The organism is Haloplanus natans DSM 17983, from assembly GCF_000427685.1.
GTDB lineage: Archaea > Halobacteriota > Halobacteria > Halobacteriales > Haloferacaceae > Haloplanus > Haloplanus natans.
Map to the genome: position 1 here is coordinate 2267318 of NZ_KE386573.1, position 53119 is coordinate 2320436.

61 protein-coding genes, 1 tRNA gene and 2 pseudogenes (1 of these 64 only partly in view) are annotated in these 53119 nt (G+C 68.7%); 38 read left to right on the plus strand and 26 right to left on the minus strand.

Annotation, left to right across the window (positions count from 1 at the left end; translation table 11 throughout):
* Positions 1 to 117 precede the first annotated feature (117 nt).
* Positions 118 to 2040: a beta-CASP ribonuclease aCPSF1 gene (locus tag HALNA_RS13720; protein ID WP_049936906.1), complete on the minus strand. Its 1923-nt coding sequence runs from the start codon at positions 2038 to 2040 to the stop codon at positions 118 to 120.
* A 250-nt stretch (positions 2041 to 2290) separates the two neighbouring features.
* Between HALNA_RS13720 and HALNA_RS13725 the strand changes: the two genes are divergently transcribed.
* Together HALNA_RS13725 and HALNA_RS13730 are read left to right on the plus strand one after the other, a co-directional pair.
* Positions 2291 to 2773 carry a hypothetical protein gene (locus HALNA_RS13725; RefSeq protein ID WP_049936907.1) on the plus strand — a complete coding sequence of 161 codons (483 nt, stop codon included), beginning with the start codon at positions 2291 to 2293 and terminating at the stop codon, positions 2771 to 2773.
* Between the two features lie 25 nt (positions 2774 to 2798).
* Positions 2799 to 3623, plus strand: a complete 825-nt coding sequence (locus HALNA_RS13730; protein ID WP_049936908.1) for an SDR family oxidoreductase — start codon at positions 2799 to 2801, stop codon at positions 3621 to 3623.
* Positions 3624 to 3826: 203 nt separating this feature from the next.
* Here HALNA_RS13730 and HALNA_RS13735 read toward each other — a convergent pair whose 3' ends face one another.
* Entirely contained in the window at positions 3827 to 4972 is a 1146-nt protein-coding gene (locus HALNA_RS13735) for an ArsA family ATPase (RefSeq protein WP_049936909.1), read from the minus strand.
* Between the two features lie 79 nt (positions 4973 to 5051).
* Between HALNA_RS13735 and HALNA_RS13740 the strand changes: the two genes are divergently transcribed.
* Positions 5052 to 5408, plus strand: a complete 357-nt coding sequence (locus tag HALNA_RS13740) for a hypothetical protein (protein WP_049936910.1) — start codon at positions 5052 to 5054, stop codon at positions 5406 to 5408.
* Here the strand turns inward: HALNA_RS13740 and HALNA_RS13745 are convergent.
* The gene (locus HALNA_RS13745; protein ID WP_049938079.1) at positions 5405 to 6502 is read right to left on the minus strand and encodes a pyridoxal phosphate-dependent aminotransferase; all 1098 of its coding nucleotides are present in this window, start codon (positions 6500 to 6502) and stop codon (positions 5405 to 5407) included. The two genes, HALNA_RS13740 and HALNA_RS13745, sit on opposite strands and share 4 nt — an antisense overlap.
* Positions 6503 to 6587: 85 nt before the next feature.
* On the opposite strand from HALNA_RS13745, the gene HALNA_RS13750 reads away from it, so the two are divergent.
* The 3 genes from HALNA_RS13750 to HALNA_RS13755 all read left to right on the plus strand — a co-directional run bounded on the left by HALNA_RS13750 (position 6588) and on the right by HALNA_RS13755 (position 7911).
* Positions 6588 to 7097: a metal-dependent hydrolase gene (locus HALNA_RS13750; RefSeq protein ID WP_049936911.1), complete on the plus strand. Its 510-nt coding sequence runs from the start codon at positions 6588 to 6590 to the stop codon at positions 7095 to 7097.
* Position 7098: 1 nt separating this feature from the next.
* Positions 7099 to 7245, plus strand: coding sequence for a hypothetical protein (locus tag HALNA_RS20120; RefSeq protein WP_157573549.1), 147 nt, complete (start codon positions 7099 to 7101; stop codon positions 7243 to 7245).
* Between the two features lie 195 nt (positions 7246 to 7440).
* Entirely contained in the window at positions 7441 to 7911 is a 471-nt protein-coding gene (locus tag HALNA_RS13755; RefSeq protein ID WP_049936912.1) for a hypothetical protein, read from the plus strand.
* On the opposite strand, the gene HALNA_RS13760 is transcribed toward HALNA_RS13755, so the two are convergent.
* From HALNA_RS13760 to HALNA_RS19445, 5 genes and pseudogenes are all read right to left on the minus strand, one after another.
* Complete coding sequence (locus tag HALNA_RS13760) at positions 7908 to 8642, minus strand: PHP-associated domain-containing protein (protein ID WP_049936913.1); 735 nt, start codon at positions 8640 to 8642, stop codon at positions 7908 to 7910. The two genes, HALNA_RS13755 and HALNA_RS13760, sit on opposite strands and share 4 nt — an antisense overlap.
* Before the next feature lie 113 nt (positions 8643 to 8755).
* Complete coding sequence (locus tag HALNA_RS13765; RefSeq protein WP_049936914.1) at positions 8756 to 9193, minus strand: transcription elongation factor Spt5; 438 nt, start codon at positions 9191 to 9193, stop codon at positions 8756 to 8758.
* Positions 9194 to 9367 carry a protein translocase SEC61 complex subunit gamma gene (locus tag HALNA_RS13770; protein ID WP_049936915.1) on the minus strand — a complete coding sequence of 58 codons (174 nt, stop codon included), beginning with the start codon at positions 9365 to 9367 and terminating at the stop codon, positions 9194 to 9196.
* A 78-nt stretch (positions 9368 to 9445) separates the two neighbouring features.
* Positions 9446 to 10969 carry an aldehyde dehydrogenase family protein gene (locus tag HALNA_RS13775; protein ID WP_049936916.1) on the minus strand — a complete coding sequence of 508 codons (1524 nt, stop codon included), beginning with the start codon at positions 10967 to 10969 and terminating at the stop codon, positions 9446 to 9448.
* Between the two features lie 104 nt (positions 10970 to 11073).
* Positions 11074 to 11591: pseudogene (locus HALNA_RS19445) on the minus strand (proline dehydrogenase family protein).
* A gap of 81 nt (positions 11592 to 11672) precedes the next feature.
* Here HALNA_RS19445 and HALNA_RS13790 point away from each other — a divergent pair.
* A complete protein-coding gene (locus HALNA_RS13790) occupies positions 11673 to 11933 on the plus strand; it encodes an HAH_0734 family protein (RefSeq protein ID WP_049936919.1) in 261 nt (86 codons plus the stop codon).
* 29 nt (positions 11934 to 11962) lie between these two features.
* Here the strand turns inward: HALNA_RS13790 and HALNA_RS13795 are convergent, their stop codons facing one another.
* Positions 11963 to 14281 (minus strand): DUF2298 domain-containing protein, encoded by a 2319-nt coding sequence (locus tag HALNA_RS13795; protein ID WP_049936920.1) that lies wholly within the window; start codon positions 14279 to 14281, stop codon positions 11963 to 11965.
* 84 nt (positions 14282 to 14365) lie between these two features.
* Here HALNA_RS13795 and HALNA_RS13800 point away from each other — a divergent pair, with 84 nt between their 5' ends.
* The 4 genes from HALNA_RS13800 (at position 14366) to HALNA_RS20125 (ending at position 16314) form a co-directional block, all read left to right on the plus strand.
* Positions 14366 to 15229: a glycosyltransferase gene (locus HALNA_RS13800; protein WP_049936921.1), complete on the plus strand. Its 864-nt coding sequence runs from the start codon at positions 14366 to 14368 to the stop codon at positions 15227 to 15229.
* On the plus strand, positions 15226 to 15684 hold the full coding sequence (locus tag HALNA_RS13805; RefSeq protein WP_049936922.1) for a GtrA family protein: 459 nt from the start codon (positions 15226 to 15228) through the stop codon (positions 15682 to 15684). The genes HALNA_RS13800 and HALNA_RS13805 overlap by 4 nt, the downstream gene beginning before the upstream one ends.
* Before the next feature lie 89 nt (positions 15685 to 15773).
* Positions 15774 to 15848: transfer RNA gene (locus HALNA_RS13810), tRNA-Met, on the plus strand.
* A 289-nt stretch (positions 15849 to 16137) separates the two neighbouring features.
* Positions 16138 to 16314, plus strand: coding sequence for a hypothetical protein (locus HALNA_RS20125; protein WP_157573550.1), 177 nt, complete (start codon positions 16138 to 16140; stop codon positions 16312 to 16314).
* Positions 16315 to 16435: 121 nt separating this feature from the next.
* On the opposite strand, the gene HALNA_RS13815 is transcribed toward HALNA_RS20125, so the two are convergent.
* The 4 genes from HALNA_RS13815 to HALNA_RS13830 form a co-directional block, all read right to left on the minus strand.
* Positions 16436 to 16864, minus strand: coding sequence for a Rieske (2Fe-2S) protein (locus HALNA_RS13815; protein ID WP_049936923.1), 429 nt, complete (start codon positions 16862 to 16864; stop codon positions 16436 to 16438).
* 44 nt (positions 16865 to 16908) lie between these two features.
* Positions 16909 to 17784, minus strand: a complete 876-nt coding sequence (locus HALNA_RS13820) for an aminotransferase class IV (protein ID WP_049936924.1) — start codon at positions 17782 to 17784, stop codon at positions 16909 to 16911.
* The gene (locus HALNA_RS13825) at positions 17785 to 18318 is read right to left on the minus strand and encodes a helix-hairpin-helix domain-containing protein (protein WP_049936925.1); all 534 of its coding nucleotides are present in this window, start codon (positions 18316 to 18318) and stop codon (positions 17785 to 17787) included.
* A 129-nt stretch (positions 18319 to 18447) separates the two neighbouring features.
* On the minus strand, positions 18448 to 19263 hold the full coding sequence (locus tag HALNA_RS13830) for a shikimate dehydrogenase (RefSeq protein ID WP_049936926.1): 816 nt from the start codon (positions 19261 to 19263) through the stop codon (positions 18448 to 18450).
* Between the two features lie 314 nt (positions 19264 to 19577).
* Here HALNA_RS13830 and HALNA_RS13835 point away from each other — a divergent pair, with 314 nt between their 5' ends.
* The 4 genes from HALNA_RS13835 to ftsZ all read left to right on the plus strand — a co-directional run bounded on the left by HALNA_RS13835 (position 19578) and on the right by ftsZ (position 24432).
* Positions 19578 to 20906 carry a sodium:calcium antiporter gene (locus HALNA_RS13835; protein WP_049936927.1) on the plus strand — a complete coding sequence of 443 codons (1329 nt, stop codon included), beginning with the start codon at positions 19578 to 19580 and terminating at the stop codon, positions 20904 to 20906.
* Position 20907: 1 nt separating this feature from the next.
* Positions 20908 to 21741 (plus strand): universal stress protein, encoded by an 834-nt coding sequence (locus HALNA_RS13840; protein WP_049936928.1) that lies wholly within the window; start codon positions 20908 to 20910, stop codon positions 21739 to 21741.
* Positions 21742 to 21798: 57 nt separating this feature from the next.
* On the plus strand, positions 21799 to 23151 hold the full coding sequence (locus HALNA_RS13845) for a D-aminoacyl-tRNA deacylase (RefSeq protein WP_049936929.1): 1353 nt from the start codon (positions 21799 to 21801) through the stop codon (positions 23149 to 23151).
* Between the two features lie 126 nt (positions 23152 to 23277).
* A complete protein-coding gene (gene ftsZ / locus HALNA_RS13850; protein ID WP_049936930.1) occupies positions 23278 to 24432 on the plus strand; it encodes a cell division protein FtsZ in 1155 nt (384 codons plus the stop codon).
* Positions 24433 to 24480: 48 nt separating this feature from the next.
* Here the strand turns inward: ftsZ and HALNA_RS13855 are convergent, their stop codons facing one another.
* Complete coding sequence (locus HALNA_RS13855; protein ID WP_049936931.1) at positions 24481 to 25152, minus strand: cysteine dioxygenase family protein; 672 nt, start codon at positions 25150 to 25152, stop codon at positions 24481 to 24483.
* A gap of 174 nt (positions 25153 to 25326) precedes the next feature.
* Here HALNA_RS13855 and HALNA_RS13860 point away from each other — a divergent pair, with 174 nt between their 5' ends.
* The 8 genes from HALNA_RS13860 (at position 25327) to pdhA (ending at position 30058) form a co-directional block, all read left to right on the plus strand.
* On the plus strand, positions 25327 to 25608 hold the full coding sequence (locus HALNA_RS13860; protein WP_049936932.1) for a 50S ribosomal protein L44e: 282 nt from the start codon (positions 25327 to 25329) through the stop codon (positions 25606 to 25608).
* Positions 25605 to 25778: a 30S ribosomal protein S27e gene (locus HALNA_RS13865; protein WP_049936933.1), complete on the plus strand. Its 174-nt coding sequence runs from the start codon at positions 25605 to 25607 to the stop codon at positions 25776 to 25778. The genes HALNA_RS13860 and HALNA_RS13865 overlap by 4 nt, the downstream gene beginning before the upstream one ends.
* Before the next feature lie 3 nt (positions 25779 to 25781).
* Entirely contained in the window at positions 25782 to 26582 is an 801-nt protein-coding gene (locus HALNA_RS13870) for a translation initiation factor IF-2 subunit alpha (protein WP_049936934.1), read from the plus strand.
* On the plus strand, positions 26582 to 26764 hold the full coding sequence (locus HALNA_RS13875) for an RNA-protein complex protein Nop10 (protein WP_049936935.1): 183 nt from the start codon (positions 26582 to 26584) through the stop codon (positions 26762 to 26764). Before HALNA_RS13870 ends, HALNA_RS13875 begins: the two co-directional genes overlap by 1 nt.
* 5 nt (positions 26765 to 26769) lie before the next feature.
* Positions 26770 to 27528 carry a proteasome assembly chaperone family protein gene (locus HALNA_RS13880; protein ID WP_049936936.1) on the plus strand — a complete coding sequence of 253 codons (759 nt, stop codon included), beginning with the start codon at positions 26770 to 26772 and terminating at the stop codon, positions 27526 to 27528.
* 39 nt (positions 27529 to 27567) lie between these two features.
* A complete protein-coding gene (locus HALNA_RS13885; RefSeq protein ID WP_049936937.1) occupies positions 27568 to 28161 on the plus strand; it encodes a J domain-containing protein in 594 nt (197 codons plus the stop codon).
* 1 nt (position 28162) lies between these two features.
* Positions 28163 to 28873: a metallophosphoesterase gene (locus HALNA_RS13890; protein WP_049936938.1), complete on the plus strand. Its 711-nt coding sequence runs from the start codon at positions 28163 to 28165 to the stop codon at positions 28871 to 28873.
* Positions 28874 to 28963: 90 nt separating this feature from the next.
* A complete protein-coding gene (pdhA, locus tag HALNA_RS13895; protein ID WP_049936939.1) occupies positions 28964 to 30058 on the plus strand; it encodes a pyruvate dehydrogenase (acetyl-transferring) E1 component subunit alpha in 1095 nt (364 codons plus the stop codon).
* A gap of 84 nt (positions 30059 to 30142) precedes the next feature.
* Here the strand turns inward: pdhA and HALNA_RS13900 are convergent, their stop codons facing one another.
* Together HALNA_RS13900 and HALNA_RS13905 are read right to left on the minus strand one after the other, a co-directional pair.
* Complete coding sequence (locus tag HALNA_RS13900; RefSeq protein ID WP_049936940.1) at positions 30143 to 30787, minus strand: PH domain-containing protein; 645 nt, start codon at positions 30785 to 30787, stop codon at positions 30143 to 30145.
* On the minus strand, positions 30784 to 31416 hold the full coding sequence (locus tag HALNA_RS13905) for a PH domain-containing protein (RefSeq protein ID WP_049936941.1): 633 nt from the start codon (positions 31414 to 31416) through the stop codon (positions 30784 to 30786). Before HALNA_RS13905 ends, HALNA_RS13900 begins: the two co-directional genes overlap by 4 nt.
* 96 nt (positions 31417 to 31512) lie before the next feature.
* Here HALNA_RS13905 and HALNA_RS13910 point away from each other — a divergent pair, with 96 nt between their 5' ends.
* Positions 31513 to 32217 (plus strand): 3'-5' exonuclease, encoded by a 705-nt coding sequence (locus HALNA_RS13910; protein WP_049936942.1) that lies wholly within the window; start codon positions 31513 to 31515, stop codon positions 32215 to 32217.
* Here the strand turns inward: HALNA_RS13910 and HALNA_RS13915 are convergent.
* Positions 32214 to 33491, minus strand: coding sequence for an NAD(P)/FAD-dependent oxidoreductase (locus tag HALNA_RS13915; protein ID WP_049936943.1), 1278 nt, complete (start codon positions 33489 to 33491; stop codon positions 32214 to 32216). The genes HALNA_RS13910 and HALNA_RS13915 overlap by 4 nt on opposite strands.
* 88 nt (positions 33492 to 33579) lie before the next feature.
* On the opposite strand from HALNA_RS13915, the gene HALNA_RS13920 reads away from it, so the two are divergent.
* From HALNA_RS13920 to HALNA_RS13945, 6 genes are all read left to right on the plus strand, one after another.
* Positions 33580 to 34749 carry a pyridoxal-phosphate dependent enzyme gene (locus HALNA_RS13920; RefSeq protein WP_049936944.1) on the plus strand — a complete coding sequence of 390 codons (1170 nt, stop codon included), beginning with the start codon at positions 33580 to 33582 and terminating at the stop codon, positions 34747 to 34749.
* Positions 34750 to 34887: 138 nt separating this feature from the next.
* Complete coding sequence (locus tag HALNA_RS13925) at positions 34888 to 35565, plus strand: metal-dependent transcriptional regulator (RefSeq protein WP_049936945.1); 678 nt, start codon at positions 34888 to 34890, stop codon at positions 35563 to 35565.
* Positions 35562 to 36272, plus strand: a complete 711-nt coding sequence (locus tag HALNA_RS13930; RefSeq protein ID WP_049936946.1) for a TMEM165/GDT1 family protein — start codon at positions 35562 to 35564, stop codon at positions 36270 to 36272. Before HALNA_RS13925 ends, HALNA_RS13930 begins: the two co-directional genes overlap by 4 nt.
* A 111-nt stretch (positions 36273 to 36383) precedes the next feature.
* Complete coding sequence (locus HALNA_RS13935) at positions 36384 to 37001, plus strand: LysE family translocator (RefSeq protein ID WP_245576060.1); 618 nt, start codon at positions 36384 to 36386, stop codon at positions 36999 to 37001.
* 165 nt (positions 37002 to 37166) lie between these two features.
* Positions 37167 to 38333: a M24 family metallopeptidase gene (locus HALNA_RS13940; RefSeq protein ID WP_049936948.1), complete on the plus strand. Its 1167-nt coding sequence runs from the start codon at positions 37167 to 37169 to the stop codon at positions 38331 to 38333.
* 43 nt (positions 38334 to 38376) lie between these two features.
* Positions 38377 to 39546: an MFS transporter gene (locus HALNA_RS13945; RefSeq protein ID WP_049936949.1), complete on the plus strand. Its 1170-nt coding sequence runs from the start codon at positions 38377 to 38379 to the stop codon at positions 39544 to 39546.
* Here HALNA_RS13945 and HALNA_RS13950 read toward each other — a convergent pair.
* From HALNA_RS13950 to HALNA_RS13960, 3 genes are read right to left on the minus strand one after another with little or no spacing between them, the layout of a single operon-like run.
* On the minus strand, positions 39543 to 40331 hold the full coding sequence (locus HALNA_RS13950; RefSeq protein WP_049936950.1) for an ABC transporter ATP-binding protein: 789 nt from the start codon (positions 40329 to 40331) through the stop codon (positions 39543 to 39545). The genes HALNA_RS13945 and HALNA_RS13950 overlap by 4 nt on opposite strands.
* Complete coding sequence (locus HALNA_RS13955; RefSeq protein ID WP_049936951.1) at positions 40331 to 41458, minus strand: FecCD family ABC transporter permease; 1128 nt, start codon at positions 41456 to 41458, stop codon at positions 40331 to 40333. Before HALNA_RS13955 ends, HALNA_RS13950 begins: the two co-directional genes overlap by 1 nt.
* A gap of 2 nt (positions 41459 to 41460) precedes the next feature.
* Positions 41461 to 42648: an ABC transporter substrate-binding protein gene (locus HALNA_RS13960; RefSeq protein ID WP_049936952.1), complete on the minus strand. Its 1188-nt coding sequence runs from the start codon at positions 42646 to 42648 to the stop codon at positions 41461 to 41463.
* Between the two features lie 92 nt (positions 42649 to 42740).
* On the opposite strand from HALNA_RS13960, the gene HALNA_RS13965 reads away from it, so the two are divergent.
* From HALNA_RS13965 to HALNA_RS13980, 4 genes are all read left to right on the plus strand, one after another.
* Positions 42741 to 43475 carry a prephenate dehydrogenase/arogenate dehydrogenase family protein gene (locus tag HALNA_RS13965; protein WP_049936953.1) on the plus strand — a complete coding sequence of 245 codons (735 nt, stop codon included), beginning with the start codon at positions 42741 to 42743 and terminating at the stop codon, positions 43473 to 43475.
* A complete protein-coding gene (locus tag HALNA_RS13970; protein ID WP_049936954.1) occupies positions 43472 to 44869 on the plus strand; it encodes a small ribosomal subunit Rsm22 family protein in 1398 nt (465 codons plus the stop codon). Before HALNA_RS13965 ends, HALNA_RS13970 begins: the two co-directional genes overlap by 4 nt.
* Positions 44870 to 44916: 47 nt before the next feature.
* Positions 44917 to 45705, plus strand: coding sequence for a 5'/3'-nucleotidase SurE (surE, locus tag HALNA_RS13975; protein WP_049936955.1), 789 nt, complete (start codon positions 44917 to 44919; stop codon positions 45703 to 45705).
* A 132-nt stretch (positions 45706 to 45837) separates the two neighbouring features.
* The gene (locus HALNA_RS13980; protein ID WP_049936956.1) at positions 45838 to 46521 is read left to right on the plus strand and encodes a carbonic anhydrase; all 684 of its coding nucleotides are present in this window, start codon (positions 45838 to 45840) and stop codon (positions 46519 to 46521) included.
* 78 nt (positions 46522 to 46599) lie between these two features.
* Here the strand turns inward: HALNA_RS13980 and HALNA_RS13985 are convergent, their stop codons facing one another.
* Both HALNA_RS13985 and epsC read right to left on the minus strand, forming a co-directional pair.
* Complete coding sequence (locus tag HALNA_RS13985; RefSeq protein ID WP_049936957.1) at positions 46600 to 46989, minus strand: DoxX family membrane protein; 390 nt, start codon at positions 46987 to 46989, stop codon at positions 46600 to 46602.
* Positions 46990 to 47182: 193 nt separating this feature from the next.
* Complete coding sequence (gene epsC, locus HALNA_RS13990; RefSeq protein ID WP_049936958.1) at positions 47183 to 48055, minus strand: serine O-acetyltransferase EpsC; 873 nt, start codon at positions 48053 to 48055, stop codon at positions 47183 to 47185.
* 210 nt (positions 48056 to 48265) lie between these two features.
* Here epsC and HALNA_RS19450 point away from each other — a divergent pair.
* The 3 genes and pseudogenes from HALNA_RS19450 to HALNA_RS14000 all read left to right on the plus strand — a co-directional run.
* Positions 48266 to 48394, plus strand: a pseudogene (locus HALNA_RS19450) (PIN domain-containing protein); the annotation flags it as partial.
* Between the two features lie 259 nt (positions 48395 to 48653).
* Positions 48654 to 48890 (plus strand): hypothetical protein, encoded by a 237-nt coding sequence (locus tag HALNA_RS13995; protein WP_049936959.1) that lies wholly within the window; start codon positions 48654 to 48656, stop codon positions 48888 to 48890.
* Positions 48887 to 49240, plus strand: a complete 354-nt coding sequence (locus tag HALNA_RS14000; protein ID WP_049936960.1) for a type II toxin-antitoxin system PemK/MazF family toxin — start codon at positions 48887 to 48889, stop codon at positions 49238 to 49240. The genes HALNA_RS13995 and HALNA_RS14000 overlap by 4 nt, the downstream gene beginning before the upstream one ends.
* Positions 49241 to 49763: 523 nt before the next feature.
* On the opposite strand, the gene HALNA_RS14005 is transcribed toward HALNA_RS14000, so the two are convergent.
* From HALNA_RS14005 to HALNA_RS14020, 4 genes are read right to left on the minus strand one after another with little or no spacing between them, the layout of a single operon-like run.
* Positions 49764 to 50051 (minus strand): chorismate mutase, encoded by a 288-nt coding sequence (locus tag HALNA_RS14005; RefSeq protein WP_049938080.1) that lies wholly within the window; start codon positions 50049 to 50051, stop codon positions 49764 to 49766.
* Entirely contained in the window at positions 50048 to 50959 is a 912-nt protein-coding gene (locus HALNA_RS14010; RefSeq protein ID WP_049936961.1) for a shikimate kinase, read from the minus strand. The genes HALNA_RS14005 and HALNA_RS14010 overlap by 4 nt, the downstream gene beginning before the upstream one ends.
* A gap of 38 nt (positions 50960 to 50997) precedes the next feature.
* The gene (locus HALNA_RS14015) at positions 50998 to 51489 is read right to left on the minus strand and encodes a hypothetical protein (protein WP_049936962.1); all 492 of its coding nucleotides are present in this window, start codon (positions 51487 to 51489) and stop codon (positions 50998 to 51000) included.
* 1 nt (position 51490) lies between these two features.
* Complete coding sequence (locus HALNA_RS14020; RefSeq protein WP_049936963.1) at positions 51491 to 52714, minus strand: hypothetical protein; 1224 nt, start codon at positions 52712 to 52714, stop codon at positions 51491 to 51493.
* A gap of 104 nt (positions 52715 to 52818) precedes the next feature.
* On the opposite strand from HALNA_RS14020, the gene nth reads away from it, so the two are divergent.
* On the plus strand, positions 52819 to 53119 hold the 5' end (the start) of the coding sequence (nth, locus tag HALNA_RS14025) for an endonuclease III (RefSeq protein ID WP_049936964.1). It continues 386 nt past the right edge of the window; 301 of the gene's 687 nt are visible here — the first part of the coding sequence; its start codon is at positions 52819 to 52821; its stop codon lies off the right edge, out of view.

Genomic DNA, 53119 nt, shown 5'->3' on the forward strand with positions numbered 1-53119 from the left:
ACGCTGGAAGAAAGACGGCAAGGGGTGTCTCGTCCGATGTCATAACCGAAGAACGGTTTGGACGGTCATGGTCTTTTCGCAACGGGAACGGGAGCCGCGACACCGGAGCGACGGCGCCTACTTGAACCGGAACGTTTCGAGGTTCTTCGGCGCGAACGTCCGCATATTGTAGTCGTGATAGAGCGCGGAGGAGAGGTCCTGAACGGAGCGCTCGTCGCCGTGGACACAGAGCACCTTCTCGGGACGGGGATTCATCGTCTTGACGAAGTTCTCCAGTCCCTGTCGGTCGGCGTGGCCGGAGAAGCCGTCGACGGTTTCGACGTCCATCTTCAGCGAGAGGGTGTTGCCGCGGCCGCGACCGTTGCCGCGGTCGTTCATCGGAATCTCGTCCCAGCCGTTCTGAATCCGCCGGCCGAGGGTCCCCTGGGCCTGGTAGCCGACGAACACGAGCGTCGAATCCGGATCGGGACCGAGGTGGCGGAGCCAGGACATGATCGGCCCGCCCGTGACCATCCCCGAGGTAGAGAGGATGATCGCCGGGTCGCCGTCCGTGACCTCCTGGCGTTCGTCCTCGCCCGCGTCGATGTGGTTGAACTCCTCGGCGAGGAAGGGGTTCTCGTCCTCGTGGAAGATGCGGTCCCGGAGGTCGTCACGCAGATATTCGGGATAGGTGGTGTGGATGGCCGTCGCCTCCCAGATCATGCCGTCGAGGTGGACGGGCATCCGTGGAATCTTCCCGGAGCGCATCGCCTCCTCGAGGACGAGCATGATCTCCTGGGATCGCCCGACTGCGAAGGCGGGGATGACGACTTTCCCCCCTTTCTCGTGGGTGTCGTTGATGATCTCCAGCAGGTTTCGCTCGGAGTCCTCCTGGTCGGTCTGGTAGTCGTTGCGCCCGCCGTAGGTCGACTCCAGAACCAACGTCTCGACCCGCGGGAAGTCGTTGACGGCGCCGTTGAACAGGCGGGTGTCCTCGTAGTGGATGTCACCCGAGAAGGCGACGTTGTAGAGGCCGTCGCCGATGTGGAAGTGGGAGACGGCGGAGCCGAGGATGTGGCCCGCGTTGTGGAAGGTGAGCTTTACGTCCGGCGCGATGTCGGTCACGTCGCCGTACTCGAGCGGGACGGTGTGTTTGATCGCTTCGCGAACCATCCCGCTCTCGTAGGGGGGCGTGCGGCCCTCCTTGGCGGCCACGTCGAGGTAGTCGAGGGTCAGCAGACCCATCAGATCCCGGGTGGGCTCCGTACAGTAGATAGGACCGTCGTAGCCGTATTTGAACAGGAGGGGGATGAGCGCGGAGTGGTCGAGGTGGGCGTGGGTGAGAACGACGGCGTCGATGGAGTTCAGCGGCGCCGCCTCGGGCACCTGAAGGTAGGGTACCTCGCCTTCGGCGCCCGGTTTGTCGCCGCAGTCGACGAGGACGCGCGTCTCGGCAGTCGAGAGGATGAAGCTCGCGCGGCCGACCTCGCGACAGCAGCCGAGGGTGGTGATACGCACCCACTGGTCGTTGGCCATCTCCTCGCGGTGGATCTGCCGGCCGACGCGTTCGAGGATGTCGCGGCGCTCCTCGCGCTCCTGTTTCAGGAAGTTGCGGACGTTCGAAACGGTCGAGGATTCGATGGGCGGCGTGCGCACCACCTCGGGCGTCCAGCCGATGGCCTTCGTGATCTCGCGGAGCGTCGAGCCGTGGCGGCCGATGACCATCCCCGGTTTCTCGGCTTCGATGACGACCTCGCCGGTGTCGATGTGGAAATCGAGGTCGGTGACGCCCGCCTCGTCAGGGATCACCTCGCGAATCGTCTCGCGGGCCTCGGAGACGGCCATCAGTACGTCGGGGTCGGGACGGACCGTGATCCGTTTGCGGAGCTTGCTCGCCAGCTTGCGGATCAGGTCGCCGTTGCTGGCGAACTCCTTCGGATCGCGCGTGTACACGACCAGTTCCGGCCCTTCGTATTTCACGTCGGAAACGGAGATGCCCGGTGGAAGTTCGTCTTCGATCTCTGCTTTCAGGTCCTCGAGTTGCTTGTCTACGGAGCTCATATGTACCGGTGGAGAGCCCTCCGTTCGGCCGCCCTCGGTCGACGCCCCGGCACGGACGGCACACCCGCGACGACTGCCGAGTAACGGCGGTCGTCGGTGGCGGTCGTGCCGTGGGGGAGCATCGGTGAACGGGCCTGTAGAGGTGCTCGACTGCGGGAAGAGGCAGCGAAAACCCGCTTGAGTCACCCTATCAGGCCAGCATTATAAAAGCCTTCGCAAAATCGAAGACGTTGGCCCCCGGACGGGCCGTATGGAACTCACCCCGGCGACGGTGACGGCCGAATACGAGTGGGTGCGCGACCGCGCGCCGACGGTCGTCCCGCTGATCAACGAGACCCGCGACCGACTGGCCGACTGCTTCGGCGTCGAGGTCGGCTCGGTGACCGAATCGACCTACTGCGACGAGGTGGCCGTCGTCTTCGGCGACGGTGACCGCGCGGTCAACGTCGCCGGCTACGTCGCCCTCCTCCGTGACCTCGACGTGGACGGGGACTACCCCGGCTTCGTCGTCGACGAGGTGCTGGGCCGGGAACTCGCCGCCGCCATCGCGGGCGGCCAGCCCTTCTCGCTGCTCGCGCAGGCGACCTTCCACGTCGCGGACGTGACGACCCACACCGACGGCGTCGCGGGGGCGGACGACCTCGATGCGGCCCTCGCGGCCGGCTTCCAGACCCGGCTGCCCGGCTGGGCGTGGACCGAGGGCGAGAGCCCGTTCGCAGTCGGGAACGATTAACTGGCGGCGGGCCGAGGGACGCGGTGTGCAACCGAAGACCGTCCTCATCACGGGCTGTTCGTCCGGCATCGGGCACGCGACCGCCGAGGCCTTCCTCGACGAGGAGTGGGAGGTGTACGCCACGGCCCGCAATCCCGCCGACGTGGAGACGCTCGGCGACCGGGGCTGTACTCTCGCGACACTCGACGTGACCGAGGACGACGACGTAGAGCGGGTCGTCGACCGGATCGTCGAGGAGCAGGGGCGGATCGACTGCCTCGTCAACAACGCCGGCTACGCGCAGTTCGGACCCATCGAGGACGTGCCCGTCGACGCCGTCCACCGGCAGTTCGACGTGAACGTCTACGGCCCCCACCGGCTCACCCGCGCCGTCCTCCCGCACATGCGCCGGCGTCGCGAGGGAACCATCGTCAACGTCTCCAGTGTCGCCGGCCGCCTCTCCTTCCCCGGCGGCGGCGTCTACTGTGGCTCGAAGTTCGCCCTCGAAGCCATGACCGACGCCCTGCGCGCCGAAGTCGACGAGTACGGCATCGACGCCGTCCTGATCGAACCCGGCCCCGTCGACACCGCGTTCACCGACCGCGCGGAAGACGAAATCGAGGGCGTCGAACGCTCGGGAGCCTATGACTCCTTCTACGAGGTGTTCGAGGACACGCAGGCCATCGGCGGCGGCGGCCCGGGCGCCGTGGCCCCCGAACGCGTCGCCGAGGACGTACTGAATGCCGCGAGTTCGACCAAACCCGCCAGCCGCGTGCCCGTCGGGATGCTCGCGCGGGTGAGCGTCCTCGGACGATTCGTCCCCGACCGTCTGCGTGATCGGGCGTTCGGGCTGCTGGACAGGCTACGCTAACGATCTCAAATCGCGAAAAGTACCGAGAGAGCCGCGTACACGGCGCCGAGCAACAACAGCGCGGACAGGACGAGCGCACCCCACGTGCGGCCGTTCCCCGGAACGTCGGGGACCGCCGACGGGGAGAACGGCGAGAGCGATCCGTCGTGGCCGTCGTGTTACCGCTCGAACGACAAGGGTTCTGCGACCGCGACCGCCGCAAACTACGCCAGACACGCCGCGACGACGCGCAACGCCCGTTCGCCACGGACTTCGTCGGCCAGCAGCGGCACCCGTTTCACGTCGTGGCCCCGGAACAGGTCGGTCGCACGGCGGAGCGCCCGCTGTTGAACGTCCCACCGACGCTGGCAGAACTCGCAGTCCTCCAGGTTCGGCGAGACGACCCACGCGGGGTCCACGTCGGCCACGTCCGCCAGGTTCTCCATCACGCGGTTGACGACGACGGTGTTTACGGGGATAGAGAACTCGTCGAGGCGGGCAACGAGTCGCTCGGACTCGACGACGCTCATCTCCTCGGGCACCATGACGACCCGGAAGTCGGTACGGGACGGGTCCTGCAGAACGGCCCGCAGGCGCTCGATCCGATCCCGGAGTTCGTCGAGGTCCGGCGCCTCGGCGTCGTCGCCGCCGCCCACGCCGAACATCCCTTTGAAGCCCTCCATCATCCCCGAGAACTTCTCGCGCATGGAGAGCAGGCGCCCGACCATCGAGTCGAGCATCTCGGGGAGTTCGAGCAGTCGGAGGGTGTGGCCCGTCGGCGCCGTGTCGACGATAACCCGCTCGAATCGGGGGTCGTCGAGATACTCGAGCAACTGCCGCATGGCCGCCGCCTCGTCCGCGCCGGGCATCGAGCCGCCCATCAGCGGGTCGACGGCGTCGTCGCCCAACATCTCGCCGAGTTCGCCGAGGCCGCCGAGTGGGGCGCCGTCGCCGGCACCGGGAGTCGCTCCGTCCTCGCCGCCGTCGACGCCGATTCCACCCTGTCCGAACAACCCCTCCTCCATCGCCGCCTCGGGGTCGATTTCGGCGGCCCACAGCGGAACCTCGTCGCGGATGCGCGTCGGCCGCGGCGGGATGTCCGTATCGAGCGTGTCCGACAGGGAGTGGGCGGGGTCCGTCGAGACGACCAGCGTCGCGGTGCCGTCGGCGGCGGAGGAAAGCGCCGTCGCCGCCGCCATCGTCGTCTTGCCCACGCCGCCTTTCCCGCCGTAGAGGACGTACTCGGGGGCGTCGACACCCTGGGGCAGGTCGGCCGTCGCCTCCACGTCGACTTCGGCGGGGCCGCGGTCGTGGGCGGTCGCGTCCGCGTCGTCGACTTCTTCGACCGGTTCGACGTCGATTTCGCTCATACGGAGCCCGAGACGGTCCGGACACCTGTACCCGTCGATACGGACAAAACACTGTCCGGCCGAGGCTGTAGTCGCCGGCGTGTTCGAACCGCCCTCTACCAGCCGGTCCATACGCATCGCCCTCACCGTAGCGTTGCTCGCCGTCGGCACGGGCTGTCTCGGCACGGGTCCCGCGGCACCCGCGACGACGACGCCGACAGCGACACCCGCCCCGAACACGGACTGTCCGCCCGCCCTGACCGTCTACGAACTCGAGTCGGAACCGGCCGACACCGGATCGGCGATCGCCTACGAGAACCTCACCGCCGACCAGCAGGCGACGTTCGACCGGGCGCGAAACGGTAGCGCCGTCGAGGACTTCGACGACGCGTGGCACGACATCGATGTCGTGGCCTACGAGGGTCGCTACTACCGCGCTGGCATCGTCGTCTGCTAGAAATCGTATTCGGCCAGCCGCCGGGCGGCCTCCTCGGCACGCGGCGTGACGAGCGCGAACCGGACCCACTCGTCGTAGCTACCGAAAGTGTCGCCGGGCATGCAGGCGACGCCGGCCTCGTCGACGAGGCGTTCGACGTTCGCCAAGGTGCCGGGAAAACCGTCGAAACGTGCGAAGACGTAGAAGGCCCCGTCGGGGTGGATGTACTCCGCGCCCGCCGCGTCGAGGGCGTCGGTGAAGGCGTCGATGCGCTCACGGAGGAGGTCACGCGACGCCTCGTAATACTCCGGACCGGTCTCCCGAAGCGCGCGGAGGACCGCGGCCTGCGAGGGGCGGGCGCCGGTGACGTTGACGAGCATGTGTCTGGTCTTCGCCGCCTCGACCAACTGCGGGGGAAAGAGCGCGTAGCCGACGCGAAGCCCCGTCACCGCCATCGACTTCGAGAAGGAGTTGGTGACGACGGCGCGGTCGGAGTCGAAGGCGAGCGCGCTCTCGAACCGCCCGGCGTAGTCGTAGTGGTCGTACACCTCGTCCGAGACGAGCAGCGCGTCGTGTTCCTCGGCCAGGTCGACCATCGCACCGACCGTGTCGGCGTCGTACACCGCGCCGGTGGGGTTGTTGGGCGAGTTGATCAGGATGGCCGCGGTGTCGGTGCTCGCCGCGTCGGCCATCGCCTCGACGTCGAGGCCGCCGTCGTCGGCGACGGGGACGAGGCGCGGGTCGGCGCCGAGCATCCGCGCCTTGCCGGGGTAGTAGGGGTAGACCGGATCGGTCAGCAGTATCTCGTCTCCGGCGTCGCGTTCGAGCGCCGCCGCCATCGCGAGGTAGTTCGCCTCGCCCGCGCCGTTCGTGATCACGACGCGGTCGATATCGACGCCGCGGCGGGCAGCGATTTCCTCGCGCAGGGCGCGCAGGCCGTCGCTCGGCGGATACTGGAACTCGGCGGGGTCGCCGTCGGCGTAGTCCCGAAGCCCCTCGCGGAGCGCGGTCGGCGGCTCCCAGTCCGGCCCGCCGCTCACCAAGTCGATCACGTCGCGGTCGGCCGCGGCCGCGTACTGCATGACGTGAAAGAAAAGTGGCGTATCGTAGTCCATGCCTGCCCTGCGGACGGCGATCAAATCCGTCTTTCGTTCGACGACCGCCGACACTTTTCAGGGGTGAGAGCAAATTCCCCGACGGATGAACAAAGAAGGACACGTGATCAACGCGGCGCTGTTGAGCGTGGGGCTCGGCATCGTGCTGGTGTGGCCGACGGCGTTCACGGCGTCCACCGCGCTCGAAACCGTCGAAATGGTAGCCAGGCTCTCGGTCCCGGTCGTCCTCGGGGCGCTCTTTCCCGACGTGGACACCGCGTTCGGCAAACACCGCAAGACCCTGCACAACGTGTTCGTGCTCGGTGTCGTCGCCGCCTACCCCGTCTTCTTCGGCAACCTCCAGTTCGTCTGGATCGGCGTCGCGACACACTACCTCCTCGACGTGGTGGGGAGTCGGCGCGGAATCGCCTTCTTCTACCCGCTCACCAGCCAGGAGTGGGGGCTCCCGACCGGCGTCACGACCAGCAGCAAGTACGCCAACCCGGTGACGGTAGTGGTGACCGTCCTCGAACTCGTCGTCCTCGGCGTCGTCAACGTCTACGTGATGCCGCTCGGCGACGTGTCCGGGGCGATGAGCGCCATGCTACTCGGATAGCGTGTCCGACCGACCGCCGATCGAGTGGGACGACGACGGCCCCGTTGCCCTCCGTCACGTCGCCGCCGGGGCCGCCGTCGGCGTCGGGTTCCTGTTCGGTGCGGGCGTCCTGCTCCTCGTCCGGCGCTCGCTCCGCGAGGGGGCGTAGGACCGTCTGGTCGCGATCCTCCTCGTCCTCGCGGTACTCCCACTGACCGGGCGGGCGCTTCTCGGCATCCGCGCGACTGAGACGCCGACCGCCGACTCGCTCCGGCGCCGACCCCTGCTTCTCGCCGGCGGCGCCTGGGCGCTCGTCCTCGCGGCCACCTTCCAGTGGCGGCCCCTGGCCGTCGTTGCCCTCCTCGTGGGTGCGGTCGGGCTGTGGCTCGTCGCGGCCGCCTGCCGGACGCAGGGGCGACTCGACCCCGCGGCGGGGACGCTCACGTACGGCTCGCGGACGGCGTCGCTCGACGGTCTCGGCGGTACGTGGCGGCTCCCGCTCGGACCGGTGTCGGTGTACTGGCTCGACTTCGCTCGCGGAAGCGTCGCCAGCGGAGTACCCCGGATTATCGTGGTACCACGCCGTGTCGATAGCGACGTGTCGGCGGTGCTCGGCCGGGCAGCCACGACCGAGGGCGAGACGGACACATTGGGAGCGGCCAGCGACGCCGAACGCGCCGTGGCGGCGACGCTCGGCCTCGGCTTTCTCCTCGCCGGTCCGGTCGCGTGGCTCGTTCTGCCGGCGAGTGCCGACGCGACGCTCGTGACCGGGTATCTGGCGCTTCTCGGCCTGCCATTCGCCGTCGTACTCTTGCGGTACGCGCTGGTCGCTTAGTACGTCGTCACGTCGTCGAACCGGCCCCGGTAGGCCACGTTGCTCGGGTGAGTCGGCTCGGTGCCCGAGAGGAAGAGGCGGTCGAGTTTCCCCCACGAGTTCTCGTAGCCGAGGTGGGCGAACTCGACGAGCCCCTGGGTGTGGTGGCCGAGGCCGCTCCGGCGGACCACTCGCCGCGAGGCGCCGGACCGGAGCGCGTCGACGAGGTCGGTCACGGAGTCGACGGGGTCGTCGAAAACCGTCCACGCCTCGCCGACCGTCCGCCGGAGGTGCGCGTAGGACGACCCGAATCCCGGGAGTCCGGTCGCGCGGGCGACCGCTCGGCCGCGCCGGTTCTGATGGGGGAGACATTTGGCGTTGTACGTCTCGACGGCGTCGACGTGGTCGGCGTTCGCGGCCACGTCCTCGCGGTCGCAACTCACGTTTAGCATCTCGGGATGCGGGACGAGGACGGCCGCGTCCTGCCGGTCGAACTCGTCGAGCGCCCCACGGAAGGTGATGAAGTCGGGAACGGGATCGGTGAGGCCAACGGCGAGGAGGTGTCGGCGGTCGTACCAGGGGCCGGTGAACACCTCGCGTGCGGGCACGACGAGGAGGTCGTCGTCCGAAAAGCGAGCGGCGCGGGTTCGGATGTCCGGCAGGCGAGTGAAGTGGGGCGCGTACACGAGCACGTCGATACCGCGGGCCTTCGCCCGCGAGACGACCCGTTCGTCGAGAGCCTTGACGTGCATATCCACGCGGGTCGGTCCGGCCGTCGTCACGGCAGGGTCTGCATCGACCCCGCAGTTAGTGATTGCTATTTCGGCCCCGAATGTCGGGAAAACGAGGTGACGGCGGCGGGGAGCTACCGCTCGTCGGAGTCGAGGACGCGGATCTGGTCGCCCCGAACCGTGACCGGGATGGGAACGGTCGCCTCGTACAGTTCGACCGTCACCTGGTCTTTGCCTTCGTCGATACGCTGGACGCGTGCCTTCTCGCCTTTGAACGGTCCGGCGATGAGTTCGACGATGTCACCCTCGGCGATACCCTCCACGTCCGGCGTCGGCGAGAGGAAATGTTCGACCTCCGTGAGCGAGGAGGTGCCGGGGACGATGGAGCGAGCGTGGGGGATTTCGTCCATCACGCGTTCGAGGACGGCGCTGTTGTCGGCCTCGACCATCACGTAACTCGTGAGCGAGTCGGGCGCGAGGACGGCGTGTACCTCGTCTTCCTCCCGGCTGGCGATCATGTCCGCGACGGTCCGTTCCTGGCTGGCCGTGGTCTTGACGGCGAAGATACCCATCTACGCGCCTCCGGGGAGGAAGGTCATGATGGCGAAGATGATGAAGCCGAGCAGACCCACGAGAAAGACACCGGCACCCGCGACTTTGGAAACCTGCGAGAACTCGTTCCACGACGGCGTGCTGGCCATCTTGAGCACGCGGACGTAGCTTGCGAGGTCGTATTTGACATCCATACGGGTTCGTAGACGAGCGAGCTTTTTTTATCTATTGATAGCGTCGGGGCGACGACGCAGTGGTGTGACCCGCCCGTCTCACTCCTCGAACCGCAGTTCCGCCGACAGCCCCTGGGCCATCTCGATGTCGCGCCCGTTGTTCAGCGTCCACGCCGTCCGCTCCGTGACCGCCTCGATCACCTCGCGGGCCGACGGCGAGCCTTTCCCGGACTTGCCGACGCCACCGAACGGGAGTTGGACCTCGGCGCCGATACAGGGCAAGTTGGCATAGGCCAGCCCCACGTCCGCCTCGTCGCGGTAGTAGTTGAGCTGTCGGTAGTCCTCGCTGACGATGGCCCCCGCCAGCCCGTAGTCGACGGCGTCGTTGATTTCGACCGCCCGCTCGACGGACCCGCGATAGGGAACCAGGGCGACGTGCGGCCCGAACACCTCCTCCCGGAGGACGCGACTTTCGGGGTCGAAGGCCATCTCGTAGACGAAGGGGCCGACCCAGTGGCCGGCCTCGTGGCCCGCGGGAATCTCGTCGGGGGCGAGTTCCGCGCGGTCGACGAGCACCGTCGCGCCCGCCTCGCGGGCGCGGTCGTTGTACTCGCGGAACTTCGCGACCGCGTCGGCGTCGATCAGCGGCCCCATGAACGTCGTCTCGTCGAGGGGGCCACCCACCGCGATTCGCTCCGCGGCGTCGACGAAGCGGGCACGGAAGTCGTCGTAAACGTCCTCGTGGACGATCAGGCGCTCGGCGGAGACACAGCGCTGCCCGGTCGTCTTGAACGCCGAGAGGACGGCCGACGGCACCGCGATGTCGAGATCGGCCGCCTCGGTCACGACGAGGGCGTTCTTGCCCCCCATCTCCAGCGAACAGTCGCGGCCGGGGCGCCCGCCCAGCCGCTCGTCGATGGCGTGGCCCACCGCGGCCGAGCCGGTGAACAGAACCGTGTCCACCCGGTCGTCGTCGACGATGGCCGCGCCCACCTCGCCGGGTCCCTGCACCAGATTGAACACGCCGGGCGGGACGCTCGCGTCGTCGAACATCTCGGCGACGATCCGGCCACAGTACGGCGTCTGCTCCGCGGGCTTCCAGACGACGGTGTTGCCCTCGACCAGCGTCACCGCCATATGCCAGAAGGGGATGGCGACAGGGAAGTTCCAGGGCGTGATACAGCCGACGACACCGCGGGGGCGGCGCCGCATATACGCGTCCTTGCTCGCGATTTCGCTCGGCACCACGTCGCCGTGGGGGTGGCGGGCGTTGCCCGCCGCCCACTCCACCATGTGCGCCGCCTCCTCGATGTCGGCCAACCCCTCGCTGATCTCCTTGCCACATTCGCGGCTGACGATTTCGCCGAGTTCGGCCTTGCGCTCGCGAAGTTCGGCGTACACGTCCCACAGCACGTCGGCGCGGTCGACGTAGGACCGCCGGCGCCACTCGTCGGCCGCGTCGCTCGCCGCGCCGACCGCCCGCGCCACGTCGGCCGGCGACGCCCTCGTGAACGTCGCGACGGTCCCGCCGGTGGCCGGGTTCGTGCTCTCGAACGGCTCCCCCTCATCCTCGACCCACTCGCCGTCGACGTACCCTTCGAACGGTTCGGTGCTGTGTGTCATACCCGTGGAGCTACGCGGAGTAGTCGGATAAATTACGTGTTCGGCCCGGTTCGTGGCCGATCTCGGGGGTTCTCTCCCGGAAAGGCCGACGTACGTCCACGGCACTACCGGCCGGCGGCACTGTCGACGATGGCCCGCAGCGCGAACCCGAGGTTCTCGCGGCGTTCCCTGACCCGGCGGTAGAAGTACGACGCCCACGCGGAGCCGTACGGGACGTACTGGTAGACCGTCTCGGTCGCCGCGAGTTCGCGCTGGCGGTCCTCGCGGACGCCCATCAGCATCTGGAACTCGTAGTCGCGGTCGTACCGAGCGCCCAAGTCGAGCGCGCGGTCGATCATCGCGTCGTCGTGGGTGGCGACGGCGATACCGACGGTCGTCTCGGCGAACAGTCGGCGAAGCAGGTCGCGGTAGGCGTCGCCGCCGGCGGCACGGTCGCGGGGAGTCGTTCGAGGAGACGGAGATACTCCTCGGCGTCCGCGCGGGCGTCCGCGGGGTCGTCGTGATGTTCGCCGAGGTGGTTGACGATGGCGGCGATCCCCGCGTCGTCGAGGCTGCGGACGTGGGCAACGGCACCGTCGATGGATTCGCCGGCGACGAATCGGTCCGCTATCGGCGGGAGCATAGTCGGCGTAGGTGATCGGGAGAGAAAACCCGGTCGGTGGCCATCGAAGCGATTAAGCCCGGACTGACCGAACGTCGCCCCATGCAACAGCTCATCGTCAGGGGGGACCCCGGCATCCGGAAGGACGCCGTCATCGACTACGACGGCGAGGAGCAGGTCTGTTTCTCGATCCAGCGCCAGGGCGACTACCACGGCCCCGACGAGGTACAGCTCTGGTGTACTATCGGCACGCCCGACGAGCGAGAGGCCTTCGAGAAACGCCAGTACGTGCCCCACTGGCTCGGTGTGGACTCGGTCGACGCCGACGCGCTCGACGTGATCGCCCCGCGCGGCCGACAGTAGTTACGCGACGACCAACCGTCACGCGTCGCTCACGCGACGCCCAACTCCAACCGGTCGACCCGATAGATCGTCACCGCCTCGTTCTGGAACACGGGCGTGAGTCCCTCGACGCCCGCGAACGTCACCGACCCGTAGCGGGCGCGCTCGGCCGGGCCGACCCACACGTACTCGACGCCGTAGCGTTCGAGCACCGCGACGGTTCGCTCCGGCGGGCCGGTGTAGGCGGCGTCCACGTCCCGCACCCGTGTGAGATACGGCTCGACACCCCGGTAGCCGACTTCGTGATGCCAGCCGGCCACGGTCGGCACGCCGGTCAAACTCGCGGCCGGGCTGGAGTCCCAGCTATACATCCCGGGCGGTGCGGGGGCGTCGCCACCCGGACCCGGATACCGCCCCGTCGCCGGTGCGGAGAGGAGCGTCGGCTGTCCCTCCAACTCGTCGACGTAGGCGATGGCCGGCGCCTCGTCGGGATGCTTGCGCTCGACGAACCGGGTGGCGTCGAGCGTCAGTTCCGGAGTGGCGGCGAAATGCGACGAGAGCGCCAGCCCCGCGTAGGGCACCGTCGCGAGAACGACGGCGGCGGCGAGGCCGATCCGGAGCCACCGCGAACGGGTGCCCGGTGTGGGGAGTTCGCCGCCCGCCCACCGGACGAAGGCCGGGAGGGCGACGCCCGCGGCCGTCCCCCACAGCACCCACACCTGCATGTACGTCTTGAACACGGTGTTCATCCGCAGCGGCCCGGCCTGCTCTTTCACGTAGACGAGTTCGACGAGGCCGACCAGCCCGGCGCCGGCGACGATCAGGACCGTCTCGAACCCTACGGGCCGGTTCGTTCGGTGGGCGGCCCACCCGAGGGCGAGAAGGGGGCCGACGGCGACGGCGGCGGCGAGGTTCGCCGTCGCGGCGAGGAGGCCGAGGGCAGCAACGCCGAGGAGCAAGGGGAAAACGCGATCGATCGACAGCCGATCCAGCAGGTAGGCGTAGAAGACGACGAGGAAGGCGCCGTGAACGAGCAGGAGGCCGGAGAGGCTCGTCCGCTCGGCCGCGGCGAGAAGCGCCACCTCGCGCCCGCCGCCGGCACCGAGCAGGAAGGGGAGCGCGAGGAGGCCGCCGAGGACGCCCGCGGCGCCCGCGACGGCGAGGGCGCCGACGAGGTGACCGAGTTCGTCGAGGACGGGACCGTCCTCGCGCGCGCCTCTCCGCGCAGCGAGGCGACGGGAGAGGATCGGCCACGGGTCCGCCGGCCCGAGCGCGACGCCGAGAAACAGGAGGCCAAACAGGGAGGGCATGCTCCACGTGTCGACGACGGTCTGTAAACCGGCGAGCAGGGGGACGGCGACGAACGCGAGGGCGCGGCGCCGCCACAGATCACGCGGCGGCGTCCGGTAGCAGGCGAAGGCGAGGGCGGCGCCGAGCAGGAGAAAGGGCGTCCCCATCATATGCGCGTGGAGGTCGCCGTTCAGCCAGGCGAAGAGGGGGAACTCGTTGATCGTCCCGGGAACGACGCGGCTGGCGGTCCAGTACGAGAAGGCGTCGATACCGCCGAGAACGTCCTCGACGGTGTAGCGCGAGCGGGCGGCGATGGCGCCGGCGACGGCGCGCTGGAGCGACGGGGGGAGGGCGTCGACGACGAGGCGGCTGGCGGTGACGAGGTTGCTCGCGACGCCGACGAAGAAGGCGGCGGCGAGGCCGGCGGGGCGCCAGGAATCGGCGCGGTCACGGGCGATAGCGCCCGCCAGGCCGTAGGCGGCCGTGACGAGCATCGCGTAGAAGCCCGCGAGCGAGAGGTTGTAGGCAAAGCGCGGCGGCGTCGCGGTGAGGTCGCCGAGCAGCGCCGTCAGGAGGTGGCCGCCGTAGTAGTAGGCGACGGGCTCGCCCGCGAACCACATATCCTCGGGCGGGAGGGTCGGCGCCCGCTCCAGGGACTTCAGGAGGCCGAAATCGAGGAACTTCTCGCCGCCGAGGGGGTAGACCGCCGGGTCGACGGCACGGACGGCGACGAGAACGGAGAAAGCGACGAGGAAGACGACGGCCGCCTCGGCGTTCCGGCGTGTCGGGCGGACGCCGGACGCGAGTTCGAGGCGGCGCTCGCGGAGGGCGTCTGGATCCAGGCCGGCGGCGAGGGACAGGACGACGAGGACGAGGAGGCCGGCGACGAGGGCGAGGGGCCCGAACGCGAGGTGGCCGACCCAGTAAGCGACGGTGCCGACGACGGCGAGGGCGACGGGGAGCGCGAAGCCGACGCCGCGGCCGGGGAGGGTCGCGAGCAACCGGGCGGCGACGGGGCGCCCGAGGGCGGCGAGGGCGGCGTAGGCGACGAGCCACCGGACGACGAGGCCGTACTCCATCTACCGGATTGGCGCCCAGCGTCGGTAAACCGTTTGTGATCCGAAGTCGGACGGTTTTTTATTGCGGTGGGGAAAGTAGCGCACATGAGTCGTTCCGTGGGGGTCGTGATCCCCGCGTACCGCCCGGACGTCGACCGCCTCGGGGCGTACGTCCGTGCCCTCCGGACCGTCCTCGACCCCGAGGAGATCCGCGTCGAACTCGACAGCGAGGGACGCAGTCCCTCGGGCAACCGGACACAGTCCGGTGACAGTCGGCCGGAGGCCGACGACAGCGTGAAGCCACGCTCCACGGGCAGCGAGGCGTCGGTCCGCGACCGAATCGCCGACCTCCCCGTCACGCTCAACGAAGCGTCGAGCCGTCGGGGCAAGGGGGCGGCGATCACCGCCGGGTTCGAGGCGCTGTCGGCCGAGGTCGACGTGTTGGCCTTCGCCGACGCCGACGGCAGTACGCCCGCGCCCTCCATCGCGGACGTGGTTCGGCCGGTCGTCGCCGGCGAGGCCGACCTCGCCGCCGGGTCGCGTCGCCATCCCGACGCGACCGTCGAGTCCCACCAGACGGTCGCCCGCCGCCACCTCGGCGACGGCTTCGCGTGGCTGGCCCGGCGCCTCCTCGACGTACATCTCTACGACTACCAGTGTGGGGCGAAGGCGCTGACGGCCGAGGCGTGGGAGTTGACTCGCCCCCACCTCCACGAACCCGGCTTCGCGTGGGACATCGAACTCCTCGCCGTCGCGGACGCGGTCGGCTGTCGGATCGTCGAGGTGCCCGTCGTCTGGGAGGATCGACCCGAATCCACGGTGTCACCCGTGCGAACGACCTTTCGGCTCGCGCGTGGGCTGGTCGTCTCCAGACACCGGGCGAAGCTCATCCGGGACGACCGGCTTCACTCGCTGCTCGACCGCCCGCGGGAATCGACATCCGCCCTCGTCGAGCGGGAGCACCGATGAGCGGCGGCCTGGGCAAACTGGAGGAACTGTACTCCGGGATTCGCTTCGGCCAGTTCATCTCCGTCGGCGCCGTCGGTGCGACGGCCGAAACCGTCGTCGTCGCCATCCTGACCGCCGGCTACGGCGTCCTCCCACAGTTGGCCAAGGCCGCGGGCGCCGAGGTATCGATCACCCTGATGTTCCTGATCAACGACCGCTGGACGTTCTCGGAGGCCGGCGCCACCGGCTGGCTCCCCCGCATCCGGCGCTATCTCAAGTCGCATCTGGTGCGGGCGGGTGGCTTGCTCGTCGGCTTCGCCGTCCTGACGGCGTTGACCTCGTGGACCGACATCACCCTCGTCGTCGCCGGCGCGGACCTCTGGCCGACGGTGGCCAACGCCATCGGCATCGGCTGTGGGATGGTGCTGAACTACCTCACCGAGGGGCTGTTCACGTGGCGGGTCGGCACCGAGTGAGACCCCCTCGGTCGACGTACAGCCGGCAGTAATCGAGAGCCGGTACGCGAATCACAACCCTTAATGCCGCGACCGGATTCGATTCTGGTAGCGGGATGGGATAGCCAGGAGATTCCGCCGGGCTCATAACCCGGAGATCGGTAGTTCAAATCTACCTCCCGCTATGTTCGAGCGGACCACACGACCGAGGAGTACCACGACGAGGGAGCTGTCCGCTCGAACATCTCTCAGTAAATTTGAACGAGAGAACGGCGAGCGAAGCGAGCCGTTCGCGTGGTTCAAATCTACCTCCCGCTATGTTCGAGCGGACCACACGACCGAGGAGTGTCACGACGAAGGAGCCGGACGGCCGAGAAAATGTCCGAGTCGGTGTGAACCGGATGTCCCATCGTGGCTCGAACCGACCGCCCGCAGTCGCCCATATTTAACACCCACCGCCGAGACGCCTCCGCTATGGTCCCCCTCCAGATGGGTCTTCCCGGCGGTCCGGAGCTACTGATAATCGGCCTCTTTTTCATCGTCATCCCCTTCGTTATGGCCTACTGGGTGTACAACGACGCCGAGAAACGGGGCGACGACCGGGCGGCGTTCTGGGCGCTCGCCGTCGGCGGACTCTACTGTCGGCTGTAACTGTTTCAAGATATTCGCCACCTCTGGGTGGCGAATATCCGTATCGACTTACAGCCGACGGTAGCACCTTCTTCACCTTCTTCGGCGGGATTTTGGCGCTCGTGGTGTACGTCTGGTAGCGCTAGAATTCGACGTTCGAGGTGGGCGACGGCCCATCGTTCCCGTCGTCGATGGGGCCCGTCTCGACGAACGCGTAGTCGTCGTCGGTGAGGTATACGTCGCCGTCGACGACGGATACGTCGACCGATTCGAGGGTGGCGCCCTCGCAGGGACCGAAGGTGCAGTAGCCGGTGTCGGCCTCGAAGTACGCGCCGTGGTTGGCACAGACGAGTTCGCCGTCGCGCATCGGTGCCCCGGAGCCTTTGTCGAGGCGCACGTCGAGCAGGTGTCGGCAGTAGTTGAGCCAGCCGGACACCCCGTCGTCGGTGCGGACGAGCACCGCTTCGCGGGGGTCGTCGTCACCGTTGCGGAGGGTGACGAGGTAGGTCGTGTCGGCGGGCACGACGTCGAGCGACGCGATCCGTCGGTCCGGGTCGGGGGCCGGGGCCATCGATCCGAGGTATTCGTCGGCGGAGTATATACTCCCCGCTCCGGCTACGCGTCGTCCTGGACTCGCTCGTCGTAGAGATGTGCGAGGAGGCGCGTGACCGGGCCGTCGCCCACGTCCACACCGTCGATGCTGGTGACGGGGCGGAGGCCGACGGCCGGTTCCGCGACGAACGCCTCGTCGGCGGCACGGAAGTCGGCCGGGGTGTACGGCCCTTCGGCCACCGGAAGCCCCTCGGAGTGGGCGAGGTCGCGAACGAGCGCCCGCGTCGCCGTCCGTGCCGGCCACTCGTCGAGCGCGGGCAGACGGAGCGCGTCGTCGGCGACGAAGAGCGGATCGCTCGCCGTGCCGCCGACGACGTGACCGGCATCGTCGAGGAGGAGAGCCTCGTCGGCTGGATCGTCGTCCGGGGGGGCGGCACGCCGGAGTTCGGCCTGCGCGCGAACCGCGTCGAGGCGGTTGTGCGTGGTCGGCGCGGCGGGCACGGCCGTCGGCGGGATGGCACGAGTCCGGACGGTCTGTAGACGGATCGGATCGCGGTCGGGAGAGAGTGGTTCGGCGGTCACGACGACGGACGGGTCGAAGTCGGCGGGGGGCCGGAGGTGGGCGGCGTCGGGAAGCACCGACGTGTCGCCACCGCGCCCGCGCGTGACCGTCATCCGGACCAGCGCGTCGTCGAGGTGGTTCGCGGCGACCGTCTCGTCGACGCGGGCACGGAGGTCGGCCGCGTCGACGGTCGGAGTGATCCCGAGGGCGTCGCCGGTGTCGAGCAGGCGGTCGACGTGGACCCGCCACGCGACGGGCGTCCCGCGGGCGACGCGAACGGGTTCGGTGACTGCGTCGCCGAACGTGACGCCACGGTCGTCGACCGGGAGCGTCGCGGCCGCGGCGTCGACGAGTTCGCCGTCGACGTGGAACCGCATTCAGCGTTCCCGTGCGCGTTCGATCCAGCGACCGACCCTGGTCTCCGAGAGGTCGACGGCCGCGGCGAGTTCCGACACGTCGGCGGCCGCGAGGTCCGCGACGGAGTCGACGCCCGCGTTCGACAGCCGTTCGGCGTACGCGGGGCCGATTCCTTTGATCACTTCGACGGATTCGGCGTCCGTCCCCGTCGCCGCCGACTCCTCGGCGTCCTCGATGTCGACGGGGTCGTGTTCGCCGGTCGTCTCTCCCTCGGATTCGGCGTCGGCCGTGTCGAGTTCCGTCTCGGCGTCGCCCGCCTCGACGGCCTCGGCGGGTTCGGCCGGTTCCTCCCTCTCGTCGACGAGCGACTCCGTCGACGCCACGGCGTCCGTGCCGGCGGCGCTCGGCGAGCCGCCGTCGTCGGTTCCTTTCACCGCCGCTTCGGTGTCGGTGTTTGCCTCCCGTTCCACGCTGACGGTCGTCTCTCGCCGGTCGTCGTCCGACGACGAGTTACCCAGTCCGAGCAACGACAGGAGCGTGTCCAAGATACCCATTGGCGACGATTACGGCCGCCCGGTACTTAAAAACCTTCGAGGGATCGTGGGACGACGGTCGCCGACGGGTCCACGGTTAGCGGTTGGAACCGTTCACACGCCCGACCGCGGGAGGCGTGTGAGTAGTAACTACAACTGCGCCCGCAGGGCGGCGTTCATCGCCTCGACGGGGGCGTCCCGGCCGGTCCAGCGCTCGAACGCGACGACGCCCTGAAAGAGGAGCATCCAGGCGCCGTCGACCGTCGTCGCCCCTGCGGCGGCGGCGTCCCGGAGCAGGCGGGTCTCGACCGGCGTGTACACCGCATCGAGGACGGCCAAGTCGCCGTGGAGCAGGTCCGCGGGCACCGGCGTCACGTCTTCCTCCATCCCGACGCTCGTCGCGTTGACGAGTACGTCGGCCGTCGACACGCATCCATCGAGGGAGTCGAGGCCACCGGCCGTCACCGTCGCCGGGGCGTCGGCGCGCACGTCGGCCGCGAGCGACTCGGCTTTCTCGACGGTTCGGTTGGCGACGTGCACCCGGTTGCAGGCGTCGGCGAGGGTGACGGCGACGGCGCGGGCGGCGCCGCCGGCGCCGACGACGACGGCGTCGGTTCCCGACAGCGACACGTCGTGATGGGCGAACGCACGGCTGACGCCCGCGGCGTCGGTGTTGTAGCCGCGGGGAGGTGAGGTGGAGAAGTCGATGGTGTTGACCGCTCCGATCCGTGCCGCGAGTTCGTCCGGTTCGACGACACCGAGGGCGTCCTGCTTGAACGGGATGGTGACGTTGAGGCCGTCGATGCCGAGGGCGGCCGCGCCCTCGATGGCCGCCTCGACGGCGTCCGGATCGGGTTCGAAGGTGACGTACTTGGCGTCCATGTCGAGTTCGCGGTAGGCCGCCTCGTGCATCGGCGGCGACAGCGAGTGGCCGACGGGGTTGCCGATCAGCCCGAAGACGTGCATGGTTGACCATCGATTGAGAGAGGAGGGTGAAAAGGGCCCGTATCCGGGCGAGAGACGCCGCCGAAGCCGTTCTATGCCCCGAACAGGCTGATTTCGGCCGATACCGAGTCTGTAACGGACTATATCCGAATTCGTCGCTATTTCGAGTATTTCGCCACTGCGGCGTCTCAACCTCCCAATATCGGAGAGAATGGCGACAACTTGTGTTTTATTACGTGGGGGCGTGGTAGCGATAATCACGTATTGCGCATGACACGGACACACTCAACCGTCGTGACGGTCGTCACGCCCGTCACGACCGACGGAGGGGAGCGATGAGACGGCAGGCCCTCGGTGCGATTGGGGGGGCTGGCGCGCTGACACTCCCGTGGATCGTGACGTATCTGACCGGCATGGCCCACAGCCTCTCGACGGGTACGGTCGTCCTCGTGAGCGGGCTCTCGGTGCTCGGCGCGTCCTTCCTGCTCGCGTGGGGTGCCGAGACGGCCGAGAAGGACGTGCCGCGGGCCTTCGCGATCGCGGTACTGGCAGTGCTCGCCGTCGCCCCGGAGTACGCCGTCGACGCGCTCTACGCGTGGAACGCCGGCGTGTTCGCGGGGACCGAACGGGGGGTCGAGGCGGGGAACCTCGCCGTCGCCAACATGACGGGCGCGAACCGCATCCTCATCGGTATCGGGTGGGCCGGCGTCGCCCTCTTTACCGTCTTCCGGAACGGGTCGGAGTCGGACCCGGCCGTGGTGAACCGCGACGGCTTCCTCGCCGACGCCGTCTCGCTCGACCGCGACATCGGCCTCGAAATCGTCTTCCTCTTTCTCGCGACGCTCTGGGCGTTTCTCGTGCCGTTCAACGGCGGTATCGACATCCTCGATATGGCCTTTCTCGTCGGGCTCTACGTCGCCTACATCGCCGTCATCCTCAAAGGCGACGTGGAAGCCGACGAGGCCCACGTCGGCGTCCCGGCGTATCTCCAGCAGTTCCCGCAACCACAGCGGGCGATCACGGTGCTCAGCCTCTTTGCCTACTCCGGGCTGATGATCTTCACCGCCGTCGAGCCGTTCGCGCACGGCCTCGAACAGCTGGGCCAGAACATCGGCATCCCCTCCTTTTTCATGATCCAGTGGATCGCGCCGCTGGCCTCGGAGTCGCCGGAGTTGATCGTCGTCGTCTACCTCGTGAACAAGGCACGGTCGACGGCGGGGTTCAACGCGCTCATCTCCTCGAAGCTCAACCAGTGGACGCTCCTCATCGGGACGCTCGTCGTCGTCTACTCTATCGCGCTTGGACAGTACGGCGCGCTCCCCTTCGACCAGAAGCAGTCGGGCGAAATCTGGCTGACCGCCGCACAGTCCTTTTTCGCCATCTCCCTGCTGGTCAACTTCGAAATCTCGGTCCGGGAGGCCATCGTCCTCCTCGTGCTCTTTCTCACGCAGGTGCTCTCGGAGTTCCTGCTCATCCGGGGGATTCTGGAACTTCCAATCTCCGATTACCAGCTGCTGCTCGGATTCACGGGCATCTATCTCGTCCTCGGCCTGGCGCTGTTCGTCGCCCGCCGGAAGGCGCTCGGCAGCATCCTCCGTCAGTCCGCGGGCACGGTGAGTGACGCGTTTTCGAGTGGCTCGGATCAGCCACGGGGGGCGGACTGAGATGTTCGACCGACTCCTGATCGCGGTCGACGGCAGCGACTGTGCGCGTCGGGCGGCCAAATACGGCCTCGAACTCGCGGTGCGATACGACGCCGACGCCGACGTCGTGGCGGTCTACGGCGGCGACGCGGCGGCGGGGGAGGCGATCCTCGAGGAAATCGTGACGATGGCCGACGACGCCGGCGTCCCGGTCGAGACCGACCTGCTCTCGGGGAAGCCGGCCAAATCCATCGTCGACCGGGCGACCGACCGCGGCGCCGACCTGGTCGTCGTGGGTCGGCGCGGACGGTCGGGCGTCCGGGAGCGACTGCTCGGCAGCATCACCGAACGCGTCCTGCGCCGGAGCGGGCCGCCGGTGCTGACGGTACCCGAGGGCGACATCGACGACGACACCGGCACGACCTACGAGAACGTCCTCGTCACGACCGACGGGAGCGACCTGGCGGCGGACGCGGGGCCGTACGCCGCCGAGGTCGCAGGCCGCTTCGAGGCCGTCCTACACGTCCTCAACGCCGTGGACGTCCAGGCCGAGGCGGGCGTCTTCGACGCTGGCGGCGTCGACCGCGAGTACGTCGAACGGCTCGAAAGTCGGGGCGAGAAAGCCATCGACGACCTGCTGGCCGCACTCGATACGACCGACCTCGACGTGCGGGAGGCCGTGATCCGCGGGCACGCACCCGACGTGATCGCCGACTACGTCGACGACAACGGCGTGGATCTGGTCGTCATGTCCTCGGAAGGGCAGTCGAACCTCGCCGGCCAGCAACTCGGGACCGTCGCGGGGCGCGTCCTCCGCACCGTCGACCGGCCCGTGTTGGTCGTCACCGAGGACTGACGGGCGCCCCGGACGGCGAATCGAGTTCGTTTTGAGGGCCGACCACGAGGGTTCGGTGTGATCGCCATCGTCGTCAGCCGCGCCGACAGCGCCTCCGAACACATCGGCGAGCAGTTGCTCGACCTCGAGGACTGGACCGAACGCCACGACGACACGCGGCCGGACGCCGACGGCGGCGGGACGTACTACCGAACCGACGGCTTCTCGCTTCGGACCTTCGACGACCTCCACATCTATCTGGAGCGCCCGGACGCCGCCTTCGACGACCCGAACCTCCTCGTCGTCGTCTCCCGACATTCGGGTGAGACGGGGGCGCTCCTGACCGCCCACTTCACGGGCAACGTCGGCGACGCGGAGTACGGCGGCGAGGCGGGGCAGTTCGCCCGTGCCTGTCCGAACGCGGCCGCCGAGGCCGTCGCCGCCCTGGATCGCTACGCGCCCGATGACTACGAAGTGGGCACCGAGTGTACCCACCACGGCCCGACCGACGTGGGCGTCCCCTCGATGTTCGTCGAACTCGGGAGCGACGAGAAACAGTGGTCGGACCCGGCGGGCGCCAAAGCCGTCGCGCGCGCCGTCCTCGACCTGCGGGGCGTCGCGGCCGACAGGGAAAAACAGGTCGCGGGCTTCGGCGGCGGCCACTACGCCCCCCGGTTCGGGCGCGTCGTCCGTGAGACGGCGTGGGCCGTTGGCCACGTCGCCGCCGACTGGGGACTGGAGGCCATGGGCAACCCGGCGACGAACCGAGATGTACTGAAGCGAGCCGTCGAGGCCAGCGCGACGACGTACGCCCTCGTCGACGGCGACCGACCCGGTCTCGAAGGCGTCCTCGACGACCTGGGCTGCCGGATCGTCACGGAGACGTGGCTCCGCGAAACGAGCACACACCCGATACCGATCGTCGAGGCGGTGGAGGCCCGACTCGACGCCGTGAGCGAGGGGCTCCGGTTCGGCGAGGTGGTGCCGTCGGTGGACGATCCGGCCGAGCGCATCGTCGTCGCGGGCCTCCCGACCGCTCTGGTCGACGCGGCCCACGGCGTCGACGCCGCGGCGACGCGGGCGGCCGTCGCCGGCGTGTCGGTCGCGTTCGAGACGACGGAAGGCGGGACCCGACCCCACGGACGGGTCGCCCTGCCGGCCGACGATCCGGCCGGGGCGGCCGACGCGCTGACCGACTCCCTCGCGGCCGTTCTCCGCGACGCCTACGACGAGGTGACGCGGCGGGACGACGAGGTGGTCGCCCGGACGGCGGCGTTCGACCCGGCAGCGGCGCGGGAACTCGGCGTGCCGGAAGGCCCCGAATTCGGCCGCCTCGCGGACGGACAGGCGGTCGAGGTGAACGGCGAACGGATCGAGCCGTCGGCGGTGCGGACGGAGCGCGTGGAGCGGTTCCCGGCGGCCGCCGAATAAGTCGAATATTTTATGTGTGTCTGACGCACGCACGACACAACCCGTCGTTCGATTCGGAGCGGCGTCAGACACGCGCGTGACAACGGGCGGAAAGATAATGTGGTTGCCTTGGGAACGCGTGTGCATATGGACTCCATCGTGGAGGAAGCAATCGAGGATGCCGAGGAGCCGGGGGATGGGACCGCGGCCGAGGTGGACGCCAACCGGACACCCAGCACCGACGCGTCGAACGAGGCGAACCGAACGGGTAAAATGACCGACGAGGAACTCGAGGACGTCCTCAAGGATCTCCAGACGGACATCACGGTCGTCGGCTGCGGGGGTGCCGGCGGCAACACCGTCAACCGGATGGCCGAGGAAGGGATCAAGGGGGCCAACCTCGTCGCCGCCAACACGGACGTACAGCATCTGGTCGACGTGGAGGCCGACACGAAGATACTGATGGGCGAAGAGAAGACCGGGGGTCGGGGCGCGGGGTCGCTCCCTCAGGTCGGCGAGGAGGCCGCCATCGAGAGCCAGGAGGACATCTACGGCGCCATCGAGGGCTCCGATATGGTGTTCGTCACCGCGGGGCTCGGCGGCGGCACCGGCACCGGATCGGCGCCCGTCGTCGCCGAGGCGGCCCGCGAGTCCGGGGCGCTCACCATCGCCATCGTCACCACGCCCTTTACCGCCGAGGGTGAGGTGCGACGCACCAACGCCGAGGCGGGCCTCGAACGCCTGCGCGACGTGGCCGATACGGTCATCGTGGTGCCCAACGACCGCCTACTCGACTCGGTCGGGAAACTTCCCGTCCGGCAGGCGTTCAAGGTGTCCGACGAGGTACTCATGCGCTCGGTCAAAGGGATCACGGAACTGATCACCAAACCCGGTCTCGTCAACCTCGACTTCGCCGACGTGAAGACGGTGATGGAGAAAGGCGGCGTCGCCATGATCGGCCTCGGCGAGAGCGATTCGGAGCAGAAGGCTCAAGACTCCGTGCGTTCGGCGCTCCGGTCGCCCCTGCTCGACGTGGACATCTCGGGCGCCAACTCGGCGCTCGTCAACGTCACCGGCGGCACCGACATGGCCATCGAGGAGGCCGAGGGCGTCGTCGAGGAGATATACGACCGGATCGACCCCGACGCGCGCATCATTTGGGGCACTTCGATCGACGAGGAACTCGACGGCACGATGCGGACGATGATCGTCGTCACGGGTGTCGAGTCGCCACAGATCTACGGCCGCGGCGAGGACGCACCGGCGCCCGAACCGGGCGACGACATCGACTACGTCGAGTAGTCGCTCCGGACCGCTTTTTTCGGCCACTCGTCGTCGCCAGCGGTGCGCCTACAGCATCTCGTCGTGTGTGTGGACGTGTTCGTCAACGTCCTCGCAGTCGACGTTCGTGTAGCCGGACTGGAACACCTCGACCAGGTCGGCCTCGGTGTCGAACGCATGTCGCGGGATGCAGCCGATGTCCGCGCCGAGGACGTGGATGCTCACGCTCGGCACGTCCGAGGGGGTGGTGACGGAGTGGATGTCGCCGTCCGGCGGGATCAGTTCGTAACAGTCGCCCGGCCCGGCCTCGCGGACCTCCACTCGCTCCAGTTCGGCGTGCCCCTCGTCGGCGTCGCCCGCGTCGACGCGCCGGAAGAACGTCTCCTTTTGTGTGCCCTGATACAGCCCGACGAGCCCCCACGCGAGGTGGTCGTGGACGGGCGTCTCGACGCCCGGCGGGACGACGAGGCTCGAAATCGACAGTTTGCCCGGCTGCCGGTAGAGCAGCCACTGGGCGATGTCGCCGCCCATGTCGCTCGCGTTGGCGTAGTCCTCGGGCGGCAGGTTGCGGTACAGGTCGGGCAGCCAGTCGTCCGCGGCGAGGAGGTCGTCGAAGGGGTCCCGAAGCGCGGAGAGCAACGCCGGTACCTCGTCGTGGTCGTCCGCCGTCCGGTGGACCGTCGCCACGAACTCCCGGAGCCGGTCGTGATCGAGGTGGTACTCGCCCTGTGGGTCGGCCATGCGGGCTCGTACACCTGCCCGACGCATAAATTCGTCCCGGCGTGGGGAGGAATTCGGGCCACCCGCCTCGTGGCTCGTCGTCCGCCGTGGCACCGGAATCGACGCCGTCCGCATCGACGCCGAACCAAACGGGTTTTAACGCCCGACGCGAAATTCCCGGTAAGGTAGATATCTATGCAGATGCCACGCCGATTCAACACGTACTGCCCGCACTGCAACGGGCATTTCGAGCACGAGGTCGAGAAAGTGCGTCGCGGTCGTGAGACGGGGATGAAGTGGATCGACCGCCAGCGCGGCCGCGCCAAGGCCACCATCGGGAACGCCGGCAAGTTCTCGAAGGTGCCGGGTGGCGACAAGCCGACGAAAAAGACCCACCTGAAATACCGCTGTGGCGAGTGTGGCAAGGCCCACATGCGCGAAGGCTGGCGGGCCGGCCGACTGGAGTTCCAGGAATGACGGGGAGCTTCTTCAGCGTCGAGTGTGCCGACTGTGGTAACGAGCAGACCGTCTTCGGGAAGGTTTCGACGACGGTGAACTGCGCGGTCTGTGGCAGCACGCTCGCCCGCCCGACCGGCGGTCAGACGGCGTTCGAGGGCGAGGTCGTCGACACCGTCGAGGCACGGTAAGCGATGAAATACAGTGGCTGGCCCGAACAGGGCGAACTCGTCGTCGGCAAGGTCGACGAGATAACCGACTTCGGCGTGTTCGTCGACCTCGAGGAGTACGAGGACAAACGCGGCCTCGCGCACATCAGCGAGGTTGCCAGCGGCTGGATCAAGAACGTCCGCGACCACGTCCGCGAGGGACAGACGGTCGTCGCGAAGGTGCTCGACGTCGACGAGGGGTCCCAGCAGATCGACCTCTCGATCAAAGACGTCAACGAACACCAGCGCAAGGAGAAGATCCAGGAGTGGAAAAACGAGCAGAAGGCCGATAAGTGGATGTCGATCACCTTCGGCGAGGAGGTGTCGGACGATCGCTACGGCGAAATCGCCGACGCCCTCCTCGCGGAGTTCGAGAGCCTCTACGACGCCTTCGAGTCGGCCGCGATCCACGGGAACGAGGCGCTCGACGATGTGGACCTCGACGACGACGACGTGGACACCATCGTCGAGACGGCCCGCGAGAACGTCTCGGTGCCCTACGTCAACGTCACGGGCTACGTCGATCTGGAGTGCCCGACCGGCGACGGCGTCGATCATATCAAGGCGGCGCTCCAAGCCGCCGAGGGTAACGGCGACGTGAGCGACGAAATCGAGCTCTCGGTGTCCTACGTCGGGTCGCCCGAATACCGCATCCAGGTACAGGCTCCGGATTACAAGACCGCGGAGTCGGAACTCGAAGCCAGCGCGGAACGCGCGCGGGAGTCGATTACGGCGGCCGGCGGGACGGCCCACTACCACCGCGAGCGCGAGACAGACGACGAATAATGCGGTCGGATATCCGGGTGTGTTCGGCGTGGCGCGACCGCCACGACCGCCCCGTCTACACGCTCGGATCGACCTGTCCGGACTGCGGCGCCGACGCGGTCAACAGTGCGCCAGCGCCGTTCGATCCTGCGGACCCGTACGGGAAGTACCGACGCGCTCTTAAGCGCCGCGAACGCGAATAGGCGGTATGGACGCCATCGAGATAGAGACAGTCGCGGAGCCGACGCTGTCGGACCCGGTGCTCGTCGAGGGGCTTCCCGGTGTCGGCCACGTCGGGAAACTCGCCGCCGAATACCTCTTGGAGGAGTTCGAGAGCGAACTCGTCCGGCGGGTGTACGCCGACGAGTTTCCGCCGCAGGTGAGTATCGACGACGAGGGCGTCGCGGAACTGGTCTGTGCGGAGTTCCACGCCGTCGAGACCGGAGGGCGCGACCTCCTCGTCCTCACCGGAGACCACCAGGCGGGGAGCAACGCCGGCCACTACCACCTCACCGAGTCGTTTCTCGACATCGCCGAGGGGATGGGCGCCGAGACGCTGTTTGCCCTCGGCGGTGTCCCGACGGGCGAACTCATCGAGGAGTACCACGTCCTCGGGGCGGTGACCGACGCCGACCTGAAAGCCGATCTGGAAGCCGAGGACGTGGAGTTTCGCGAGGACGAACCCGCCGGCGGCATCGTCGGCGTGAGCGGCCTGTTGCTGGGGCTCGGCCGCCGCCGCGGCCTCGACGCCACCTGTCTGATGGGCGAGACCAGCGGCTACCTGGTCGACCCCAAGAGCGCCCGTGCGGTGCTCGAAGTGCTCGAATCGGTCCTCGATTTCGAACTCGACTACGAGTCGCTGGAGGACCGCGCCGAGGAGATGGAGGAAGTCGTCGGCAAGATCCAGGAGATGCAGAACCAGGGCGCACAGATGCCGACAGACGACGACCTGCGGTACATCGGCTAGGGCGAGAGCTTCTTTAGGACGCGTCGCCAACGGCCGCGCGTGCTACCGGAGTGGGTGCAACTGCTGCCGCCGTGGCTGTTGGCTGGTGTCGGGATGGGTGCCGTAGCCGTCGTACTCGTCGCCGGCATCTTCGTCGCGGGCGACCGCCTGTTTCCCGCACCGGCGACCGATCGAGGGCCGCGGATCGACGGCACCGATCGGCGACGGGCCGAGATTCGCACCTACCTCGGCTCCATCGGCGAACGCTACGTCGAGGACGCGACGGTCCACGACCACACCGTCGCGTTCTACCTCCCCGAACGCGAGGTGGCGATCACGTTCGACCCGCGGGCCTTCTTCGGCATCGAGGGCACGGGCACCCACGCCATCCTCTGTGAACACGAGATGCCCGGCCACCAACTCGGGCGGCGGCTCCCGTTCGAGACGCCGACCCGTCGCGGGCGGGCGGGGGGCACGAGTCGGGTCGGCACCGCGTTCGATCGTCTCGGCCTGTCTCCGACGGCCGACACCGACGAGGTGAAGGCGGCGTACCGACGGCGAGTCAAGGACGTTCACCCGGACCACGGTGGCGACAGCGAGTCGTTCAAACGGCTGCAAGACGCCTACGCGACGGCCAAAGAGCACGCCGACTGACATGGCGCTTCACGACGCCACGCCGGGCCGGGCGGCGTTTCTCCCGGCGGCGTCGGCGCTCGTCGTCGCCGACCCCCACGTCGGCCGCGGGGCGGCGACGAACGCCGGCCTGTTGTTGAACGAGCGCCGCGACCTACTGGACCGGCTGGCGGCCGCGATGGACGCGACGACTCCGGAGACGGTCGTCTTCGCGGGCGACCTGTGTCACCGGTTCGGGGCGCCGAGCGATCGGTCGGCGGGGACGGTCCGGGCGCTCGCGGGGGCGGTCCGGGCGCGTGGAGCGCGGCCCGTCGCCGTCGCGGGCAACCACGATGGTGGGCTCCCGGAAATCTGGCCCGGCCCGGTCCAGGACGCCGTCCGCCTCGACGACGGCACGCTCGTCTGTCACGGCCACGAGGGGCCCGACGAGGAGGGTGACCGATACGTCTGTGGCCACCTCCATCCGGCCATCGAAATCGAGGGGCGCAAGCGCGACTGTTTCCTGTACGATCCGGCGGGCTACCGCGGCCGGCCGACGCTGACTCTCCCCGCGTTCTCGACGTTCGCGGCCGGGCTGCGGATCGAGCGCCGTAACGCGGTCGACTCGCCGCTGGTCCCGGATATCGACGCCGTACGGCCGGGGGTGGTCACGGCTGAGTCGACGGCCGACGACGACCCGGAGACGCTGTGGTTCCCACCGCTCGCCGACCTGCGCCCCCACCTTCGTCGATAAGGTTTACCCGGCGGAGCGTCTCGACGAAGATATGCACCGACGGCTAGCAGATCGACGCGAACGGCGGCACCGACCCGGAGGTGACTGACCGTGGACTACGACGCCGACGGGTTCGTCCGGGTCCTCGACGAGGAGGGCCACGTCGTCGACGCGGACGCGATGCCGGACCTCCCGGACGAGACGCTCGTCGGGATGTATCGGGACATGCGTCTGACCCGCCATTTCGACCAGCGGGCGATCAACATCCAGCGCCAGGGTCGACTCGGTACCTTCGCCTCCGGCGCCGGACAGGAGGGGGCACAGGTCGGCTCGACGTACGCGCTCGCCGACGACGACTGGATCCTCTACCAGTACCGCGAACACGGTGCCGTCGTCGTCCGCGGCCTCGACGCCGGCTACCTAGAGTACTGGATGGGCCACGAGTCGGGCAACGCCAGCCTCGCGGAGAAGGGTATCTTCCCGCTCAACATCGCCATCGCGGACCACCTGCCCCACGCCGTCGGGATGTCGTGGGCGTCGAAGCTGAAAGGTGACGACCGGGCGGCGGTCGTCCACTTCGGCGATGGGGCGACCAGCGAGGGCGACTTCCACGAGGCGATGAACTTCGCGGGCGTCTTCGATACGCCGACCGTCTTCTTCTGTAACAACAACGGCTGGGCCATCTCGCATCCGGTGGAGAACCAGACGGCGAGCGACACCATCGCGGTGAAGGCCGACGCCTACGGGATGGAGGGCGTCCGCGTCGACGGGATGGACCCCCTGGCCTGTTACGCGGTGACGGCGGAGGCGGTCGAGCGGGCGCGCGACCCGGCCGACGGGGAGACGCGTCCGACGCTGATCGAGGCCGTGACCTACCGCTTCGGCGCCCACACCACCGCCGACGACCCGACCGTCTACCGCGACGACGAGGAGGTCGAAACGTGGAAGCAACGGGACCCCCTGAAGCGGTTCGAGGCGTTCCTCCGGCGAACCGATCGGCTGGACGACGAGCGCGAGGCCGAAATCCGGGCCGACATCGAGGAGTACGTGGCAGGTATCATCGACGAGGCGTCGACGGTGGACGCCGACCCCGGGTCGATGTTCGAACACGCCTACGCGGAGCTACCGCCGGAGCTCCAGCGACAGCGGGAGGGCTTTCTCTCCATGCTAGAGGCGTACGGTGACGAGGCGTTCCTGCGCGAGTGACGGAGTCGTCCTGTCGGCTGTAATTCGGTGCGGATGGTCGACACCCGGGGAGCGAATCTCTTGCAACGGTTACGGCCGGCAGTATCAGCCGTCGGTCGGGTCGCTTTCCTCCGCAGTCGACGGCCCGGCGTCCGAATCGCGGTCGGCGAGTCGGCGTTCGACCCGCTCGAACGCCTCGCGGGTGGCGCGCACCTCCTCGATCAGTTCGGCCAACTGGTCGGCGGTGGCGGGGGCGTCACCGGAACCGACATCGTCACCGCGCTCCGCACGCCGGCGCGTTAGTTCGGTGATCCGGTCGCGGACGGCCGGCGCGTCAGGAATCCCGTCGAAAGAAATTTCGGCGCCGCTGCTGCCGGCGGTGCTGATCGAGATGGAGCCGTAGTCGAACTGCTTGCCCCAGAAGCTCCGGTTGTACTCCGTGTTCTGGATGCGGTCCAAGTCGACCGTCTCGATGTTGGTCGAGAAGACGCCCGACTTGACGTACAGCGACTCGGTGGTGACGACGTAGTCCGTGTTCTGGATGCGAAGATAGGCGAAGGGGACACCGAGGAGGATCAGGAAGCCGATCAGGACGACGGTCAACAGGAGCCCACTGAGGATGGTGCCGTACAGCGTCTCGAACGCCGGCCGGCCGGTCCAGACGATTTCCTCGCCGGGGTCGAGCGAGAGCCACTCGGGGGGCGTCGCCTCGTCGTCGGTCGCCTCGGTGACCGCGTCGGCGCCGCTCATCGCTCGCTCACCGTCCGGTCGAGGCGAGTCGCTGCCGCGCGGAGCGCGCCGAACTCGTCGAGGAGAGCGTCGACCGTCGCCGCGTCGATGGGAGCGTCGGCGGCGTCGCATCGCGTCCGATCGGCGCCGATCAGCCGCCGAATCTCGGTCCGGACGGGGCCGGGGTCGTCCAGATCGGTGAACTGCAGGTCGACGCCGTCGGAGCCGGCGGTACTGATCGAGATGGTGCCGTAGTCGAAGAGGTTGCCCCAGACGCCTTTCGAGAGGCTCGTCCGCTCGACGGCCGACAGGCCGACGCGGAAGACACGCATCGACACGACACCGGCCTTGCGGTAGAGACCCCGATCGGTCAGGACGTACTCGACGTGGGTCGTGCGGAGGTAGCTACCGACGACGGCGGCGATGGCCGGGAGGGCGAGGAGAACGGCCCCCACGGCGAAGAACGTCCCCGGGAGCGCCGAGGCGGGGGCGGGGACGGCCTGCGGGCCGAGCGTCGCGCCGAGTGCGAGGAGGGCGATCCAGAGGGCAGCGACGGCGGCCGTCGGAAGGACGCGCCGAATCCGGGGCGCGCCGCGCCAGACGACCGTCTCGTCGGAATCGATGGAGAGCCAGTCGGGACGGGAGTCCATACCGCCATCTCACGTGTCGGGATGGTAAAAGTAGGCGGCCGCGGGCTGGTGCCGACATCGTAACGCCGATACCGCATACGCGAGAGCCGTACAGCCATGCGCTACCCTCGCGACGACCCCGGCCACGACCGGGTCGCGACCCTCGACATCGAGACGACGGCGACCGATCCGTCGAGTGGCGAACTCGTGTCGATCGGCGTCGGCGTCCACGACTGCGACGAGTCGCTGACCGCGGCGACCTACGAGACGTTTCACCGTCGGGGAGACGGGCCGGCGGGCGCTCGGGGAGCGGACGACGTCGACGAGGCGGCGCTCGTCGACCGGGCGATGGGCCGCCTCGCCGACGCCGACCCCGACGGCCTCGTGACCTACAACGGCGTGGAGTTCGACCTGTCGTTCGTCGAGGGGCGACTCGACCGTCTCGGCTCGGCGGTCGACCTGCCGGCGATCACGTCGTCGCCGGTCCACCTCGATCTCTTTCTCGACCGCAAGCGCCGGGCCGAGGATGAGGGGTCGCCGTGGCCGCGCCTCGAAGCGTGTCTGGAGGCGTACGGCTACGCGCCGCCGAAGACGGTCTGGCGGGGAGCCCCGCTCACGAACGCGCGCTTCGGCGAGGAACTCGGGCCGGCGTACCTGCGGACGCTCGGCACCGAGACGGGGGCGCGCTTTCGCGCATCGCTGACCGAGGTGATCGACCACTACCTGATCGGCGACCTGGAGGCGACGCTCGCGCTCTACTACGCCGACCTCGGGGAATCGGTCGAGGGGTCGTATCTCGGAACCGAACGGCGGTTCGACTAATCGAGATCCGCGCGGACGGCTTCGGCGGCTTCCCGCCCGCTCCGCATCGCCCCCTGGATCGACGACCACGTGGTGTAGTCGCCGGCGAGATAGACGGGACCGTTCGGGTCGCGGGTGTCGGGCAGGTCGTCGTGGACGCCGGGTGGCTGTGCGAACTGCGCGAACTCGATGCGCTCGGTGTGGACGGCATCGAGGCCGCCGAACAGGCGCTCGGGATACCACGCGGCGAGGGCGTCGCGCGTCGATTCGAGGAGGTCGGCCTCGGCAACGTCTAAGGCCTCGCCACCGAGGAACGTGGCCGCCAACAGCGTCCGGTCGTCGGGGGCATAGGAGGGGGCGACCGAGGAGAGCGGGACGACGATGTTGGGGCGGTCGTCCGCGGCGTTGAGGTGAATCTTCCGCCGGTCGTCGAGGGGGGCGTCGTCGGGGAGTGCACAGTACAGTGTCGTCGAGGAGCGTGCGGTCGTCGGAATCGACGCCACGCCGGTCAGGCGGCGAGCGGTTCGCGGATCGGTGGCGACGACGACGGCGTCGGCCTCGAAGGTCCGTGATTCGGTTTCGACGAGGCCGTCGCCGTCGGCGGAAACGGCGGCGACGGCCTCGTCGAGGTGGAGCGTCGCCCCGGCGTCGCGTGCGTGCTCGGCCAACTGCGCGGGGACGGCGGCCATCCCGTCGGCGGGGAGGGCAATCTTCCCTTCACTCATCGACTTGAACGTGTACTCGAAGACGCGTTTCGAGGTCGAAAGGGAGCGATCGAGGGTGATGCCGCCGTAGAAGGGAGCGACGAAGTTGTCGACGTAGCGGTCCGAAAAGCCCCAGTCCCGGAGGTAGTCGTCGATGGGGTCGTCGGGGCTCCCGAATATCTCGGCCTCGTCGCGGCCCCCGACGTGTTGACGGAGGGCGAGCGTCCGGAGTTTGTCCGTGGTCGTCACCTCGCGGTTGAACATGGAGTCGGTAAGCGAGAGCGGATCGCGCAAGGGATCGGAGAGGACCGACCGCTCGCCGGGACGGGCGATGACGGCGCCGGGCGAGAAGGCCTGGAGGTCGAGGGACGCGAGGTCGAGTTCCCGCCGGACGGCCGGGTAGGCGGTAAAGAGCACCTGAAAGCCGCGGTCGATCGTGAACCCGTCGACGCGGTGAGTGCGGACCCGGCCGCCGACCGCCTCGCGTCGCTCGAAGACCGTCACGTCCACGTCCGCGTCGGCGAGGTGGCGCGCGGCGACGAGGCCGGAGAGCCCAGCGCCGACGACGACGACCGACGTTGAGTCGTCCATATCGGTCGGTCGGCGTGGTGGCGTAAAGAATCCCGGGGACGACGCCGGAGAGGAACAGGGATTTGCGCCTCCGGTCCGAGGGGCGCGTATGGACACTGCCGACGCGTTCGTCGGACTCGACTGCACGGCGACCGGCGACCGGTACGCACCCGACCACGCCGGACGGAGCGACGCCGGCGCGCCGCTCGATCCCGCCTACGATCTCGACGCCGTCGACCCTGCGAGCCTCCCGACCGGCCCCACCTCGATGTGGGCGTACGACGCTCTCCTGCCAGTTCCCGCCACCGACGCCGTTTCCGCCGCGGAGGGCGCGACGCCGCTGCTCGACGCCCCCGACCTCGCCGCCGATCTCGGCGTCGGGCGCGTCCACCTCAAAGACGAGGGGCGGAACCCGACGGGGACCGTCCTCGACCGGGGGCTGTCGGTCGCGGTGACGATGGCCGAGCGGCACGGCGCCGATCTGCTGGCGCTCGCGGCGCCGGGCAACGCCGGCCAGTCCGCGGCGGCGTACGCCGGGCGGGTGGATACGGACCTGTACGCGTATCTCCCCTCGCGCGCGCCGTTCCCGAACAAGGCGATGGTGAACGTCCACGGCGCCGACATGCGCGTGACCGGCGGGCGCTACCCCGACGCGCTGGCGGCGCTCGAATCGGATCTGGCCCGTGACTGGTACTCCCTCCAGGCGTTCACGACGCCGTACCGCCACGACGGCGCCAAGACGCTGGCCTACGAGGTGGCCGCCACGCGGGACTGGACGGCGCCGGACGCCGTCGTCGTCGCCGTCGGGACCGGCGAGACGTTCGTGGGCGTCGCCCGCGGGTTCCGTGACCTCGATGCGCTGGGACTGATCGACCGGGTGCCCCGGTGTTACGCCGTCCAGCCCGAGGGGTGTGCGCCGGTCGTCGACGCCCACGAGTCGGGCGGGGACGTGGAGGCGGTCGAATACCCCGACACCATCTGTGGCGAACTGGAGATTCCGGAACCGCCGGGCGGGGCGATGACCCTCGACGCCATCGACGCGACGGGGGGCGGCGCGGTGACGGTGACGGACGAAGACTTGCTGGAGAGCGCGGTGACGCTCACCCAACGGCTCGGGACGGAGGTGGGGGCAACTGGTGGCGCGGCCGCCGCCGGCGCGTGGGCGCTCGCCGACCGCGGCGACCTGGGCGCCGAGGAGTCGGTCGTCCTCGTCAACGCCGACGCGGGCGTGAAGACGGCGGACGTACTCCGCAGTCACCTGATGGGACAGGGCGTCTGATAGTGTTTATTGTAAGTCATTACCGGTTGGTCGCCGGACCGTCTTGGCGACCCATCGGTAACCAGTTACAATGAACACTATGAGTCGGTTTCGACACAACACCTTTATGAATTAGACGCATCAAAAAGCGACAGAGAGATGCTGAGCGACGCGATGGAGGATTACCTCAAGGCGATCTATCGGCTCCAGTCGGAGGACGGTGCCCCGGTGTCGACCTCCGCCATCGCCGACGAGGTGGGGAAGACGGCGCCGACGGTGACGAGCATGGTGCAGAAACTCGCCGACCAGGGGCTGCTGGAACGCGAGAAGTACAAGGGGGTCGAACTCACCCCGGAAGGGGAGACGGTGGCGCTAGAGGTGGTCCGCCACCACCGACTGCTCGAGGCCTACCTCGCCGAACGCCTCGACTACTCCTGGACGGACGTTCACGAGGAGGCGGACGCCCTCGAACACCACATCTCCGAGGAGTTCGAGCGGCGGGTGGCGGAGGCGCTGGGCGATCCGGAGGTCGATCCACACGGCGATCCGATCCCCGGTGCCGACCTGCGACCGCTGGAGCGCGACGAGACGACGCCGCTGAGCGACCACGAGACGGGCGACCGGGTGGTCGTCAGTCGAGTTCGTGACCGCGACGAGGAGGAACTCGCCTACCTCGACGACGCGGGCGTGCGGCCCGACACGGAGTTGGAAATCCTCGACGTGGCGCCGTTCGGGATGGTGACGGTTCGGATCGGCGACCGGGAGCAGAGCCTCCCCGAGTCGGTGGCGCGGACGATCCGAGTCCGACCGGCCGAGGCGGAGGTGAGCGGCACGTGACGGGCTGGCTAGAGATACTCACCGTCGCCTTCGTCGCCCAACTCGTCGTCCTGCCGGGCGAGAAGGTGCAGTTCATCATCGCGGGACTGTCGACGCGGTACAACCCGCTCGTGGTCGTGAGCGCCGCCGGAACCGCGTTCGCGGGGTGGACGGCGCTCGAAATCCTGTTCGGCGAGGCGCTCCAGCGGGCGCTTTCCCCGGTCGTGCTCGACGCGTTCACCGCCGGCCTCTTCGCGGTGTTCGCGGTCCTCCTCTATCGCTCGGCGCCGTCGAGCGGCGAGGCCGAACGCGTCGATCCGGCGGCGACCGACGGCGGCGTCGCCACCCTCTCGGGCGAGTTCGAACCGACGGTGTTCGGCCGGGAGGTGCCCGACGCGTTCGGCGGGTTCGTTCCCATCTTCGCGATGATGGCCGCGGGCGAGTTCGGCGACAAGACCCAGTTGGTGACCATCGGCCTCGCCGCGCAGTACGGCGCCCACCCCGCCATCTGGGCGGGCGAGATGCTCGCCATCGTCCCCGTGAGCCTCGCGAACGCCTTCTTTTTCCACAAGTTCTCCCACCGCCTCGACCTGCGGAAGGCGCATTTCTTCTCCGCCGTCCTCTTTGCCTTCTTCGCGAGCGATACCGTGCTGAGCGTCGTCACCGGATTCTCCGTCTGGGAGACGGTCGTCACCGCCGTTTCGGCGGCCGTGCTGGCGCTGTTCTGAACGGGAAACGTTAATTTCCGCCGCCGCCGACGATTCGCCGTGGCGAACCCCCTCCCGTCGCTTCTGGCCGGCGTCGTCTTCGGCCTCGCCCTCGCCGCCCCGCCGGGCCCGATGAACGCCGTCATCGCCGAGGAGTCCGTCAACAACGGCTGGCTCGCCGGCGCCCGAACCGGCCTCGGCGCGATGACCGCCGACGCCGTCTTTCTCGTCGGCTCCCTGCTCGGCGTCGTCACGTTCGTCGAGCGGTTCCCGACCGTCCGCGCCGCGATGGTGGGCGTCGGCGGCGGGCTGATGTGTTATTTCGCCTACGGCGCCGCACGGGACGCGCTGGGTGACGTAGAGACGGTCCCGGACGGCGGCGCTCGACGCCGCGCCGCCACCGGCTTCCGCAAGGCGTTCGTCCTCGCGCTCACGAACCCCTACCAGATCCTCTTCTGGCTCACCATCGGCGTTGGCCTCCTCGAACCGGGCGAACTCGACGTGCTCTCGTATACGCCGTACGTGGGTGCCGACCTCGCGGGCCTGCTGGTGGTGCGGACCGGGAGCCCGGCGCTGATCGTCGGCTTCTTCCTCGGCATCACGCTGTGGATCACGGGGTTCCCGGCGGCACTCCGGGCGGCCCAGCGCCGCGTCGAGACGTTCGCACCGGTCGTCGCCGGGGCGAGTGCGCTGGTGCTTGCCGGGTTCGGCGTCGTCTTCCTCGTCGACGCCGTGCGGACGCTGGTGTGACCGTCGCCGTCGAACCGTACGGCACAGTCGTCGGAACGCTCGAAGTGTACGGAAACGAGACCGTCCGCATCGTCCGCGGGAACACCACCAACACGACGGCCGATCGCTGACCGACTCGCCGAGTCCGACCAAGCGTATTTGCCGCCGCGTCTCCGACGGCTACCCATGCAACCCGACCTCTCGTCGCTCGATGCGGCCCTCGGCGACGACGACGGCTACCTCCTCGACGCCGACGGCACCGACTCCACCCAGCGGTATCTCTCGGGGTTCGACGCGCCCGATCCCTTCGTCACCTGCTATACGCCCGACTGCGTCCACCTCCTCGTCTCGGGGCTGGAGTACGGCCGCGCGAAAAAGGTCGCCCGCGCGGAGACGGTGAGTCGCCTGTCGGCGTACGACTACCGGGAGCGAGTGAGCGAGTTGGGGCGGGAGACGGGCCGGGGCGCCGTCGTAGCTGACTTCCTCGCCGACCACGGCGTCGACGGCGTGGCGGTCCCCGGCCGCTTCCCCCTCGGCACTGCCGACGGCCTCCGCGACTCCGACGTGACCGTCCGCGTCGACGAGAACGACGCCGTCGCGGGGATTCGAGCGGTGAAGACGGCCGAGGAGATCGAGCACATTCGCCGCGCCCAGCGGGCGAACGAGCGGGCGATGGCGGCCGCCGAGTCGCTGATCGAGTCGGCGACGGTCGTCGAGGGCGTTCTCCACCGCGACGGCGACCCGCTGACGAGCGAGACAGTACGTCGCGAAATCGAACTGACGCTCGTCCGCGAGGGGTGTGCGCTGGACGAGACCATCGTCGCCTGCGGCGCCGCCGCCGCCGACCCCCACGACCGGGGCTCCGGCCCCCTGCGCGCCGACGAGCCCATCGTCGTCGACATCTTCCCACGCGACAAGGAGACGCGGTATCACGCGGACATGACGCGGACGTTCCTGAAGGGGACGCCGACGCCGACGCTGCGGGAGTGGTTCGACCTGACCGATCGGGCCCGGAGGGCCGCACTCGACGCCGTCGAACCCGGCGTCACGGGCGCGGCGGTCCACGACGCCGTCTGCGACGCCTACGAGGACGCCGGCCTGCCGACGCTCCGGAGCGATCCGGACGCGGAGACGGGATTCATCCACAGCACGGGTCACGGCGTCGGCCTCGACGTGCACGAACTCCCGCGGATCGCGCCGGACGGCGGCGAACTCGAACCGGGGAACGTCGTCACGATCGAACCCGGCCTGTACGACCCGGACGTAGGTGGGGTGCGGATCGAGGACCTGATCGTCGTCACCGAGGACGGCTACGAGAATCTGACGGAGTATCCGGTCGAGTTGGTACTCTGACCCGAATCGCAAGGCACTTCGTCGCCGTCGGCGCATCGCCGGTGTGAACTGGCGGTATCGCCACACGGTCCTCGGTCTCTGTACACTCGCGTTCGCGTCGACGATGCTCGCCCGGCTGGTGATCAGCCCGGTCGTCCCCGACGTGACCGACGGCTTCGGCGTCTCTACCGGCGCCATCGGCCTCGCGCTCTCCGGCATGTGGGCAGCCTACGCGCTGACGCAGTTTCCCTCGGGCATTCTCGGCGACCGCTTCGGCGAGCGCCGGGTGATCCTCGCGGCGGTGGGAATCACCGGCTGTGCGAGCCTCCTGCTCTCCCTCTCGCCGACTTTCGTCGTCTTCGCGGTCCTGACCGTCGCGCTCGGCGCCGGCGCGGGCCTCCACTACAGCGTCGCCACCACCCTCCTCACGAAGGAGTTCGACGACATCGGCCGGGCCATCGGCGTCCACGTCGCCGGCGGGCCACTAGCTGGGCTGATCGCCCCGGTCGTCGCCACCGCGGTGGCGGCCCGGTACGACTGGCGGGCGGCCATCGCCGTCGGCGCCGCCGTCGCCGTCCCGGTCTTCGTCACGTTCGCGTGGCGAATCGAGCCGACGCCCGCAGACCGGCCCGACGAGTCGATGCGCGAGCGCATGGCCATCCGCCCACTGATCGCCCTCCTCTCGCGCCCGCCGATTGCGTTCACGACTGGCGTGGCCTTCCTCGGCGCCTTCTGCTGGCAGGCGACGGCCTCCTTTCTGCCGACCTTCCTCGTGGCCTTCCGCGGCCTGCCCGAGACGAGCGCCGGCCTGCTCTTCTCGGCCTATTTCGTCGTCAACGGCCTCGCCCAGCCGACGACCGGGTGGGTGTCCGATCGGATCGGCCGCGACGGCGCCGCGACGGCGACGATGGCCCTCGGCGTCGTCGGCTACGCCCTGCTGGTCGCCGGGCCACAGGTCGCCCTGCTGCCGGCCGTCGTCTGCGTCGGCGCCGCGATGACGTGGGGCGCGCCCCTCCAGTCGCGGTTTTTCGACTGCTTCGAGGCCGACGAACGCGGCGCTGCCTTCGGCCTCGTCCGCACCGCGTACATGGTGCTCGGCGCGACGGGGAGCGTCGTCGTCGGCGTCCTCGCCGACGTGGCGGGGTGGACGGCCGCCTACGGCCTCCTGATCGGCGTGATGGGACTGGCGCTCTCGGCGCTGCTGGTCAACCGGGCGTTCCACCTCGGCCTCTAGTCGACCGGGCGAAGCGGCACCACGCGGGGGCCGTACTCGCCCGACTCGACCCGCGCCTCGACGCCGAACACCTCGGCGAGCGTCTCGGCCGTGAGTACCGTCTCCGGATCGCCGTGGGCGTGGACCGCCCCATCCGAGAGGACGACCATCTCGTCGGCGTACCGCGCGGCCTGTTCCACGTCGTGGAGGACGAGCACCACCGTCGTCGCCGCCTCGTCGCGACGGCGTTCGATGGCCGCCATCACGGCAAGCTGGTGCCGGAGGTCGAGAAACGTCGTCGGCTCGTCGAGCAGGAGCACGTCGGGGTCCTGAGCGAGCGCCATCGCGAGCCACGCGAGTCGGCGCTGGCCGCCGCTGAGGTCACCGAGCGGCCGATCACGGAGATGCTCGACGCCGGCGAGCGAGAGGGCGCGTTCGACCGCGCGCACGTCCGCGTCGTCGACCGCTTCGAACCGCCCGCGGTGGGGGTAACGACCGTGGTACGCCAGTCGCTCGACGGTCAGGCCGTCGGGCGCCGTCGGCTCCTGTTCGAGCAAGCCGAGTTCGCGCGCGAGTCGCTTATCCCCCAGCCGGTGAATCTCGCGCCCGTCGAGAAGCACCTCGCCGGCGGTCGGCGAGAGCTGGTCGGCGAGTCCGCGAAGGAGCGTGCTCTTCCCGCTGCCGTTGGGGCCGACGAGCGCCGTCACCCGGCCTGGCGCGACGGCGATGGACTCGCCGTCGATAACCGGCCGGGCGCCGTTCGGGTATTCGAGTACCAAGTCCGTCGCGTCGAGTTTCGGCGCCATCACAACCCCCCGAACTCGCCACGCTTGCGCATCAGATAGAGGAAATACGGGCCGCCGACGAGGCCGGTGACGATGCCGACGGGAAGCTGTGCGGGGCTGAGCGCGAGGCGGGCGCCGGCGTCGGCGGCGGCCATGAGCGCCGGGCCGGCGAACAGACAGCCCACGAGGAGGCGGCGGTGATCGCTGCCGACGATCCGACGGACGATGTGGGGGACGACGAGGCCGACGAAGCCGACGATGCCCGCGGCGGCGACGCTCGCGGCCGCGGCCAGCACCGCAACGCCCGAGAGCGCGAACCGAACCGTCTCGACGCGCATCCCGAGCGACGACGCGGTACGCTCTCCCAGCGTGAGCACGTCGAGTTCGCGTGCGCCGAGCAGTGCAAGCGCGAGCGAGAGGACGGTCCAGGGGAGGACCATCCGCACCGCGGCCCAGTCGGCACCCACGAGCGACCCCGTGGTCCACGCGATGACGCTCCGCACGAGGCCGATGTCCTCGATGAGCAGGAAGAGGCCGGTCTGGACGGAGCCGAAGACGCTGCTGACGATGACGCCCGCGAGGACGAGGCGAACGGGACTGGTGCCGTTCTGCCACGCGATGGCGTAGACGAGGAGGAAGGCGACGCCGCCGCCGACGGCGGCAACGAGGGGGAGAACGGGGAGCAGCCCCGAGAAGACGACGACGGTGAGGAGGACGGCCAGACCGGCGCCGGAGGAGACGCCGAGGACGAAGGGGCTGGCGAGTTCGTTGCGGGTGATGGCCTGGAGGATGGCGCCCGACACCGCGAGGTTCGCGCCGACGAGGACGGCGAGCAGTACCCGGGGGAGTCGGATCGTCCACACGACGAGCGTCCCGGTGGCGAAGTCGGGGACCGTCGCCCCGAGGAGGAAGGCGCGCCACGCGGCGGCGTCGAGGAGGACGGCCGGGTCGAGCAGCGTCCCCCACGCCGCGGCCGGCGAGATGTCGTAGCTCCCGAAGCTCAACTGGAGGGTGGTAGCGACGAGGACGACGGCCGCCCCGCCGCCGACGACGGAGAGGAGGTCGCGGTCGATCCAGCCGAACCGGCGACTCGCGGCCGTGGGTTCGTACGCATCCTCGATACCGCCGTCGGGTCGGGAGCCGGACATGATCAGGCCCCAGTGACGATCCGGGCGACGCGTTCGCGGTCGAACAGCGGGCCGTCGAAGGCGTCGGGGTAGACGCTCAGCGCGGCGTGTTCGATCTGGAACAGCGAGATGAGCGGCCCCTGGTAGTTGATACCGCCGGAGTAGACCCGGCCGTTTTTCACCGCGCTCACGTCGCGAGCGACCGGGTGATCGCGCATCGTCCCGAGCACGAACTGCCGGAACGACCCGCGGTCGAGGACGAAGTCGTCCGCGAACTGCGTCTCCATGACGATCACCTCCGGGTCGAGGCGGGCGATGGTCTCGTAGTCCACGGTCACCCCCCAGCGCGGAATGTCACTTCCCGCGAGTACGTCGTCGACGTCGACGACGCCCCACTGGAGGTCGGAGACGGAGTCGTCGAGATACTGCGGGTAGAACGACCGCGGCGGGATGCCCTGTGGGCGGAGGAGGAGGACTTCGGCTCGCGCTGCGGGCAGGTTCGACCGAATGTGGGCGGTCATCTCCTCGCGGACCGCTTCCAGTCGCTCGTACCGTTCGGTCCGGTCGAACAGCCGGGCGACCTTACCGAACGCCTCCGAGAGCGTGTAGTAGCGGTAGTCGTGCCACTCGTCCTGTCGCTCGCGGATGTAGTTGCCGAAGAAGGGGCCGACCCTCTCGGCGATTTCGGCCACGTCCGCCTCGGTCCAGCCGAAGGTGCTCCTCAGCCACACGGGGTCGATGAGGTGTACGTCGGCGTCTGCGGCGTAAAACGACTCCTTGCTCATCCGTGCGCCCGCCGAGAGCGCCGGGCGGGCGGCCTTATCGAGCGAGACGCCCGGCAGTTCGTCGTAGTATCCCGTGTAATACCGACGGGGGGAGCCGATGGCGACGAGGCGGTCCGCGAGGCCGAGGGCGACGCCCATGTCGCAGTAGATGCCCGCGTTGGCGACCCACCGCCGTGGCGGCTCGTCGAACGATAGGCAGCCGACGGGTTCCATACACACCTCGTCGGTGGCGGCCGTCGTCGGTGTCGGTTGATCCGTCGCCGTCCCCGTTGCCGTGCCCGCGTCCGTCGTCCCCGTCGCGTCGTCGCCCGTATCGCTCCCGGCGCCACAGCCTGCAAGCGCCGCGGCGCCCGCAGCACCGAGAGTACACAGCGCCCGTCGTCGGGTCACCGCCGGTCGCCGGTCGTCCCGACACCGATATGTCATGCGTAGCATATCGAGGGCTGTGCGGGCGTAAGGCTTGCGCCGCGACCGCCCGCATCGAACCCCTTTTGAGCGGTGAGGCGGAATCGACGCGCATGGATCTGCTGGTGGTCGGCGCGGGCGAGATGGGGCGGTGGCTCGCCCGCACCGCCGACCGACCGGTCGCGGTTACGGACGTCGATCCGGCGGTCGCTGAGCGGGCCGCCACGGACCTCGCCGGGGCGCGGGCGATACCTGCGGAGACGAACGAGACGTTCGACATCGTCTGTCTCGCGGTGCCGATTTCGGTCGTCGACCACGCAGTCGAGCGTTACGCGCCGAACGCCGACCGCGCGATGTGTGACGTATCGGGCGTGATGCGGGCGCCGGTCGAGGCGATGCGGGCGGCCCTCCCGGACCGCGAACGGCTGTCGCTGCATCCCCTCTTCGCCGCGGCGAACGCGCCGGGTAACGTCGCCGTCGTCGCCGACGCGCCCGGCCCGGCGACGGACGCCCTCCGCGCCGACCTTCGGGCGGCGGGCAACCGCCCCTTCGAGACGACGGTCGCCGAACACGACACGGCGATGGAGACGGTCCAGGCCAGCGCCCACACGGCGGTGCTCGCCTACGCGCTCGCGGCGGCGGACGTACGCGAGGAGTTCGCCACGCCCGTCTCGGCGGCGCTTTCCGACCTCGTCGAGACGGTGACCGGCGGGAATCCCCGCGTCTACCGCGAGATTCAGGAGACGTTCGCAGGTGCGGACCGGGTGGCCGAGGCCGCCCGACGAATCGCCGACGCCGAGGGCGAGGCGTTCGACGAGTGCTACCGCGAAGCGGGTGAGCGAGGATGATCGACCGCGAGGCCGTCCGCTCGAACGCCAAATACCTCCGGCAGGTGCGCCCCATCGACCCGGACGAGATTTCGGAGTACATCGAGGGGACGCCACATCCGGCGGTCGTCCGCCGGGTGCTCCGGGAGGAGGCCTACGACCTCGGCCTGTTCGAGCGCCAGGACGGCACCTTCGTCCCGGTCGCGGACGACCCGGTTTCGCCCTCGGGGTGGGAGCCCAACGCGTTCCCGGAGGCGTACGCCCACGCGCTCGAAGCCCTGTTGGTGGAGCGCGACGGCGTGAACTGGCACCGCGGCGACGCCGGCGACCGCCTGCGCGAGGTGATCCGGAAGCTGAAAGCCGACTACTACCACCGGAATCCCGTCGAATACGACGCGGAAGTGGCGCTCGGCTACGCCATCTACCACCTCCCCGACTACTACGCCGCCGTCGGCTACGTCCTCGACGACCTGGTCGAGCGGTCGCTCCTGCCCCGTCGCCTCCGCGTCCTCGACATCGGCGCCGGCGTCGGCGGCCCCGCCCTCGGCCTCCACGACTACCTCCCCGACGACGCCGTGGTCGACTACCACGCGGTCGAACCGAGCGCCGCCGCGGACGTACTCGACGCCCTCCTCGACGAGACGCGGCGGAACTTCCGGTCGACGATCCACCGCGAACGCGCCGAGACGTTCGACTTCGACGGCCCCTACGACCTCGTCGTCTGCGCGAACGTGTTGAGCGAACTCGACGGCCCGGTGGCGGTCGTCGGGGACGCCCTCGACGCCCTCGCAGAGGACGGAACGCTGGCCGCCATCGCGCCGGCGGACCTCGAAACCAGCACGGGGCTTCGGCGCGTCGAGCGAACCGTCGTCGCGGACCGGGACGTGACCGTCTACGCGCCGACCCTCCGCCTGTGGCCGGGGATGGCGCCCACGGACCGCGGGTGGTCGTTCGACGAACGCCCGCGGATCGAGGCGCCGGCCTTCCAGCGCCGCCTCGACGACGCCGGCGGCGACCCCGGAACCGTCCGCAACGAGACGGTGAAGTTCTCGTACTCGCTCCTGCGGACCGACGGCGAGCGACGGGTGGCCGTGCGCGCCGACCCCTCGCGACACGCCCGGATGGCCGACATGGAAGGACACGTCACGAACCGAATCGATCTGCTGGCGGTGAAGCTGAGCCGGGACCTCTCGGGCGGCGAGGACGGCAACCCGCTGTTCAAAATCGGCGACGGGAGCGAGCGCCTCGAAGGGTACGCGGTGCTGACCCGCGAATCGGGGCTGAACCGCGCCCTCCTGGCCGCGGACTACGGCGCCGTCCTGCAGTTCGAAAACGCCCTCGCGCTCTGGAACGACGACGAAGGGGCGTACAACTTCGTCGTCGACGCCGAGACGGTCGTCGATATGGTCGGGTGACGGGTCGAAGCGGTGCGCCTTTCTCGGCGGCGACCGGAGGAGTGGGCATGGACGAGCCACACGTGCTGTTGACGAACGACGACGGAATCGACTCCGTCGGGTTCCGGGCGCTCTACGACGTCCTCTCCGTGTTCGCCGACGTGACTGCGGTCGCGCCGAACGGCGACAAAAGCGCCGTCGGGCGGGCGATGTCGCGCGAGGTCGAGGTCACGGAACACGACCTCGGCTACGCCATCCATGGAACCCCCGCGGACTGCGTCGTCGTCGGCCTCGAAGCCCTGTGTCCCGACGTGGATATGGTGGTCGCGGGCTGTAACCGCGGGGCGAACCTGGGCGCGTACGTCCTCGGGCGCTCGGGCACCGTCAGCGCCGCCGTCGAGGCCGCCTTCTTCGACGTGCCAGCCATCGCCGTCTCGCTGTACGTCCCCGGCGCCGATGGGGAGTGGCAGGAGAAGGCGAACGATCCGCTGGACTACCGCAACGCCACCGCGGTGACGAGCTATCTCGTCGATCACGCCCTCGGTGCCGGCGTGTTCGAGCAGGCCGAGTACCTCAACGTCAACGCTCCCATCCACCACGAGGGCGACGACCCCGCCCCCATCGAAATCACCGACCCCTCGACGCTCTACGACATGCGCGCCGAACGCGACGGCGAGCGGATTAGCCTCACCGACAACGTCTGGGCGCGGATGCGCGACGGCGACATCCCCGACCCGCAGGGCACCGACCGTCGGGCCATCGTCGAAGGGCGGGCTAGCGTCTCGCCGCTCACCGCCCCCCACACCACTCGACACCACGAAGCACTCGACGCGCTGGCACAGACGTATCCGAAATAGGGGCACCGGGCCGCGAAGCCCACCGGCGCCGCGATTTCGACGCCGTGGGGCAGGTGAAGACGAGGGTCATTCGGACGGGTACGTCGGCGGCGACCACCAACGACTATGACGCCACCGGGCGAGCATCCTGATATGCACGGGACGTTCGTCGACCTCCTCGCGGGGAATCTGGACCACGCGGCCGCGTTCGACGGCGAGTTCGACGACCTGCAGGAGGCACAGCACCCCCACACCGTCACCGTCTGCTGCTCCGATTCGCGCGTGCTCCAGGATCACATGTGGGGCAACGACGAACCCGGTCGGGTCTTCACCTGCGGCAACATCGGCAACCGCGTCGTTCAGCGGGCCGGCGACGGCGACATCGTCTCGGGCGACGTGCTCTACCCGCTGGCGCACACGGGCACCGAGACGGCCGTCGTCGTCGGCCACACCGGCTGTGGCGCCATCACCGCGACGTACGACGCCCTGACCGACGGCGTCGCCGACTTGCCGGGGATCGAACACTGTCTCGATCTGTTGAAACCCCCCCTCGAACCCGGCGTCGAGGCGCTCCCCGACGACCTGAGCCGACCCGAGTCGATCAACCACCTCGTCGAGTACAACGTCGACCGGCAGGTCGACCGTCTCGTCGGGAGCGACGACGTACCCGCCGACGTGGAAGTCGTCGGCGCCGTCTACGACTTCCAGGACGTATACGGCGGCGACCGGGGGGAGATTCACGTCGTCAACGTCGACGGGGAGCGGCGCGTCACGGCCCTGCAGGAAGCCTATCCAGTGATCGCCGACCGGATCGGCCGGGTGTGGGAGTACCGATAGGGGTACCGTAACTGTCCGGCTTCCGCTGAGAGGCGTCTCGGCTCACCGGAAGAGGTCGTGTGGCGCCGGATCGACGCGTTACTCTTTCGCGGCACGCTTGAGGAAGACGAGCGCCGCGCCCAGAAGCGTCACGTTCTGGAGGAAGGAGGTGAGTTCCTCGTCGCGGGCGTCCGCGTCAACGGCCCAGAAGTCGTGCATGACGGGCGTGACACCGAGGAAGAACGTCGCCACGCTGGCCGCGGAGAGGCGGGGGAGTTTCCAGAGGCCGATACCGAGACTGCCGCCGAGGAGGAGCCCACTCGACGCCGGAACGAGTGTCTCAGGGAACGGGACGCCCTTGTACTCCGCGTAGTCGATTCGACCGTCGAGGTTCGTCAGGTTTCGGAGCGCGAGGACCGCGAGCCCACTTGCGAAGAGGAGTCGGCCCAGCAGGGGCGGCGTGCCGTCGTCTGTCTCGTCGTCGGACATCAATCACTCGGACGGGCGCGAGCGATTTAATCCTCGCTGTTTCCGACGCGCCTGCCGCTATCGAACCACCCGTTCTCCGACTGCGTTCGCTTCGGCGATGGGACAGCGAACCGTCCGCAGACGAGATGCGTATTACGGAAGTGCAAGGAGAAAGCCCCGTGCTTTAGCGCGGGGATGAATCCGACACTACCTTTCACCCGTTCGGTTTCCGTTCCTGATCGGGGTGGTCGGAGATGAAGACGCTCGTGTTGTCCGGAACGTCGTCGGTCACCCAGGAGTTCGCACCGATACTCACGTGGTCACCGATCGCTACCGGCCCGAGGACGTTGCTGCCGGCCCCGATGACGACGTGATCGCCGATGTCGGGATGGCGCTTGTAATCTTTCGCCAGCATGTGTTCGTCCCCCTCCTCTTCCTCGAAGTGGAGTGCGCCCAGCGTCACGTTCTGGTAGATCCGGGCCCAGTCACCGACCGTTGCCGTCTCGCCGATGACGACCCCGGTCCCGTGGTCGATGAAGAAGTAATCGCCGATCTGTGCGCCGGGGTGGATGTCGATCCCCGTCTCGCCTTTTGCGTACTCGGCGAGTTCGCGGGCGTACGCGAAGTGGTCCGCCTCGTAGAGAACGTGTGCGACCCGGTGGGTCAGGATGGCCTGGAATCCGGGATACGATCGAATGATCTCGCAGTAGCTCTTCGCGGCGGGGTCGCCCTTGTACGCGGCCTCGACGTCCTTTTTGAGCGCGGTTCGAATCGCCGGCAACCGGTCGAGCGTCCCGTCGACGACCCCGGTCAGGTCGGCCGCGTCGCGATCCGAGTAGGCCGTGACGCCTTTTTGTATGCACGTCCCGAGTTCGGTCAAGCGGCGACGGGTTTCGGCGGGGTCGTCTAGCAGTTCCGTCGCGTTCCAGCACCGGGGGAACAGGAGCTGTTTGAGAAGCAGTGGTTCGTCACGCAGAAAGTCGCGGCGTGGATACTCCCGTGAGACATCCGTCGGGAAGGGCGATTCGTCCGCTCGATGAGCCTCGACGAGTTCTCGGTGAGCGTCGCCGGTGTAATCGTACGCCATACGTATAACTGTCGACGCCGTCGAGGAACGTAGTTCTTCCACTTCCGGCCCCGACAGCCTGAAGACGGTTACTACGAGGCCATCGAACTGTCGAGAGTCTCACTCGAACCAACCGGCGAAAAGTGAGAGTGAGACTGCGGTGGCTGCCGATTTTCCCTTTGTTCCACCTCGTTCAACTCGCTAAAATCCACCATGGATGGCTTCGGAAGGATGACGCCGTTCGACGCGTTCCACGCGGCGACGGCGGAGACGCGGGGGATGGACCTACTCTCGTCGGAAAAAGACTACGAGGACATCGGGGTATCGAGAGTGCCGTTGGAGCCGACCGACGAGGAGTGAACATCCGCAATGTCTGATGGAGACGCCTGATAGTGTTTATTGTAACTGGTTACCGGTGAGTCGCCAAGACGGCCCGGCGACCCACCGGTACTGACTTACAACAAACACTATGAAACGCCGGAAATCGGACTTCTCAGCGAGACTCTCTTTGCTCTACCTTGTTCAGGTAGCTGAAATCCATTATACTTCGAGGCGAAACAATCTCTGTGGGTAATAGTGGGCAAGAGTTATTCCATAGTGGGTCATAGTGGGTAACGAGATGAAAGTCGACGCCCACGACCTGCGAACGAACGAGACGGACGACCGAGGTCGAATCTACCTCGGAACTGAGTACGCGAACAAACGCGTCACGGTAGCCGTCGTAGAGATTGAATCCGACCGTCCGGACGACGAGGAACTCGCAGCGGCGTACCGCGAGGCCTCCGAGAGTGCGGAAGCGCTGACCGAGGACTGGGACAACGTGTCGGGCGAAGCGTGGGCTGGGCTGGATGAATGAGCGAGGGAGTGGAAATTCGACGTGGTGACGTAGTCATCGTTCGTCTCGACCCTGCTGAGGGTCACGAGATGAAGAAGACACGACCAGCGGTGGTCGTCCAGAACGACGTTGGAAACCAAAATTCCAGTACGACCATCGTCGCGCCCGCAACTGGTACGCACCGTGGCTACCCCTTCGAGGTACCTGTCGAAGCAGACGACTCTCCGTTCGAGAAGGACTCCTCAATCCGTCTCGACCAAATTCGTGTCGTATCCGTCGAAAACCGGATTCACTCGGTCGCCGGAAGTCTCGGTGGGGAGACGATGAACGAGGTGGACGACGCATTGAAACTGAGCCTCGGACTCGATTAAGCATCGGTCGAACAGGAATGGCGTGGGATTTTAGCGAGTGTACGTTCGCTTTCGGGAGGCCATCAACGGTCGATACAATATCTCAGCCCGGACATCGGTAAAAGACACACCCGAACATGAAATACAACGGAACTGCCCCCGAGACGAGCAGGAGACCAACTGTAACGAGCGCTTTCGATGTCGTACGCGAGAAACGACTGAACGGATACATAACCGCTGCGACCAACATGGCCAAAACACCGACGACAGCGAGGGCGAATACTCCAATCATGCCGACCCCCGGAAACTGACCGGGAAGCAACGCGAATTCGACGATATTGACGACTAAAACGGCTCCAACTAGAGCACTTCCGGCTTTGAGAAGTTTACCGAGTCGGCGCATACTCTTCAAAATCCTCCCGACGACGGTTGTCAACTTTCTGTTCGTTAGAAACGTGATTTCTCGGGTCGTATCCCTTCGATACGACGGACGCACTTCGGCTGAATCGACTGCCAGACGATGCCGTGGGTGAGACGGCGGCGGCTACCGATTTTCCCTTTGCTCCACCTTGTTCAACTCGATCAGCAGCCGAAAAATCGCCTTCACGAGGTTCGCGTCCACGTCGAACGTCTCGGCGTTCCGTCCCGCTCGCTCCATCACGCGGGCCTCCTGTGACTCGTCGGTCGTCGGCAGGTCGCGTTCCTCTTTCACCTGCGCGACGGTGCCCGCGACGTACGTTCGGCGGGCGATGAGTTCGACGAGTTCGTGGTCGATTTCCTCGATCTCCTCGCGGAGTTCGGAAAGCGACATCTCCTCGGTCGCGTCGCTCATTCGATCACCCGTGCGCCGTCCGTTCGTGTCGTTGTCGGCCATGTGTCACCCTCTCGTTGACTCCAGTGGTCGCGTACGCGCTCCAGTCCGTCCCGTTCGCCGACGGCGACGACGCTCGGGCCGGTGCCCGAGAGCGACACGCCGTCGGCGTGTGGCATCGCCTCCACCGCGGGATCGGTCGGAAACCCGAGCGCCGCGGAGAATGCCAGCCCGTTGACCGTCATCGCCTCGCCGTACCGGCCGTCGAGCGCCAGGTCGGCGACGAGGTCGGCCATCGGCGCCACCCGCTCACAGCGTGCCACGTCGGCGTCGGCGCTGAACGCGCGGGCCGGCGGCGTCCAGACGAGAACGTCCCAGCCGACCTCGTCGCGAGCGAGCAGGTCGTCCGCCGCGTTGTCGGTGACCGTGACGCCGCCGAGCATGCTGGCGCTCGCGTCGTCGAACGCGCCGGTGACGGTGACGCCGGCGTCGCGGGCCGCCCGCACGCCGATGCGGCAGGCCTCCTCGCGGTCGATCCGGGCGTCGGTACCGTCGCCGGTTTCGCCGGTGTCTCGAGCCGCCACCGGCGTCTCGCCGACGGGGACGGAAAGCGCCGACAGCGTCGCGAGCACCGTCGCGTTCGCGGCGGCGCTCGAACTCTTCAAGCCCGCGGCCATCGGCACGTCGCTCTCGGTGCGGACGTGTCCGCCCTGGCCGTCGCCGAAGCGCTCGACGACGCGTTCGACACACCGGCGGACGAGTCGGGTGTCGCCGTCCGGGGCGCCGGCAATCGTGCCCTCGACGGTCCCGGAGTCGTCGAGTTCGACCCGGGCAGTCGTCTCCGCGTCGATTGCGAAGGCCGATCCGACGCCCGTCGCGAGGGCGTTCAGGACCGTGCCCGCGCCGAGCGCGGCGGCCTCACCGTACATACGGAACCCCGCGCGGAGCGGATAGTTATGCCTGCCGGTTAGCGGACGAACCGCGATCCCAGGGCGCCGGCGCCGCCGCCGACGGCCGTCGTGACGGCGCCGGCGACGAGCAAGGGGCCGACGGCCGCCGAGGGCGCGTATAGCTGTCCGGTGCCGGGTCCCGACAGCGCCGCAAGGCCCAGGAGGCCGAGCCCAGCCATACAGAAGAAGCCGACGAGGGCGCCGCCGCCGGCGACGCCGGCCGCCGCGCTCCGGTCCGCGAACCGGGAGCCGGAGAGCAGTCCGAGCACCGCGGCGAGGACGGGGCCGACGACGAGGAGGGTCACCGTCGTCTGGAAGACCGACAGCGCGAGGAAGACGGGGCCGAACGTCTCGGGGGCGGACCCGGTCGCGGCGGTGACGAACTGGGTGCGTGCCCAGTCGCCGGCGACGAAGCCGACGACGCCGAGGGCGGCGCCCACGAGCGCGAACACCGCGACGATCAACCCCGCTTGTCGACGGGCCGAGGGGAGGGCGCTGGGGCCGGACACGCTACGGTCTCCACAGCCAGAGTCGGTCGAGCGGGGCGGTCCAGTCGACGCGTTCCTCCCACGCGACTTCGGAGGGGGCGGCGACGACGACGAACGGCCCGGCCTGGATCAGGTAGGCGTAGATCACGTCCCCGTCGCCCCGGTAGTACACCCGTCGCCATCGGTCGCGCCCGAAAGAGTACGCACCCTCCTGACTGACCGAGGAATCGAGCAGGGTGTCGACGGCCTCGCCGGCCGTCGCCACGTCGTCGTAGTGCTGGACGAACAGCGACGTTCGCGGGTAGTCGAGGGGTTCGAGTGACGACGGCTGGTCCGCCACGTCGGGCACCGCGTAGCTCACCACGTAGGCGAAGCCGCGCCGGCCCGTCGCCTCGCCGGCGGCCTCGAACTGTAACCGCTGGCGGGCGAGGAGTTCCCGGCCGCGGTTCCGGCCCCCGTCGTCGCCGGGGGCGTCGTCGAACGGGTCGCGCTCGATGTATCGCGGCCCGCCGTAGGCGTAGCCGGCGTAGCCAGCGGAGTGGTGGACCTCGAAGAGCCCTGGATCGGCCTCGTCGTCCTCGTCGTCCTCGTCCGAATCGACGGTGCCGTCGTGGAGATGCCGGTAGAGCGCGGCGTCGATCTGGCGGGCCGAGAGGACGCGCCTGACGAAACCCTCGCTCCGGATGCCGCGGAGATAGTCGTGGAGGCGTTCGAGTTCCTCGTCGACGCGGTCTAGGTCCCCCCGGTCGGCGAACCGGCGGATCGTCGCGACGTGGCGGTCGATCTCCTCGCGCATCTGCCCGGGGAGACCGAAGTGGCCGCCGAGTTCGGTTTCGGCCGTGGCGACCGCTCGGTCGGTGGCGCGGCGAACCAGGGCGAGCCTGTTGGCGTCGAATTCGGCGGTGTCACGCACACGCTGGACGGTCGCCATCGCGTTGCCGAGCACGCGCTGGTACGCCCGGATCGAATCGTCGTAGTCGGTGGCGAACCACTCGAGTTCGCCGTAGACGCGACCGACTTCGGTCGCTAGCTGGCGGTTCGGCACCGGCGGCTCCGTCTGCTGGACCGCCTCGTCGTCGACGGCCGACGGTTTCGGCTCCGCGTCGGCGAGGGCGGCGTCCGTCGGCTCCCCGGGCGTCCGCGTCGCCGTTTCGGGGTACGCGACGTTCGAGTCGCCGGACGAGAGACAGCCGGCCAGACCGAGCGCCGTCGCGGTCCCCAGCAGTGCCCGACGTGTCAGCTCCATACCCGCGACGAAGACGGGGCCCGGTAAATAATGTGCGGCCCGAGAATCAGCCGTGATAGGGATCGGTCGATAGACTCAACCGGAATCGACCCCCACCGCGAGACATGGGTACGCCACTGGACTCGCGGTCGGCACAGGTCGCCGAAGTGCTGGATCGGCTGTACGACGAGTATCCCGACGCGACCATCTCGCTTTCCTACTCGAATCGGCTGGAACTCCTGGTCGCCGTGGTCCTCTCCGCGCAGTGTACCGACGAACGGGTCAACGAGGTGACCGCGGGCCTCTTCGAGAAGTACACCACCGCCGAGGACTACGCGGCGGCCGACGAGGCGGAACTCGCCGAGGACATCTACGGCATCACCTTCCACAACAACAAGGCGGGCTACCTGAAGTCCATCGGCGAGA

What these genes read in the sequence shown, in the direction of transcription:
- HALNA_RS13720 (WP_049936906.1), bottom strand. Translation starts at nt 2,040, where the DNA reads ATGAGCTCCGTAGACAAGCAACTCGAGGACCTGAAAGCAGAGATCGAA.
- HALNA_RS13725 (WP_049936907.1), top strand. Translation starts at nt 2,291, where the DNA reads ATGGAACTCACCCCGGCGACGGTGACGGCCGAATACGAGTGGGTGCGC.
- HALNA_RS13735 (WP_049936909.1), bottom strand. Translation starts at nt 4,972, where the DNA reads ATGAGCGAAATCGACGTCGAACCGGTCGAAGAAGTCGACGACGCGGAC.
- HALNA_RS13745 (WP_049938079.1), bottom strand. Translation starts at nt 6,502, where the DNA reads ATGGACTACGATACGCCACTTTTCTTTCACGTCATGCAGTACGCGGCC.
- HALNA_RS13750 (WP_049936911.1), top strand. Translation starts at nt 6,588, where the DNA reads ATGAACAAAGAAGGACACGTGATCAACGCGGCGCTGTTGAGCGTGGGG.
- HALNA_RS13760 (WP_049936913.1), bottom strand. Translation starts at nt 8,642, where the DNA reads ATGCACGTCAAGGCTCTCGACGAACGGGTCGTCTCGCGGGCGAAGGCC.
- HALNA_RS13765 (WP_049936914.1), bottom strand. Translation starts at nt 9,193, where the DNA reads ATGGGTATCTTCGCCGTCAAGACCACGGCCAGCCAGGAACGGACCGTC.
- HALNA_RS13770 (WP_049936915.1), bottom strand. Translation starts at nt 9,367, where the DNA reads ATGGATGTCAAATACGACCTCGCAAGCTACGTCCGCGTGCTCAAGATG.
- HALNA_RS13775 (WP_049936916.1), bottom strand. Translation starts at nt 10,969, where the DNA reads ATGACACACAGCACCGAACCGTTCGAAGGGTACGTCGACGGCGAGTGG.
- HALNA_RS13790 (WP_049936919.1), top strand. Translation starts at nt 11,673, where the DNA reads ATGCAACAGCTCATCGTCAGGGGGGACCCCGGCATCCGGAAGGACGCC.
- HALNA_RS13795 (WP_049936920.1), bottom strand. Translation starts at nt 14,281, where the DNA reads ATGGAGTACGGCCTCGTCGTCCGGTGGCTCGTCGCCTACGCCGCCCTC.
- HALNA_RS13800 (WP_049936921.1), top strand. Translation starts at nt 14,366, where the DNA reads ATGAGTCGTTCCGTGGGGGTCGTGATCCCCGCGTACCGCCCGGACGTC.
- HALNA_RS13805 (WP_049936922.1), top strand. Translation starts at nt 15,226, where the DNA reads ATGAGCGGCGGCCTGGGCAAACTGGAGGAACTGTACTCCGGGATTCGC.
- HALNA_RS20125 (WP_157573550.1), top strand. Translation starts at nt 16,138, where the DNA reads ATGGTCCCCCTCCAGATGGGTCTTCCCGGCGGTCCGGAGCTACTGATA.
- HALNA_RS13815 (WP_049936923.1), bottom strand. Translation starts at nt 16,864, where the DNA reads ATGGCCCCGGCCCCCGACCCGGACCGACGGATCGCGTCGCTCGACGTC.
- HALNA_RS13820 (WP_049936924.1), bottom strand. Translation starts at nt 17,784, where the DNA reads ATGCGGTTCCACGTCGACGGCGAACTCGTCGACGCCGCGGCCGCGACG.
- HALNA_RS13825 (WP_049936925.1), bottom strand. Translation starts at nt 18,318, where the DNA reads ATGGGTATCTTGGACACGCTCCTGTCGTTGCTCGGACTGGGTAACTCG.
- HALNA_RS13830 (WP_049936926.1), bottom strand. Translation starts at nt 19,263, where the DNA reads ATGCACGTCTTCGGGCTGATCGGCAACCCCGTCGGCCACTCGCTGTCG.
- HALNA_RS13835 (WP_049936927.1), top strand. Translation starts at nt 19,578, where the DNA reads ATGAGACGGCAGGCCCTCGGTGCGATTGGGGGGGCTGGCGCGCTGACA.
- HALNA_RS13840 (WP_049936928.1), top strand. Translation starts at nt 20,908, where the DNA reads ATGTTCGACCGACTCCTGATCGCGGTCGACGGCAGCGACTGTGCGCGT.
- ftsZ (WP_049936930.1), top strand. Translation starts at nt 23,278, where the DNA reads ATGGACTCCATCGTGGAGGAAGCAATCGAGGATGCCGAGGAGCCGGGG.
- HALNA_RS13855 (WP_049936931.1), bottom strand. Translation starts at nt 25,152, where the DNA reads ATGGCCGACCCACAGGGCGAGTACCACCTCGATCACGACCGGCTCCGG.
- HALNA_RS13860 (WP_049936932.1), top strand. Translation starts at nt 25,327, where the DNA reads ATGCAGATGCCACGCCGATTCAACACGTACTGCCCGCACTGCAACGGG.
- HALNA_RS13865 (WP_049936933.1), top strand. Translation starts at nt 25,605, where the DNA reads ATGACGGGGAGCTTCTTCAGCGTCGAGTGTGCCGACTGTGGTAACGAG.
- HALNA_RS13870 (WP_049936934.1), top strand. Translation starts at nt 25,782, where the DNA reads ATGAAATACAGTGGCTGGCCCGAACAGGGCGAACTCGTCGTCGGCAAG.
- HALNA_RS13875 (WP_049936935.1), top strand. Translation starts at nt 26,582, where the DNA reads ATGCGGTCGGATATCCGGGTGTGTTCGGCGTGGCGCGACCGCCACGAC.
- HALNA_RS13880 (WP_049936936.1), top strand. Translation starts at nt 26,770, where the DNA reads ATGGACGCCATCGAGATAGAGACAGTCGCGGAGCCGACGCTGTCGGAC.
- HALNA_RS13890 (WP_049936938.1), top strand. Translation starts at nt 28,163, where the DNA reads ATGGCGCTTCACGACGCCACGCCGGGCCGGGCGGCGTTTCTCCCGGCG.
- HALNA_RS13900 (WP_049936940.1), bottom strand. Translation starts at nt 30,787, where the DNA reads ATGAGCGGCGCCGACGCGGTCACCGAGGCGACCGACGACGAGGCGACG.
- HALNA_RS13905 (WP_049936941.1), bottom strand. Translation starts at nt 31,416, where the DNA reads ATGGACTCCCGTCCCGACTGGCTCTCCATCGATTCCGACGAGACGGTC.
- HALNA_RS13910 (WP_049936942.1), top strand. Translation starts at nt 31,513, where the DNA reads ATGCGCTACCCTCGCGACGACCCCGGCCACGACCGGGTCGCGACCCTC.
- HALNA_RS13915 (WP_049936943.1), bottom strand. Translation starts at nt 33,491, where the DNA reads ATGGACGACTCAACGTCGGTCGTCGTCGTCGGCGCTGGGCTCTCCGGC.
- HALNA_RS13920 (WP_049936944.1), top strand. Translation starts at nt 33,580, where the DNA reads ATGGACACTGCCGACGCGTTCGTCGGACTCGACTGCACGGCGACCGGC.
- HALNA_RS13925 (WP_049936945.1), top strand. Translation starts at nt 34,888, where the DNA reads ATGCTGAGCGACGCGATGGAGGATTACCTCAAGGCGATCTATCGGCTC.
- HALNA_RS13935 (WP_245576060.1), top strand. Translation starts at nt 36,384, where the DNA reads ATGAACGCCGTCATCGCCGAGGAGTCCGTCAACAACGGCTGGCTCGCC.
- HALNA_RS13940 (WP_049936948.1), top strand. Translation starts at nt 37,167, where the DNA reads ATGCAACCCGACCTCTCGTCGCTCGATGCGGCCCTCGGCGACGACGAC.
- HALNA_RS13950 (WP_049936950.1), bottom strand. Translation starts at nt 40,331, where the DNA reads ATGGCGCCGAAACTCGACGCGACGGACTTGGTACTCGAATACCCGAAC.
- HALNA_RS13955 (WP_049936951.1), bottom strand. Translation starts at nt 41,458, where the DNA reads ATGTCCGGCTCCCGACCCGACGGCGGTATCGAGGATGCGTACGAACCC.
- HALNA_RS13960 (WP_049936952.1), bottom strand. Translation starts at nt 42,648, where the DNA reads ATGACATATCGGTGTCGGGACGACCGGCGACCGGCGGTGACCCGACGA.
- HALNA_RS13965 (WP_049936953.1), top strand. Translation starts at nt 42,741, where the DNA reads ATGGATCTGCTGGTGGTCGGCGCGGGCGAGATGGGGCGGTGGCTCGCC.
- HALNA_RS13970 (WP_049936954.1), top strand. Translation starts at nt 43,472, where the DNA reads ATGATCGACCGCGAGGCCGTCCGCTCGAACGCCAAATACCTCCGGCAG.
- surE (WP_049936955.1), top strand. Translation starts at nt 44,917, where the DNA reads ATGGACGAGCCACACGTGCTGTTGACGAACGACGACGGAATCGACTCC.
- HALNA_RS13980 (WP_049936956.1), top strand. Translation starts at nt 45,838, where the DNA reads ATGCACGGGACGTTCGTCGACCTCCTCGCGGGGAATCTGGACCACGCG.
- HALNA_RS13985 (WP_049936957.1), bottom strand. Translation starts at nt 46,989, where the DNA reads ATGTCCGACGACGAGACAGACGACGGCACGCCGCCCCTGCTGGGCCGA.
- epsC (WP_049936958.1), bottom strand. Translation starts at nt 48,055, where the DNA reads ATGGCGTACGATTACACCGGCGACGCTCACCGAGAACTCGTCGAGGCT.
- HALNA_RS13995 (WP_049936959.1), top strand. Translation starts at nt 48,654, where the DNA reads ATGAAAGTCGACGCCCACGACCTGCGAACGAACGAGACGGACGACCGA.
- HALNA_RS14000 (WP_049936960.1), top strand. Translation starts at nt 48,887, where the DNA reads ATGAGCGAGGGAGTGGAAATTCGACGTGGTGACGTAGTCATCGTTCGT.
- HALNA_RS14005 (WP_049938080.1), bottom strand. Translation starts at nt 50,051, where the DNA reads ATGAGCGACGCGACCGAGGAGATGTCGCTTTCCGAACTCCGCGAGGAG.
- HALNA_RS14010 (WP_049936961.1), bottom strand. Translation starts at nt 50,959, where the DNA reads ATGTACGGTGAGGCCGCCGCGCTCGGCGCGGGCACGGTCCTGAACGCC.
- HALNA_RS14020 (WP_049936963.1), bottom strand. Translation starts at nt 52,714, where the DNA reads ATGGAGCTGACACGTCGGGCACTGCTGGGGACCGCGACGGCGCTCGGT.